The 57,671-nt window shown below is 35.2% G+C and carries 38 protein-coding genes, 1 pseudogene and 1 other annotated feature (2 of these 40 only partly in view); of the genes and pseudogenes, 30 read left to right on the top strand and 9 right to left on the bottom strand.

Features of this window, described 5'->3' with window-relative positions:
- Positions 1-132, bottom strand: a pseudogene (locus ACFVR2_RS25120) (IS66 family transposase); its annotated part reaches 44 nt to the left of the window's first position; the annotation flags it as partial.
- A gap of 212 nt (positions 133-344) precedes the next feature.
- Complete coding sequence (locus ACFVR2_RS15355; RefSeq protein ID WP_387363235.1) at positions 345-2,279, bottom strand: PhoX family protein; 1,935 nt, start codon at positions 2,277-2,279, stop codon at positions 345-347.
- Between the two features lie 1,085 nt (positions 2,280-3,364).
- Here ACFVR2_RS15355 and ACFVR2_RS15350 point away from each other — a divergent pair.
- The 5 genes from ACFVR2_RS15350 to ACFVR2_RS15330 all read left to right on the top strand — a co-directional run bounded on the left by ACFVR2_RS15350 (position 3,365) and on the right by ACFVR2_RS15330 (position 8,424).
- The gene (locus ACFVR2_RS15350; RefSeq protein WP_387363232.1) at positions 3,365-3,577 is read left to right on the top strand and encodes an aspartyl-phosphate phosphatase Spo0E family protein; all 213 of its coding nucleotides are present in this window, start codon (positions 3,365-3,367) and stop codon (positions 3,575-3,577) included.
- Between the two features lie 730 nt (positions 3,578-4,307).
- Positions 4,308-5,780 (top strand): aldehyde dehydrogenase family protein, encoded by a 1,473-nt coding sequence (locus ACFVR2_RS15345; RefSeq protein WP_387363229.1) that lies wholly within the window; start codon positions 4,308-4,310, stop codon positions 5,778-5,780.
- Between the two features lie 59 nt (positions 5,781-5,839).
- A complete protein-coding gene (locus ACFVR2_RS15340) occupies positions 5,840-7,024 on the top strand; it encodes an iron-containing alcohol dehydrogenase (protein ID WP_387363226.1) in 1,185 nt (394 codons plus the stop codon).
- 112 nt (positions 7,025-7,136) lie between these two features.
- On the top strand, positions 7,137-8,135 hold the full coding sequence (gene speB / locus ACFVR2_RS15335; protein ID WP_387363223.1) for an agmatinase: 999 nt from the start codon (positions 7,137-7,139) through the stop codon (positions 8,133-8,135).
- Between the two features lie 91 nt (positions 8,136-8,226).
- Positions 8,227-8,424: a hypothetical protein gene (locus ACFVR2_RS15330; RefSeq protein WP_387363220.1), complete on the top strand. Its 198-nt coding sequence runs from the start codon at positions 8,227-8,229 to the stop codon at positions 8,422-8,424.
- Positions 8,425-8,802: 378 nt separating this feature from the next.
- Here ACFVR2_RS15330 and ACFVR2_RS15325 read toward each other — a convergent pair whose 3' ends face one another.
- Positions 8,803-10,191 carry an APC family permease gene (locus tag ACFVR2_RS15325; RefSeq protein WP_387363217.1) on the bottom strand — a complete coding sequence of 463 codons (1,389 nt, stop codon included), beginning with the start codon at positions 10,189-10,191 and terminating at the stop codon, positions 8,803-8,805.
- 263 nt (positions 10,192-10,454) lie between these two features.
- Here ACFVR2_RS15325 and ACFVR2_RS15320 point away from each other — a divergent pair, with 263 nt between their 5' ends.
- Entirely contained in the window at positions 10,455-11,285 is an 831-nt protein-coding gene (locus ACFVR2_RS15320; protein ID WP_387363214.1) for a MerR family transcriptional regulator, read from the top strand.
- Positions 11,286-11,749: 464 nt separating this feature from the next.
- Here ACFVR2_RS15320 and ACFVR2_RS15315 read toward each other — a convergent pair whose 3' ends face one another.
- Entirely contained in the window at positions 11,750-11,974 is a 225-nt protein-coding gene (locus ACFVR2_RS15315) for a hypothetical protein (protein ID WP_387363211.1), read from the bottom strand.
- A 184-nt stretch (positions 11,975-12,158) separates the two neighbouring features.
- Between ACFVR2_RS15315 and ACFVR2_RS15310 the strand changes: the two genes are divergently transcribed.
- The 4 genes from ACFVR2_RS15310 to ACFVR2_RS15295 all read left to right on the top strand — a co-directional run bounded on the left by ACFVR2_RS15310 (position 12,159) and on the right by ACFVR2_RS15295 (position 28,508).
- Positions 12,159-13,400: a helix-turn-helix domain-containing protein gene (locus ACFVR2_RS15310; RefSeq protein ID WP_387363208.1), complete on the top strand. Its 1,242-nt coding sequence runs from the start codon at positions 12,159-12,161 to the stop codon at positions 13,398-13,400.
- Positions 13,401-14,516: 1,116 nt separating this feature from the next.
- Positions 14,517-19,361, top strand: a complete 4,845-nt coding sequence (locus ACFVR2_RS15305; protein WP_387363205.1) for a S8 family serine peptidase — start codon at positions 14,517-14,519, stop codon at positions 19,359-19,361.
- 470 nt (positions 19,362-19,831) lie between these two features.
- Positions 19,832-20,029, top strand: a complete 198-nt coding sequence (locus tag ACFVR2_RS15300; RefSeq protein WP_387363202.1) for an aspartyl-phosphate phosphatase Spo0E family protein — start codon at positions 19,832-19,834, stop codon at positions 20,027-20,029.
- Positions 20,030-20,438: 409 nt separating this feature from the next.
- Complete coding sequence (locus ACFVR2_RS15295; protein ID WP_387363199.1) at positions 20,439-28,508, top strand: glycoside hydrolase family 94 protein; 8,070 nt, start codon at positions 20,439-20,441, stop codon at positions 28,506-28,508.
- A 45-nt stretch (positions 28,509-28,553) separates the two neighbouring features.
- On the opposite strand, the gene galU is transcribed toward ACFVR2_RS15295, so the two are convergent.
- On the bottom strand, positions 28,554-29,465 hold the full coding sequence (gene galU / locus ACFVR2_RS15290; protein ID WP_387363196.1) for a UTP--glucose-1-phosphate uridylyltransferase GalU: 912 nt from the start codon (positions 29,463-29,465) through the stop codon (positions 28,554-28,556).
- Between the two features lie 964 nt (positions 29,466-30,429).
- On the opposite strand from galU, the gene ACFVR2_RS15285 reads away from it, so the two are divergent.
- The 6 genes from ACFVR2_RS15285 (at position 30,430) to ACFVR2_RS15260 (ending at position 36,165) form a co-directional block, all read left to right on the top strand.
- The gene (locus ACFVR2_RS15285; RefSeq protein ID WP_387363193.1) at positions 30,430-31,368 is read left to right on the top strand and encodes a ubiquinol oxidase subunit II; all 939 of its coding nucleotides are present in this window, start codon (positions 30,430-30,432) and stop codon (positions 31,366-31,368) included.
- Between the two features lie 18 nt (positions 31,369-31,386).
- Positions 31,387-33,372, top strand: a complete 1,986-nt coding sequence (locus ACFVR2_RS15280) for a cbb3-type cytochrome c oxidase subunit I (RefSeq protein WP_387363190.1) — start codon at positions 31,387-31,389, stop codon at positions 33,370-33,372.
- A gap of 12 nt (positions 33,373-33,384) precedes the next feature.
- The gene (cyoC, locus tag ACFVR2_RS15275; protein ID WP_387363187.1) at positions 33,385-33,987 is read left to right on the top strand and encodes a cytochrome o ubiquinol oxidase subunit III; all 603 of its coding nucleotides are present in this window, start codon (positions 33,385-33,387) and stop codon (positions 33,985-33,987) included.
- Complete coding sequence (gene cyoD / locus ACFVR2_RS15270) at positions 33,988-34,293, top strand: cytochrome o ubiquinol oxidase subunit IV (RefSeq protein WP_387363183.1); 306 nt, start codon at positions 33,988-33,990, stop codon at positions 34,291-34,293. It begins immediately after the preceding gene.
- Between the two features lie 79 nt (positions 34,294-34,372).
- Positions 34,373-35,284, top strand: coding sequence for a heme o synthase (locus ACFVR2_RS15265; RefSeq protein WP_387363180.1), 912 nt, complete (start codon positions 34,373-34,375; stop codon positions 35,282-35,284).
- Between the two features lie 11 nt (positions 35,285-35,295).
- Positions 35,296-36,165: a COX15/CtaA family protein gene (locus tag ACFVR2_RS15260; protein ID WP_387363177.1), complete on the top strand. Its 870-nt coding sequence runs from the start codon at positions 35,296-35,298 to the stop codon at positions 36,163-36,165.
- A gap of 739 nt (positions 36,166-36,904) precedes the next feature.
- Here ACFVR2_RS15260 and ACFVR2_RS15255 read toward each other — a convergent pair.
- Positions 36,905-37,150: a hypothetical protein gene (locus ACFVR2_RS15255; protein WP_056467943.1), complete on the bottom strand. Its 246-nt coding sequence runs from the start codon at positions 37,148-37,150 to the stop codon at positions 36,905-36,907.
- Between the two features lie 162 nt (positions 37,151-37,312).
- Between ACFVR2_RS15255 and ACFVR2_RS15250 the strand changes: the two genes are divergently transcribed.
- Both ACFVR2_RS15250 and ACFVR2_RS15245 read left to right on the top strand, forming a co-directional pair.
- Positions 37,313-37,867 carry a hypothetical protein gene (locus tag ACFVR2_RS15250; RefSeq protein ID WP_387363172.1) on the top strand — a complete coding sequence of 185 codons (555 nt, stop codon included), beginning with the start codon at positions 37,313-37,315 and terminating at the stop codon, positions 37,865-37,867.
- Between the two features lie 331 nt (positions 37,868-38,198).
- Positions 38,199-39,023, top strand: coding sequence for an amidohydrolase family protein (locus tag ACFVR2_RS15245; protein WP_387363169.1), 825 nt, complete (start codon positions 38,199-38,201; stop codon positions 39,021-39,023).
- Between the two features lie 67 nt (positions 39,024-39,090).
- Here ACFVR2_RS15245 and ACFVR2_RS15240 read toward each other — a convergent pair whose 3' ends face one another.
- Positions 39,091-43,515: a pullulanase X25 domain-containing protein gene (locus ACFVR2_RS15240; protein ID WP_387363166.1), complete on the bottom strand. Its 4,425-nt coding sequence runs from the start codon at positions 43,513-43,515 to the stop codon at positions 39,091-39,093.
- Between the two features lie 529 nt (positions 43,516-44,044).
- Between ACFVR2_RS15240 and ACFVR2_RS15235 the strand changes: the two genes are divergently transcribed.
- The 4 genes from ACFVR2_RS15235 (at position 44,045) to ACFVR2_RS15220 (ending at position 47,033) form a co-directional block, all read left to right on the top strand.
- Positions 44,045-45,271, top strand: a complete 1,227-nt coding sequence (locus ACFVR2_RS15235; protein ID WP_387363163.1) for a Zn-dependent hydrolase — start codon at positions 44,045-44,047, stop codon at positions 45,269-45,271.
- 356 nt (positions 45,272-45,627) lie between these two features.
- Positions 45,628-45,813, top strand: a complete 186-nt coding sequence (locus ACFVR2_RS15230) for a hypothetical protein (RefSeq protein WP_387363160.1) — start codon at positions 45,628-45,630, stop codon at positions 45,811-45,813.
- Entirely contained in the window at positions 45,807-45,938 is a 132-nt protein-coding gene (locus ACFVR2_RS15225) for a hypothetical protein (RefSeq protein ID WP_387363157.1), read from the top strand. The genes ACFVR2_RS15230 and ACFVR2_RS15225 overlap by 7 nt, the downstream gene beginning before the upstream one ends.
- A 198-nt stretch (positions 45,939-46,136) precedes the next feature.
- Positions 46,137-47,033 (top strand): phosphate ABC transporter substrate-binding protein PstS family protein, encoded by an 897-nt coding sequence (locus ACFVR2_RS15220; RefSeq protein WP_387363154.1) that lies wholly within the window; start codon positions 46,137-46,139, stop codon positions 47,031-47,033.
- Between the two features lie 9 nt (positions 47,034-47,042).
- On the opposite strand, the gene ACFVR2_RS15215 is transcribed toward ACFVR2_RS15220, so the two are convergent.
- A complete protein-coding gene (locus tag ACFVR2_RS15215) occupies positions 47,043-47,261 on the bottom strand; it encodes a hypothetical protein (RefSeq protein WP_387363151.1) in 219 nt (72 codons plus the stop codon).
- A 267-nt stretch (positions 47,262-47,528) separates the two neighbouring features.
- On the opposite strand from ACFVR2_RS15215, the gene ACFVR2_RS15210 reads away from it, so the two are divergent.
- The 3 genes from ACFVR2_RS15210 to pstA all read left to right on the top strand — a co-directional run bounded on the left by ACFVR2_RS15210 (position 47,529) and on the right by pstA (position 50,272).
- The gene (locus ACFVR2_RS15210) at positions 47,529-48,422 is read left to right on the top strand and encodes a phosphate ABC transporter substrate-binding protein PstS family protein (RefSeq protein ID WP_387363148.1); all 894 of its coding nucleotides are present in this window, start codon (positions 47,529-47,531) and stop codon (positions 48,420-48,422) included.
- Between the two features lie 69 nt (positions 48,423-48,491).
- Positions 48,492-49,388 (top strand): phosphate ABC transporter permease subunit PstC, encoded by an 897-nt coding sequence (gene pstC / locus ACFVR2_RS15205; protein ID WP_387363145.1) that lies wholly within the window; start codon positions 48,492-48,494, stop codon positions 49,386-49,388.
- On the top strand, positions 49,385-50,272 hold the full coding sequence (pstA, locus tag ACFVR2_RS15200; protein WP_097973410.1) for a phosphate ABC transporter permease PstA: 888 nt from the start codon (positions 49,385-49,387) through the stop codon (positions 50,270-50,272). Before pstC ends, pstA begins: the two co-directional genes overlap by 4 nt.
- Positions 50,273-50,469: 197 nt before the next feature.
- Here pstA and ACFVR2_RS15195 read toward each other — a convergent pair whose 3' ends face one another.
- Complete coding sequence (locus ACFVR2_RS15195; RefSeq protein ID WP_387363142.1) at positions 50,470-50,712, bottom strand: hypothetical protein; 243 nt, start codon at positions 50,710-50,712, stop codon at positions 50,470-50,472.
- A gap of 282 nt (positions 50,713-50,994) precedes the next feature.
- Positions 50,995-51,229 (top strand) — a binding site (T-box leader).
- Positions 51,230-51,289: 60 nt separating this feature from the next.
- On the opposite strand from ACFVR2_RS15195, the gene ACFVR2_RS15190 reads away from it, so the two are divergent.
- The 5 genes from ACFVR2_RS15190 to ACFVR2_RS15170 form a co-directional block, all read left to right on the top strand.
- The gene (locus ACFVR2_RS15190) at positions 51,290-52,642 is read left to right on the top strand and encodes an amino acid permease (RefSeq protein WP_387363139.1); all 1,353 of its coding nucleotides are present in this window, start codon (positions 51,290-51,292) and stop codon (positions 52,640-52,642) included.
- A 276-nt stretch (positions 52,643-52,918) separates the two neighbouring features.
- Positions 52,919-53,404 carry an ABC transporter permease gene (locus ACFVR2_RS15185; protein WP_387363866.1) on the top strand — a complete coding sequence of 162 codons (486 nt, stop codon included), beginning with the start codon at positions 52,919-52,921 and terminating at the stop codon, positions 53,402-53,404.
- Positions 53,405-54,112: 708 nt separating this feature from the next.
- The gene (locus ACFVR2_RS15180; protein ID WP_387363136.1) at positions 54,113-55,105 is read left to right on the top strand and encodes a sugar-binding protein; all 993 of its coding nucleotides are present in this window, start codon (positions 54,113-54,115) and stop codon (positions 55,103-55,105) included.
- Entirely contained in the window at positions 55,095-56,516 is a 1,422-nt protein-coding gene (locus tag ACFVR2_RS15175; RefSeq protein ID WP_387363133.1) for a sensor histidine kinase, read from the top strand. Before ACFVR2_RS15180 ends, ACFVR2_RS15175 begins: the two co-directional genes overlap by 11 nt.
- Before the next feature lie 17 nt (positions 56,517-56,533).
- Positions 56,534-57,671: the 5' portion of a response regulator gene (locus ACFVR2_RS15170; protein WP_387363130.1), read on the top strand. 404 nt of this gene lie beyond the right edge of the window; only the first 1,138 of its 1,542 coding nucleotides appear in the window; its start codon is at positions 56,534-56,536; its stop codon lies beyond the right edge, outside the window.

Genomic DNA, 57,671 nt, shown 5'->3' with positions numbered 1-57,671 from the left:
CAACTATTCGGCCATTTTTGTTGTCCGCTTTCAGCCAATAACGACGAACATGGCCCAGCAATTTGCGAAGGTAACCCCTTCCAACTTATCATAGGCAGAATAACCATCACAAACAATTGTTCCAGAATAGCCTTAAATGAAACTGAAAAACCACTTCCAAAAAACAGAAGAAATAACGAAATAATAGAAAGAACTACTCTCTCCTAAAGATTACAATTTTCCAAATTCGACCAAAAATAAAGGAAATAAAAAAACTGACTCAAAAAGTCGTCATTTCAACGATCTTTTGAGTCAGTCTCTTTCAAGAAGAATGTTTTTGATAAACAACTTGATTCTAAATATTATTATTTCAAATCATTTTTTACATCACGGTTGGTATTTTGGAAATCACCTACAAAAGGCATCCCGGAAATATAGCCTACTCCACCAGTACGATCTATTCCAATTTCTTTTTCCATCGCCTGTTTTAATGCGGTTTTATCCACTGCAGTAATATTCTTCCCTTCTAATTCATCCCCTGGATGTTGAAAGTTACTCATAATGTAAGAGAATCCGTTACGGTCATCGGCCGCAAACAAACCAGTTGATTCAGCTCCAGCTGGGACTGATAAAATTCTAGATAGCTCCTTTGTATCAACGTTATAAGCCCAGACAAAATTATTGGTATGCATTGCGCTGTCTTCACCGATAAATAATGTTCTTAATGATTCAGAATAACTTAGATTATCAGTATTAGCTACTGAATTGACATCAGCAGTGTTTCCATATGCATCTGCTGATGTCAGATCCTTACCAACAATTAACCCAGACATTTTAGCAGCGATATACTTACTATTAATCTTTTCACCTGTACTATCTTTTTGGCCGTCTGTTAAATCCAATTGATACGTAACACCTGATTTAATTTTTGGAAGTTTGATATCATCTACTGGATCCGTAGCATTTGCAACCATTCCATTGCTTTGATCGGAAATCGCAATGTAAACCTTTTTATCTTTTTCGTTTAAAGTTACACCTTCCATTTTATTAAATTCAGAAGTCGCTCCAAGCATTGCTGCATATCGACGTGATTCTAAGAATGCAGCAGCTTTTTCCATGCCAGGCTTCAATTTTAAATATTCAGTTTTACCGTACGAATATTGCTTGATGGCTTTAAAGCCTTCTTTTGGAACAACGGATGTTTCGAACATATCGCTGAACTTGATACCGCTGTCGATGATTTGTTTGATTTCTTTATCGGTCGAATGGCCAAGTTTTATCCATTCTAAGTTACCTGCTCCGCCATTATCAGTACCAGTTTGGTGGAATTTTGCGGCATAAAGCGTACCTGCAGTAAGATCCTTCGCTTTATCGGCTACATACATGAACAACGTTGTATAAGTACCGTCATCACCAAAGAAAGCAGTCCGGTTATCAGGCATCATCTTCATTAATTCATGTGAGAAACGACCGATGCTGTAATGTTTGGAAACAGAAGCTTCCTCTTCTTTGTTGACACTAATTTCAGGAATAAATCCATAAAAATAAGGGTTCGCCTTTGATTTATCACCGAAATAAAGCTTAGCAAAGCTTTCAACCGAAGATCTTGCTGAAGAGTTTGGATCTTGCTCAAAACTGCGGGCATCCGGCTCGTACTCTTCTGAACCTAGATGAGTATTCCATGGCGAAAGGGAACCATTACATGGAATCCAAAGCCCGTTTACACTTGAAAAATCAATTTTCTTAACCGATTTAGGTGTCAATTCACCCTTTTGCTTATCTTGTTGAAGTGTAGATAATGACATGGATGCAGGAACGATACCATATGCTGAATTACCAGCCGCGTCGATTGTTTGATATTCATAATGGGTTACCATGAAAAGTTTTCCGTCAATTGGCTTCAATAAACTGTTTGAATCTGGGGCATCTGATACATAATATGTAGGTTTGCCTTCAATACTCATATCCATTATTGGGTCACCATTTACATCAATTGGTGTACCTGCTGGAATCAGCTTTCCTTTGTTCATTGCTACGTTGTCTTCAGATTTAAATAGTCTCTTATAAGAAAGTGGGAACTTCTTCACTTCACTATTGCTATATTTCACTTCCATGGATGCGTTCGTATAGGTTTGAACCATTTTATCAATCGTTTTTGGTGCTTCCATCCCAATAAATCTTACAGAATCAATTGTTACATGACCATTTCCTGATACAGCAGCATGTGTCAAAGCTGGAATGGATATGGATAATCCTAGTGCAAGCACAGACACCTTTTTAATAAAATGTTTTTTATTCATTGTTCTCCTCCTGGCAAATTGATTTTCTTCCACAACTCTATTAAATCAAATGAACGTTAAACTAGAGTTTCCCTTCTAGTAAAAGATTCGTAAAACTAGTTTAAGTCCTTGTAAAGTTATTGAAGGACAAATTAATCTTTTAACACCATAAGTCGAAACATGTCAAACAACAAAATGTTAAAAAATATCCATGGAGAAAAAGAGTAATATAATGTTCGAGCACTTATAATAAAGGATCGGAAAAATAATATTGAATTGTAACTGTGCCACTAATCTTATAACAATTCACCAATCCATGAAGTTTTTAGTCCACAATCTTTAAAACAATTACAATGAATTTCTACTTCTTAAACATACTAATACTATTATTCTAAAAAAAGTGTGTGATCGAGAGGGTATAAAAACTATCGGTCAGTCGATTTAAAAGGAAATACCATTGACTCTTTCCATAGTAAAACGATATGCAACATCAGCCAAGCGCTTCTTGAAAAGAGCCTTGGCTTTTTTTGTGTGTAGTTAATTTGCACCAGAACCAGTTTTTCAGGATTGGTGCAAATTACTATAGTACTGAATATCAATGAAATAATGTTATGGTTACCATAATATTTCATTATTTTACAAAAAATTCATTCAATTTTAAAATTTTAATATAAGCTACAGAAGAAGAGCACGGACCGAAGCAACTTATATTATTTATTTGATTCTGGTGTAAAAAATAAACAAGTACAGCAACTGGTATGTTATGACATCAAATGTGAATCTACTGATAGATCCTAGTGGACTTACATGATAACAAGAACCGGTGACGCTTCATTATGACGTTGCCGGTTTTTTACGCTTTATTTCTCTATTCTGTAGGAATAAACAGAGAAAAGACACTACAGATGGGATTATGATTTGAGCGTTTACCTACCAGCTTTCATGAGTACTAACAAAGTCAAGCGCGCTTTCAATTGATCAATAAAATTACTTTAAAGCTAAAGTGCATTCATCTTCTAGATACTGTGACAGTTTCAGAAGAAAACAACGGAGCAATTTATTTAAGCAGTCACATCGAGATAGAATTCTTACTGGAGAGTTATTAAATGGAGGGGTTAGGGATGGCTACTTTATTACAACAACAAGCAATACTAGAGATAGAGAAAAAGAGAAATGAATTATATGCTTTTTGTAATCAATATGGATTTCTTCATTTTAATACCATTCAATGTAGCCAAGAGCTAGATCAGTTAATAAATCAGTTATTTAAACGCTATACGGCTTTGAGGGAAGAGCGGTATGAGTACTTAATAATTTAAATACCGATAAACTGATCTTGTAGTACTTGTCTCTAATTCGTATTCATACTAATGGTCAAATGTCCTTTATATTTAGCGGTTAGATGTAAACTCAACATCATCTTATGTATTGTCAATTACGTACTGCACATGTAGAGCGTGTAGCGGAGCTTGTTTTAAAAAAATGTAACCAACAAATAAACTTATGACGAACTAAATAAATCTCTTTTCAAAATCGGAACAATCATCTGACATAAGGAAAGAACCGGGAAAAGGAAAAAGGGACGATCATAGTCACCTTAAGCCTTTTCCTTATTTTTTTATCAAGCCTTTTATGCCCTTCTTTATTATCTTCGTTAACCCACTTATTCTCTCTATTTGACTAATGGTAAATTTTCCCTTTATTTTCATAGGGATTATCCCATGAAAAAATAAAAAACACTTATTGACCTTTGTGTAACAACAAGGTTTACACTAAAAATACTAAATCTTCAAAATGATTTGATAATTATTTTTTTTAACATGGAGGGAGTTTAAAGAAGAAGTAAGCGCTAGTGAATGGCGCACTAGCAGACGTGTATGATATTACGTTTATGGCCATTCTTTTCAGCTAAGGTAAGATGGGGAAAAGTTTAGCCTATCTTATACCTTTATGAAAAAATCTATTAATCTCAAATAATGTCCTAGGCATCGATTGCGAGATTATCTCTCTACAGGCAATGTAAAAATAACATATTGGAGGTTTATCAAAATGTTAAAGTTGAAGATGTTTATTAATGGTGAATGGATGGATTCAATAAGCGGAGAAAAGAGCCATGCTGTGAATCCCGCAAACGGTAAAATCATGGCTGAGTCTCCACGCGGAAGTAGAGAAGAAGCCCAAATGGCAATTAATGCAGCACGAACAGCTTTTGACTCAGGAATTTGGTCAGAATTACCGGCATCTGAACGTGCTTCTTATTTATTTAAAATAGCAGATAAGATTGAAGAAAAGGCAGAAGAGCTAATCAAACTTGAAACAGAGAATATGGGAAAACCCCTTAAAGAATCAGAGTTTGATATTGCTGATACTGTGAATTGCTTTCGATACTATGCTGGGCTAGTAACTAAGCCAAATGGTCAAACCTATTCTGTTGCTGATCCTGTGCAAGCCATGGTTATTCGGGAACCTGTCGGTGTATGCGGACTTATCGCTCCATGGAATTTTCCATTGTTAACGGGAGCTTGGAAAATAGCCCCTGCGCTTGCTGCGGGAAATACGCTTGTATTTAAACCAGCTGAAATTACTCCAGTCACCACTTACAAATTATTTGAAATCATGGAAGAAGTGGGGATACCAGCTGGTGTTGTAAACCTAGTTTTGGGAGGTGGTTCAACAGTAGGAAATGAAATAGCGGAAAGCCAAAAGGTAGATCTGATATCTTTTACAGGTAGTACAGCAACGGGTAGAAGCATCATGAATTCTGCAACAGGAAATATTAAAAACATTTCACTCGAGTTAGGCGGCAAGTCACCAAATATTGTTTTTGCAGACGCTGATTTTGAGACAGCCATCGATTATACTCTGAATGGTATTTTTACAAATGCCGGCCAAGTATGTAATGCGGGTTCCCGTTTGCTGTTAGAAGAGAGCATCCATGATAAGTTCATTGCTAGATTGGTAGAAAGAGTGAAAAAGATTCAGGTTGGCTCTGGGGATGATTCTTCTACAGAAATGGGTCCGCTTGTAAGTGGAGACCATATGAAGAATATTCTTGAATATATTCAAATTGGGGTAGACGAAGGGGCTACATTAGCTTGCGGTGGCAAACGTATTTCTAGCAAAGGGCTTGAAAATGGTTACTTCATTGAGCCAACAATATTTGTTGATACTGAACCTGACATGAGAATTGTTCAGGAAGAAATTTTTGGACCAGTTCTTGTCGTTCAAAAGTTTAAAGATGAAGAGGAAGCCATCCAACTGGCGAATGATACTTCATACGGTCTTGCTGCAGGTGTTTTTTCGCAAGATGGAGCAAGAGCTTTGAGGGTTATTAAAAAAGTAAGAGCCGGTATTACCTATGTTAATGCATATAACCTTGCCTATAATGAAGCACCGTGGGGAGGTTACAAGCAGAGTGGTATTGGACGCGGGTTAGGAACCTTTGGTTTGGATACGTTTACTGAGGTAAAACAAATTAATATAAATTTAGATGTTAAGCCAACTGAATGGTTTAGCCATTAAATCGAGGAAGAAAATCAGTTCTAAATTCTAAATATTCGAAAAACAAGGAGGGATTCATTATGTTATGGGATTTTCATTTTAATCTGCCTACTTCTATCGAGTTTGGGAATGGAAAAGTAAAGAATATTGGGAAAAGAGCTAAAGAATTAGGTGGAAATAAAGCCCTTATTATTACCGATAAAGGTCTTGCACAAACTGGAATCTTGGAGAAAATCACACAGTCACTAGATCAAGAAGGTGTCAATTATATTGTTTACGATGAAATAGCTCCAAATCCAAAAGATGTAGATTGCGAGAGTGCTTATCAACAGTTTAAAAACGAGAACATCGATCTTTTAATTGGTCTCGGTGGCGGAAGTTCGATGGATACAGCCAAAGCTATTGGAACACTATTTACACACGGAGGAGAGCTAAGAGAACGTTACGGCGTAAATTTACTAGAACGGGATATTCCACCATTAATTTGCATTCCGACAACTTCAGGCACTGGTAGTGAAGTTACAAGAGGTTCTGTCATTACCGATACCGTGACGAAACAGAAGGAGGCGATACTAGATTTGAAAATCGCTCCTAAATTAGCACTTGTCGACCCAGAATTGACGTTAACATTGCCTAAATCAATTACAGCCGCTACAGGAATGGATGCACTCACACATGCAATCGAAGCGTATACTTGCAAAGTTGCACAACCGCTATCAGATGCTTTAGGACTATATGCCATAGAATTAATAGCAAAATATCTTCCATTAGCAGTAGAAAATGGTCACGATTTAGAAGCTAGGAAAAATATGCTTTTGGGCAGTTTAGTTGCGGGAATCGCCTTTGATAACACAGATCTTGGAGCTGTACATGCGATGGCCGAACCACTTGGAGGACTCTATGATACTCCACATGGTGTAGCGAATTCTATTTTTCTTCCACATGTATTTGAATTTAATATTCCTTCCAATCCAGAAAAGCACGCTAAGGTAGCAATCAAGCTTGGTGCAAATCCAGAAGGAAAAACAGTGGAAGAAACGGCGTACGAGGGTGTTATGCTGTTAAAAGAGCTGGCAAATAAAATCGGCATTCCAAGCTTCCGAGATTTAGGAAATGTAAATCCCGAAGACTTCTCTTTCCTAGCGGAAGGAGCCTTTAAACATTTGTGTACTCAGGCCAATTCTAGAGATTTGACAAAGGAAGATTATCTGAACTTATTTCAAAAAACTTATGAGGTGAAAGCCACCACTTTTATTAAAAATTAATGTGTAAAATAGATCGAAACAAAATGTAAAATCTTCGGTTAAGAAATGGCCATCTGGCAGAAAACATTGCATAACGAAAAGGCGAGGATAAAAATGGAAGGAGGCAGCGTGAATGTCTAATCGGGATGAAAAGCAGTTTTTAAATTTACCTTTTACAGGTATTTGTACTTTTGGAAAATATCCAATATGTGTGAACCTGGATGAGCTTGATGCAGATGTGGCGGTCATCGGTGTGCCAAATGACATGGGTACACAATGGAAATCAGGAGCAAGAATGGGCCCTAGAGGAATTCGCGAAGGTTCTACATTATATAGTTTTGGTCTGGATGGTGCTTATGACATTGAAAACGATATTACGTACCTTGGGCCTGAATGGAAAGTCGTCGATTGCGGTGATGTAGACATGGTACACGGGGATATTATGCAATGCCATGAGAATACAGAAGAAGCCATCCGAAAAATCGTTTCCAAAGGTGCTATGCCGGTTGTATTGGGCGGTGATCATTCCATAACAGCAGCAGTCGGAAAGGGACTAGAAGACATAGGTCCGTTTCATGTGATTCAAATTGATGCCCATCTAGACTGGGCAGACCATCGCTCTGGAATGCGGTATGGTCATGGAAATTGCATTCGCCGCTTATCAGAGCTGGATCATGTTCAGAAAATATTTCAATTTGGCATTCGCGGGATCAGCAGCAGCAAAAAAGAAGACGTCGAAGCAGCAAGATCGTACGGCAGCGTGATCCTATCGCCACGTCAGATGAGAAAGATGGGACTTAAGGAAGTACTGGAGCTAATTCCTGCGGGCGAAAAATATTATGTTACGATTGATATTGATGGAATCGATCCTTCCATTGCACCTGGAACAGGTACGCCTTCTCCAGGTGGCCTCCTCTACGATGAGGTTAATGAATTGCTTGAAGGAATTTCAAAAAGAGGAGAAGTCATCGGTTTTGATCTAGTAGAAGTTGCCCCTCAATATGATCCTACTGGTATGACAGGACAAGTAGCAGCCCGTATTGCACTAGACTTACTCAGCTATGTATTAAAGGAAAAAGAGATAAAAGGGAATATAAAATACGGAAAAGAGAAGAAAGAAATGCTATTTTAAACAGATTGGTTTCGTTACCATAGGGTAAGGTTACCTACCCAAAGGAGATAAAGTTCTAGCTAAAAGGACAGAGAAGGGGAAAAAGCTGCCCTTGCCTGTCCTTTTTGCATGCAAAAAAGGAAATTCTGTTCAGCTTCACTCAGGAGCACAAGCAAATTTTGCTGGTTTTTACGCACTGTTTCAGCCTAGTAATAAAGTTATGAGAATGAAACTTTCACATGGTGGGAATCGATCAAACGGATGTTCTGTCAGCGTCTCAGGAAAATGGTTTGAAATAGTGTCCTCCTAGAGTATGTGAGGAAGAAATCATAAACGCCATAATTAAATCGGTGTTCCAAGGGATACAAGGTGGACCGTTACTTTCTCATAACTCAGTCACATTGTCATCGAATTAGCGTGTAAAATTGCGCTGTAATATATTAAACTTTTTCCTGGAACCCTCGAATCCCGAACACTCTATTTCATAATGATTAACCACAAATGCTACTGCGTACTCAAGTTTTTCATTCTAGCCTGTTTTAGAGCCCTATGGTACTTTTGTTTTAATGAGTAAAAGTAAAAGGAACTCCACAAATTTTGAGGAGTCCTTTTAGATACTAGATTCCTTAAACACAAATGGGAAATCCAGTTTTTTATTTTATACATATCCTTTTCCTACTACATAATATTATGAATGGACTGGAATATTTTTCTCTTTGCTTTCCATTAACATAATTTCATCATTCACATCATCAAAATGTAGCTTTCGAAGCCGCTGACGGAAGAATTTTGTTAAGAAAGTCAGGTATACAAACCCAATTGCCATCCAGCTGATCCCTAAAATTAGCGAATTTATATTCAAATAGGACCATAGCCACATGATGAATCCTGCCCCAATTAAAGGAAAAATTAAGTACTGAATAGTCTCTTTAAGAGAGCGCTTACAATTCCTTATATAATAGTGAGCGATTACAGAAAGATTGACAAAAGTAAATGCAATAAGAGCCCCGAAATTTATAAAAGTAATCGCTGTATCAAGGCTTAAGACAATCCCTAACATGGAAATTAAACTAACAATAAGAATACTAGCTGTTGGTGTTCTAAATCGTGGATGTAAATATCCAAATATCTTTTTAGGTAAAACAGAATCACGCCCCATTACATATAACACTCGAGATACGCTTGTAACAGAGGAAACACCTGAAGTAAAATTACCAATTATCATAACCGTTATGAAAAAAGAGCTAAATAAATTGCCACCAACCATTTTAACGAGCTCTAGCGCCGCAGAATCAGTGTTTTTGAAGGCATATCCCGGAAAGACAATCTGAGCCAGATAGGAGGAACCGATATAGATTATACCCATAATCACCATCATGACAAAGATTGCTTTTGGGATCGTTTTTTCGGGATTAATTGTTTCCTCAGACAATGTTGTAACAGAATCAAATCCTAGAAAGCTGAAACAGAGAATGGAGGATCCAGCAAGGAGAACAGAAGTTGAAACATTTGATTTAAAGAAAGGTTCAACTGCTAAAAGTGTACCTGTACCCATTCCGTTTATGACGCTTTTTATCGTTAAGAATGCAAAGACAATAATAAAAAGGATTTGGGCAATCACAAAAATCTTGCTTGTATTTGCTGAAACGTTTATACCAATATAACTAACGATCGAAATGCCGATATTTAGGATGACGATCCAAAGCCAAAATGGAACTTGTGGAAATTGCGATGTTAAAAATACAGCGGACATAAGGCAGGTAATCATCGGTGTCAGTAAATAATCTAATAAAATGGTCCAGCCAATCATGAAGCCGGTTTCGGAATTCATCGACCTCTGAGTATAGGTATAAGCTGAGCCTGAAACTGGGTGAGCCTTTGCCATCTTTCCATAGCTTAATGCAGTAAAAACAATCGCCATAAATGCAATTACATACGCACCCGCCAGCACTCCCTTGGAACTATTCGCTGCAATTCCATAAGTGTTAAAAAATACCATCGGATTATTCCATGCTAAACCTAAAAATACAACTTGAAACAACGTAAGTGACCTTCTAAGCGTTATTTTTTCAGTCAAATTCCATATCTCCTTTCGAATTTAATAGGGTCTTTTAGCTCTAAACATTGTTCCTTTTCATTCTTACAGAGGTCAATGAGATTATACTTGGAGTTCGCTACTAAACAAAAAATCTTCTATTCTATCACCACCTTTATTTATCTATTTAGATTAATCTGAATATTATGTATAATTATAGTAAAGCTTTGTGTTACACAAATGTCAATAGAATTTGTACTAGCATTTTTCTTCTATATTTAACTCTCGGAAACGGTGGTGTTTTTTTGAAAGAAAGGTTAACGATAAGTGAGATAGCCAAGTTAAGAGGAATGACGACAGAGGCCTTGCGTCATTATGACCGAATTGATTTATTTAAACCGAAATTTGTTGATCCCGAAACAGGATACCGATACTACTCCATTTTTCAGTACGAGATCCTCGGGACCATCAAAGAGCTTCGTCAAATTGGGATGAGCACAGATGAAATTAAACAGTATTTCAATCAACGGAATTTTAAGAAATCAAGTGAGATTCTTAAAGCCAAACATGCTGAACTTGTTTTGAAACTAAAGGAATTAACCGACATAGAAGTAAATATCAAAGAAAAAATAGCTTATTTGGATAATATCTCAAGAAAAGAAGCATTTCAAGAGATTATCTTTCGCGAAATAAAAAGTAGAAAGTTAATTACTTTAAATGAAAAAATCAATAGTAATTTGGAACTTTGTTACAGTATTATACGATTGGAAACCATGCTAACAGAGAAGGCCCCCATTCTCGCCAGTAATCGTTTAGGTATTATCATCGAAGAAACTGACCTTAAGGATAAACGCTTTGAAGAGCCCTCAGTGATATTTGTTGTAGCGAAGAAGAATGAAAAAATACAAAAAAAGTATCTGAAAATGATCCCTGAAGGGTTATTTGCATGCATCCGCTATAATGGGGAATTATTAAGAAATCGCAGTAAAAGCTTAAATAAATTATTTACATACCTTCATGAAACAGGCTATCGTATAACTGGTGACGCATTGCAGATCATGGTGGTGGATATTACCGTAACGGATAATCCGAATGAAGTGATGTTTGAAATTCAAGTCCCGGTTAAAAAAATTTGAAATTTCTCTGGCTATACATATTTGGAGAGCTGTTCACTACATATTAGAAGATATGTTCCATATAAAGGAGTCCTTGTAATTTTTTCAGATTAGTGATTAGTCTATTTTTATTTCCAAAGGAGGAACAAACCCACCAGCATCCCATGTGTCGCCGCATACAATCCACGCATGTTGAGTGCGTGGCACACCTCATTTTAAAGTAAGGCAGCAAGCCCAATTGGGCGCTGCCTTTTTTACTTATAATAAAGGAACTCTAAAATAATATTGAATTGTAACTTCGACTCTAATATTACAAGTGATGCGATTAACTAGAACGTTCAACACCTTTGGAGTAACTTCATTCATTTTGATAACATCTTTTAATGAATTTTTTAGATTAAGAACATAGTTCTCATCATCACAAGTATTGAGTTGATATTCTAATTGAGCTAACTCGACTTGCAGCTTGTTAATTTTTCCATTAGTCATTTTACGAAATTCATGTAGTTCTTTGCATCAATCCCATTCCACAGTACCTCATACTCGTCATTAAAGAGGACTAGAGTAAGGATCAATTCACCATCAAGTTGGCACGGTTTTGCAATTAAAGCATTAAACCCGCCAATGGTATCACTCTCAAGTCCTGCCATAGATCCGCTTCGATCAAGTAGGAAAAATATTTCTAATAGATTCTTGTTTATACGAATCATCTTCCCAAGTTATTAATCAATATATAATAATAGTCAATATTTTCCATTATTTGGTTATTTGAATAAATACAAATTTTTATTAAAATTAGTCATAGAGACTCAATTGTAATATTTCGAGAGGGGTTTTCTTTAGTAAAATAAGAGCCAAAAATTCATATTAAGGGAATAAAGTGAGGTAATCATCATGCTAGAGGGACAAATAATCAAATTCTATCGTGAACGTCAGAGCATGATGCAGAAGGATTTAGGAATTGGCATCTGTTCGAGTACACATATTAGCAAAATTGAACGAGGATTAACAGAAGTTTCTAAAGAAACGATAAACTTTCTGTCAAAGCGCCTTTGCATTGATATGGAAACAGAAATTAAAACTTACACTGGCCTAGATTCCCTTTTAAAAAAATGGCATGAATCGATCATTTTAAAATTGAAAAGTAAGGCTAAGATAATTAAGGAACAATTAGAGGCTATTGCTCTCCTACAAATGCCGGTTATTTATCGTTCCTATATGCTCGTACTCACAAGATATTATTTATTGTTAGGGCAGGCGCATCAAGCTACATCTCTAATTGCTGAAATGGATAAATGGTCTAATCTTTCACCATATGAAAAAAACATGCTTCTTCACATTAAAGGGATCAATGCATTGATACATAAGGAATATTATAAGGCAATTTCATATTTTCAAGGAATCGATCTAACCTATTACAACAACCAAGAGTACTATTATCATTTGGCTTTTGCCTATCATTCTCTGAATTCACGAGTATTGGCTTATTATTTTGCCGAAAAGTCCCTGCGCTTTTTCACAGAAGTGCGCAGTCTTACGCGAATGATTGAAGCAGAAATGCTTATGCTGGTCCAAGTAGAGAGGGACGAGTTTTACGATCCAAAAGATACGGAATATCAAAGATTAATCGAGATGACTGAAAACATTGGATTAGACCATCAAAGAGCATTACTGACACATAATCTCGCATACCAGAAAGTTCGTCAAGGAAATTATGATAAAGCTTGTGAATACTATAAACAATCTATGGATATAGAAGACCATCATACAGCCCTTCATATAGCCTCTTTGGAAGGCTATATAAATGCATTAACGAAACAAGGGTTGAAATCATCCGAAGAATTGCTCCAATTGGTCGAAAAGGGTATTGTTCTTTCTGAAGAAATAACCGATCCAATCTATAAACATTTCTTCTATTTACATAAATATAATCTTCAAGAAGAAAAAGAGCTTTACTACCATTACCTTGAAAAGGAAGCATTTCCTTATTATCAGAAAATGGCACACGTTCGCTTATTTGAACATTATGCGATAAAGTTGTTTGACTATCATATGGAAAAAGGCAATGTCGAAGAAGCAAATCAATACGCAGCGTATCTCGTGGAAAAATACCGTAGAAACGATAAATTTGCTTGATTTTTAAACTAATACCTTTAAGGAAGTCGTGTTACTAAGTACATTATAAAGAAAGGGTGCCTGTAGCTGAAATCGACGGACAAACTTTATAGTCAAAAACAACTATTAATGCAAAAAGATCCTAGAGAATGTTAATATCCACTCATAGTAGACAGTAAAAAGAAAGGGTTGTACTGTCTACTTTGGAGGGGATTTTTTTATGGGAAAAATTAGAAAAACTTATTCAAAAGCATTCAAGCTTTAAGCGATAGATATGTATGTGAATAATCATAAGGGTTCTACTTCAATTGCCAAAGAATTAGGAATCTCAAAGTCAAAGGGGTAAGACCAGAAAAGCGGAAGCGTTCTCTTCTTGAAAGGCACCGTGAGATTTAAAAATATATGGTAACACCACTTATACATTCGTTTATGAGGAGAATATGTTTTTCATGCGGAAAAAAGCATCCTCTCTCCTTTTTATACTTTCCAATGCTCCATATTTACACTTCTTATTGCCTTGGTCACACAATACCTTAATTGTCAACAAGTTGACTTATAACCCCAAGTCAATCTATTGACTTATAACGCTAAGTCAAAATCTATATTAATCGTAGGATTAATATAGATTTGCAACGTTGTGATTCGTCATAATATTCAATATTATTACAATTGTAAAAAAAAGGTCGTACGCCCCCCTTAAAAACCCCATTTGTCACCCTAGTCTAGCAATTATATAATTCTCTTAAAATTCAACGTTACCTATTCATTTCATATAAAGCTAGAAACTACATAGCTCTGATACAGAATTGGTAATTGGTTTAGGAGGTGCCCCTTCCATCTTGTTAGCAATCTCTTAATTTACCCTATTCAACTATGAATCATACTTTAAGAAATTTCTTAACATTTGCAACTTAATTTATATCTACTAGGAGAGGGTTAGGAAAAAAAAGAAATTGAAGACGTTCTAGCTGTAACATTATCCACGGCTATCCTTGCTTCACTAATTGATGAACATGCAGTTAATGTTGTAAGACTCATCACAAAACCTATTTTATAAGTTAATGGGTTCAAGCAGTTAAGGGAAAGGAGGAAAAAGGGTTAGTTAGGTAAATTCAATCTAAATACGGAGGTATAAACATGATAAAAATCACCAAAAAATTGCTTGGATTGTCGACAGCTTTAATACTTACCATCAGTTCATTTGCTGCACCAGCTGGAAATTATGTTAAGGCTTATGCAAAGGACAATATTGGGACAAGCTATAACTCGGAAGCTAAAGAAGTAACAGAGAATAAAATAAGTCCAGAACTTGAAAAAGAATTTGCAAATAACTCTCAAACTACCTTTCTTGTAAAATTTAAGGATCAGGTAGATACAGTAAAAGTTGCTAATGAAGTTAAGGTTAAGAATAAGCAACTATCAAATGTAAAAAAAGAGTTAGTAGTTCGTTCATCAATCGTTTCTGAATTAAGAATTAAAGCAGATTCATCACAGAGAAATTTGATGAATTATATAAAAAAAGAAAAGCTTAATGGAAATGTAAAGGATTATGAGTCGTTTTATATAGTAAATGGTATGGCAGTTACAGCAACAAAGGAAGTTATGAGAAACATAGCGGCTATGCCTGAGGTTGAAAGTATAAGACCTAATGGCATTACAAAGTTAATTGAGCCTGCAAAAACTACTGAAGTTAAAGTTCAAGCGACTAATAATGTAGAATGGGGCATTGAAAAAATTGGAGCGCCTGATGTTTGGGGTTTGGGAATAGATGGAACAGGGATAGTTGTTGGTAGCATAGATACAGGGGTTCAGTGGGATCACCCTGCATTAAAGACAAAATATAGAGGATATGACCCAGCTAATCCAGATAATCCAAATAATGAATACAATTGGTTTGATGCAACCGCAAATAACGGTTCAACACCATACGATGATCTTGGTCATGGAACTCATACAGTTGGTACGATGGTTGGTTCAGAACCAAATGGTACAAATAAAATAGGTGTTGCGCCAGGAGCAAAGTGGATAGCTGTTAAGGCGTTTACAGCAGATGGTGGAACAGATGAAGATTTAATAGAAGCAGGTGAATGGATGCTTGCTCCTAAAGATAAAAATGGAGTACCACATCCAGAAATGGCTCCTGATGTAATTAATAACTCATGGGGAGGCAGTCCTGGAATAGATGATTGGTATAAAACTATTGTAACAAATTGGAGAGCAGCAAATATATTCCCGGAATTTTCAGCAGGAAATACAACCAATTCCAATCCTGGTGGGCCTGGATCAGTTGCAAATCCTGCAAACTATCAAGAATCCTTTGCAACAGGAGCAACTGACATAAACAACAAATTAGGATATTTCTCATTAAGGGGACCATCACCATATGGTGGAATACTTAAGCCTGATATTTCAGCACCTGGAGTTAATATAAGATCATCAGTTCCAGGAGGTAAATATGAGGGGGGATGGAATGGAACCTCGATGGCAGGTCCACATACATCAGGACTTGTAGCATTATTACTTCAAACCAATTCATCTTTAACAGTTAGTGAAATTGAAAGAATAATAAAGGAAACAGCAACTCCTTGTACTGACTCTCAATATCCTGAAACCCCTAACAATGGATATGGATATGGTGTGATTAATGCATTTAAGGCTGTAACATCAGTTATGACAGGACTTTCTGATATTAAAGGCCAAGTATCAGAAGATGCTGAGGATACAGTTCCGCCAACTTTTAATCATATACCTGTTAAAGAGGCATTCGAAGGAATGGATCAAAAATTAACAATAGATGTACAAGATAATATAAGCCTTGGTTCAGTTGAGCTTCAATATAAAAATAATCCAGCAGATGAGTGGACAACAGTTCCAGCTGAAAGGAAGAGTGGGGACTACAAGTCAGGAAGCTATGAAGCTGTAATTCCAGCTGATAAAGTAGTATCAGGATCAAATATAACTTACAGATGGAGAATAGTTGACTCTGGAAAAAATGAGGTTATAAGTGATATCTATACAATAATTGTTAAAGATGTACTTACAATAGGATACTTTAATGATTTTGAAACAGATATAACAGGATGGCAAATGCTCGGGACTGCTCAATGGCAGTGGGGAAAACCAACGACAGGACCTATGGTAGCAGCCTCGGGAGAAAAGGTTTTAGCTACTAATCTTGAAGGAACGTATTCAGAAAATCAAGTAATGGGATTGATATCGCCTAATATTGTCCTGCCGAAAGGACCTGCTTATTTACAGTTTAAAAATTGGTATGATCTAGAAGAAAAGATTGGCAAGGGAAAAGTTTTGGTTTCAACTGACGGCTATGATTATTATAGTGTAGCTGAATATACAGGCACTAAGACAGGCGGATATTCAAATGAAGAAATAGATTTAAGCGAATATGCAGGAAAGAAAATAAATATCGCATTTCTATTTTATTCTAACAACTCCAATAATCATCAGGGATGGTTTATAGATGATTTTAGATTAACAGATAAATCTGCAGCAATAGGTAATACATCAGTTTTAAGCAATGGCCCTAAAGAACATATTAGCTTAACAGATCTACCTGCAGCATTAGGTAGCACATCGGTTTTAAGCAACAGCCCAAAACAACAAATAATAAATCCTAATGCAAATATAGCAACAATTCCATTATCAGCAACAGTGTCTATTGTTGAAAATGGTCGTTCAACAAAAACAAATCCTCAAGACGGTTCATATAGTTTTAAGGTTAAAGAAGGAGAGTATACATTAAGAGCTGAAAAGTATGGATACTATCCAAAGGATGAGAAGGTTCAAGTAGCAGCTAACCAAGTTATTGAAAATGAAAACTTTACAATGGTTCCAATACCAAAGGGAACATTGACAGGGAAAATCACTAATGCACAAACAGGAAAACCTGTGAAAAACGCTAAAGTTTACGTAATTGAGGATGCAGCAGTAGCACCAGTTACAACTGATGCAGAGGGTAATTACTCATTAACTGCATATGAAGGAAAATATACAGTACAGGTTATAGCAGAGAACTACTTTGACGAGAGATTTACTGTAGATATTACGGGTAAGAAAAATGTTACACATGATCTTCAGCAAAAACCGTTTATCAATTTTTCAGGAGAGATAGGCTATGATGATGGAACACCAGAATATTCAGTGGCTCAATGGGAAGCAGGAGGTGGCTATGCAGTAAGAATGTCACTTCCGGAAGGACAGACTAAAGGAATAGTAACCTCTGGATTATTTATGCTTGATGCAACATCTGGAAATACATTTAAGGCGGCAGTTTATGATGCAAGTGGAAAGGATGGCGCCCCTGGAAAAATGATAGCAGGGCCGTTTAATGCAACTGCTTCTAAGGAGAAAAAGAAATGGACAGTCGTTGATTTATCCGCGCAGCAAATAGTTGTAACAGGCGATTTTTATATGGTTTTAATACAGGATAAGTTTGCTCCTATAAGCCCAGCAATTGAATTGGATAAAAACTCAATAGTAGCACAAAGATCATGGCAGTTTATAAATCGTCAATTCACTTTAGCGAGTAAAGATTATGGAAACATGATGATTAGAGCAACAGTTAAGCTTGAAGCACTAGCTCCAGTTATAACATCACCAGTAGACAACCCATATGTAAATAATGAAAAAGTAACAATAAAAGGTATGGCGGCTCCAGGAATGGACGTTCATATATTTAGCAAAGATGAAGATATTGCAAATGGGAAGACAAATGATAATGGAAGCTTCTCTATTGACGCTGTACTTCAAGAGGGAGTTAATAGTCTAAAGGCAAAAACTATAACAGAACTTGGCTCTACTCCTTATTCCAAGGAAATAAAGGTTATAGTAGACAAAGCAGCACCAGTTTTAGAAATTACAAGCCCACAAAATAACGCAAATAGTAATGATCAGGTTATAACTGTATCAGGAACAGCCAAAGATGATTATTTAGATTATGTTGATGTTAATGGAACAAGGCCAGACATAGATTCAAATGGAAATTGGACAGTAAAGCTAATTTCCAAGGAAGGGAAAAATATAATAAATGTTGTTGCTAGAGACAAAGCAGGAAATGAAACTGCTAAGAGCATAACAGTTAATGTAAAATACTCAATACTTAAAATTAAAAATATAACTCCATCGAAAGATGTAATATTAAAGGCAGATCAAACATTAAAGGTTGAGTTCGACAGTGAGCCTGGATTAAAAAATGCAGTATTTACAATTAATGCTCCTATTAATGGCATAACAAGTGCAGCATCTGTAACAACAGCAAGTTTAAGCAACTTTGAAGTAGTTATGACCGAAGTAAAGGATGCAAAAGGAAATGGCACTGGACACTATGAGGGCTACTGGAAAGCAACTAACAAGCTTACATTAAACGGTGCACAGCTAGTGGTAAAAGTAGAAGATATGTATGGAAATTCATTAAGTTCCACGGCAGCAGGAAAGCTATATGTAAATAGCAAACCAATTCCTAAGCCTGTTCCAGACAAAACAGCACCGAGTATTCCTTTGGTAAGTAAGGTGACATATACAGGAATATCTGGAAAAGCTGAGATAGGTTCCAAAGTATACGCTAAATCAGGCAAAGTAATCATCGGTTCCTCAGTTGTAAACAGCAAAGGGATTTATTCTATTACCTTCAAAAGTCAAAAAGTAGGAACAATCATTAATGTATACGCAGTAGACAAATCGGGGAATGTTGGAGCGGCAAAAAAGGTAGTAATAAAAGACATAACACCACCAGCAATTCCTTCTGTTAAAAGTATAACTAATACAAAAGTAACAGGGAAAGCCGAACCAGGTGCTAAAGTTTATGTGAAAAAGGGAAAAGTAATCATTGGTTCTAGTACTGCTAACAGTAAAGGAATTTATACCGTTTCTTATAAAAAACAAAAAGTGGGAACAGTCCTTTACGTTTATGCAAAAGATAAGGCAGGGAATACAGGTAAAGCGAAAAAAGTTGTAGTGAAAAAATAAATTAGGGTCAATACAATCATTCAGAATGCAAATGAAAAAGTCTTAGAGTACTCCATTCGTTTGATTGGTCTTGACATAAAAAATAAACGAGTACAGTAACTGGTATGTTATGACATCAAATGTAAAACTACTGATAGATCCTAGTTGACTTAAATGATGACAAGAACCGGTGACGCTTCATTATGACGTTGCCGGTTTTTTACACTTTATTTCTCTATTCTATAGGAATAAGCAGAGAAAAGAGACTACAGATGGGATTATGGGTTTGAGCGTTTACCCACCAGCTTTCATGAGAACTAACAAAAATAAAGCGAGCTTTCAATTGATCAATAAAATTATTTTAAAGGCAGAGGGCATTCATATTCTAGATACTGTAACAGTTTCAGAAGCTAACAACGGGGCAGCTTATTTCAGCAGTCACATCAAGATAGAATTCTTACTGGAGAGTTATTAAATGGAGGGGTTTAGGGATGGCTACTTTATTACAACTACAAGCAAAACTAGAGGTAGAGAAAAAGAGAAATGAATTATATGATTTTTGTAAGCAGTATGGATTTCTTCATTATAATACCATTCAATGTAGCCAAGAGTTAGATCAGTTAATAAATCAGTTATTTAAAAGCTTTACGGCTTTGAGGGAAGATCGGTATGAGTACTTAATAATTTAGATACCAATAAACTGATCCTGTAGTACTTGGCACCAATTCGTATTCATACGAATGGTCAAATGCCCTTTATATTTAGCGATTAGATGTAAACTCAACATCATCTCATGTATTGTCAATTACGTACTGCACATGTGGAGTGCGTGGCTGAGCTTAGTTTAAAAACTAAATAATATAAAATAAAAGGCAGCGGAAATTAGTACGTTGCCTTTTTCTTCTTTTAAGAGATTTGCCAATCTGAAGTGTTTTAGGATCAGTTTTTTAGACTTTCAGATTCAAAAATTTTTATTCCTTCTATTCTTTCAAAATTCATCCTTCTAGCTCCAAAAAGTTTAATCTTCATAAATAAAAAAAATGATTTAGGGAATATTTACCACTATGGACTATTTTTCGAGTTACATAGGAGGTTTATATGATACTTAGTAATGAACAATTAAAAGAAAGAGGACGTGAGTTTGCTTTAACTCAGGAAATTTTTGTGAACAATTTTTTAATTGTTCGTTATTGGCCAGGATTTCGAAAAGATATGGCTAATCTACATACGTTTGCAGAAAAACTGGGTAACAATAAAGTGCATTGTAGGCAACCAGCGGAAGACTGGCTCCTAGATCACATTAATTTTATAGAGACTCAAGCTCAAGAAGTGTTAAGTAAGCTACCACGGGAAACACTACATAAACTACCAAAATTAAATTCTACTGGGATGCCAAGAATATATGCACTTTGCAATGATTACTTAGAGCATGTGGGTGGTCGATATGAGGTCAACTCATTTGAAGGGTATATAAAAGCCTATCAAGAGGTATCTGTTCTAAAAGATCTAGAATGCTGGGCTTTGCCAAGTGCTATGCGAGTTACTTTAATACGCCGTTTGTCTGGAGCGATGGTTGAAGTACAACGTCGACACGAAATATGTGATTCTATTACTTCAATTCTTGAAAAAATAACAAAGTTATCCGACGATAAAATTCGAATTTTATTGGATAGAGAAGCACGTAAAAAACCGTTTGGACCAATTGAAATTGTACATTTAGTGAGACATTTGAGCGAATTGGAACCAAATATGCATATCGTTCATGACTGGCTTGCAGCTCACATAGAGAATAGTGAATCTGGCCTTGAGCAGATTGTTTCGTTTGAGAACCAATTGCAAGCGGACTTGCAAGTAAGTTGTGGGAATCTAGTTCAAAGCTTACATAAGTTAGAGCGACAGCCATGGAGATTAACATTTACAAAAATTTCACATCTAGAACAATTTTTACTCTCTGATCCATCAACTATCGATTATAAAAGTTTAGATTTAGACAGTCGAGACATAATTCGTGGACGTGTTGCAGAGATTGCAAATCAGTTAAAAGTACCAGAAATGTTAGTAGCTGAGACAGCACTACATCTGGCCAAATCGAAAATAGTAGAGCCGGATCAAACAAATGTAATGCCGAGAAAGGCTTATATTGATTATTATTTATTTGATGCCCAAGGAAACATAGAAATACGTAAAGCACTTTTGAAGAAAACTAGACCACGTATTCTTCCACAAATAACTTTACGAAAACAACCATTGTATTTGTATTTATCAACTGTAGCTTTATTGTTTATAGGAATATTGTTTCTCTCTGGTGGATGGATAATAGCTGGGGCATTCTTTCGACCTTTTTCGTGGATAGCGATAATAGTAGCTCTTATATTACCTGTTAGTGAGTGGGCTATAACGATTGCCCATAAATTAATTTGTCGATATAGTCGCACTACAAAACTTTTAAGGTTTGATTATTCAGAAGAACTTCCGGAAGATGCTAGTACAATGGTCGTTATTCCAGTTATATGGTCAAACACCAAAGATGTAGATGAAGTAGTGGATCAACTTTTAGTTCATTATCTTGCAAATCGTCAAAAAAATATTTATTTCGGTATTTTAGGTGATTTTACAGATGCGTTGACTGAATCAAAAGCTGAAGATCATGAACTATTGACACATGTTACTTCACGGATCGATGCATTGTGTAAGGAATATGGGGAAGATAAATTTTTCTTATTTCACAGATCCCGCCTTTACAATCCAACAGACAATCTTTATATGGGATGGGAGAGAAAACGTGGAAAAATAGTAGAGTTTGTTGAGTTATTGTCTGGTAGTGATAATTCTAGTTTTACAACAATTCATGGAGATAAAAATATATTAAGGAAGATTCGATATGTATTTACAATAGACCAAGATACCCAATTACCAATTGGTGTTGTTGGCCGAATGGCTGGTACCATTCATTACCCGTATAATCGACCTCGATTAAATGCTGATGAAACACGCGTAATTGAAGGTTTCGGATTATTACAACCACGAGTAGGCGTGAGTTTTGACTCAACACAAAAGTCACGCTTTACTTCTTTATGGGCAGGGGAGCCAGGAATTGACCCGTATTCTTTTGCCGTATCAAACGTATACCAAGATTTGTTTGGTCATGCAATTTTTGTGGGTAAAGGTATTTTTGATGTAGAATCATTTCAAAAAACCTTGGTAAATCGGATACCGGATAATCATGTACTTAGTCATGATCTACTAGAGGGTGGGTTTCTTCGAGCGGGACTAACTTCTGATATTGAAGTTGTTGAGTCGTATCCGAGTTCCTTTTATTCATTCCAACGTCGAGAGCATAGATGGATTCGAGGAGATTGGCAACTTATCAAATGGTTAGGAAATAATTGTGTAGATCGTAATGGTGAGAATAAACGAGTTGATTTATGTGGATTAACACGTTGGCAAATTATTGATAATTTGCGCCGCAGTCTACTTGCACCAGCTCTTTTACTAATAGCCTTACTAGGATTTAGTGTATTACCGGGTAAAGCTTGGGTTTGGGAAACAATCGTACTTTTAACTGTTTTTCTTCCCTTTCTTTTTTCACTTTTACAAGGTGCGATTGGGAGAGGAAGCATTCGTGCAATAAAGATTAATTTTATGCAGAATCTGGTTAAATTTGTAACATTGCCGTTTACATCGGTTCTTGTAGTAGATGCTACTTTACGAACTCTTTACCGGCTATATATTAGCCGACGTAATTTGCTAGAGTGGGTCACGTTTGCTCAGACTAGTAACAATCCTGCTACAAAAAGAGTCTTTATGTACGAGTCTTTTGGATATGCAGTAATTATATTGTTTGGTCTATTGGCATGGTTTTCCAAAGGTACTTTAAATCACATATTTGGTACTGTGGAACTAATTATGTGGTTTTTAGCAAGGCCAATCATACAGCAATTAAATCGGCCGTTAAAAGTTGAAAGTAGAGTTTGGTTGGATAAAGCACGTGCTGAATTAAAGGAATTAGCATTTCAAATTTGGTCGTTCTATGAAAAATATGTTACATCAGAAGAATCTTGGCTACCACCTGATAATGTACAGTATCTATCAAATGAAACCGTTGCCCATCGAACATCGCCAACAAATATTGGACTATATTTAACTTGTGTTGTAGCTGCACGTGATTTAGATTTTATTGATACATCTAAAATGCTTGATCGAATCGAATTATCAATGAAAACCATTTCTAATATGGAAAAATGGAATGGACATCTGCTCAACTGGTATGATACATGCTCTGCAAAGCCGCTTTCTCCTCGATATGTTTCCACTGTCGATTCAGGAAACTTTATTGCTTATATGATGGTAGTAAGACAGGGACTAATAGAATGGAAAAAGAGAGAAGAAGAATTTCAATCTCGTATTGAAAATATTATTATTGAAATTAATCAACTCATTGAACTGACAGATTTCAGATCCTTATATAACAATGATGAACGCTTGTTTAGCCTTGGTTATCACGTTGACTCAAATCATAAAGATACGATTCTATATGATTTACTTGCTTCAGAAGCTAGGCAGGCTAGTTTCGTAGGAATTGCACTTGGTCAAATTCCTGTTTCTCACTGGTTTACACTTGCTCGTACTATGACAATTTTTAATAAGAAAAAGACACTATTGTCTTGGTCGGGAACAATGTTTGAGTACATGATGCCAAGCTTGATTATGCGGACATTTAAAAATACCATTTGGGAATCAACTTATCAAGGAGCTATTGATCGTCAACGTCAATATGCAGATAAATATCAACTCCCGTTTGGTATATCAGAAAGCGGATATTACGCGTTTGATTATCAATTAAATTATCAATATCGTGCATTCGGTGTTCCAGGGCTTGGACTTGAACGAGGTTTAGAGCGAAATCTGGTGCTAGCACCTTATGCAACCATTATGGCTATTCCATATGCAGGTGATGATGCTCTTTTGGCACTTCAAAAATTTAAAGAATATGGTGCAAAAGGTGAGTATGGCTTTTATGAAGCTGTTGATTTTACAAAAGCTAGAATGCCTAAGGGGCAAGATTATAAAGTAATACAAAGCTTTATGGCACATCATCAAGGTATGAGCATGTTAACCCTTGTCAATTTATTGACTGATGATATTATGGTAAACCGATTCCACCAAGATCCACGAGTTTGTGCAGCGGACTTGCTACTCCAAGAAAGAGTGCCAGTAAAAGCAGCATTAATTGAAAAACCAATAGGAATTGATGCAAAAGCTCCTGAATTTGATGGTAATTTGGATGACACTGAACGTACATTTACTGGGCCGAGCTCCATCCCAGAGGTTAATGTTTTGTCAAATGGACAATTAACTAGTGTAAACGCGAACGATGGAACAGGCATGATTTTATGGAATGGGTTAGCTGTCACAAGATGGAAGGAAGATCCTGTATCAGGAACTTCAGGGCCAATTATTTTTATTCATGATGTCAACTCTGAAGAAACTTGGAGTACATCAGGTTTCCCGTATGAGACAACGATGGATATGAAAACACAATTTCGTTTTGACAAGACTACTTATGAAGGAACGAAAGAAGGGATATCGTATAAACTTGATTTGACGATATCTTCTGAGATTGACGCAGAAATACGACGACTTCAAGTAGTTAACAACAGTAGTGAAAATCGTACATTAGAAGTAACATCATTCTTAGAGTTAGCGCTGGCAAGTCAGTCTGCAGATAGTGCACACCCAGCATTTAGTAAGCTTTTTATTGAAACTAGCTTCGATAAAAATGCACAATGTTTGCTAGCTAAGCGTCGTCCACGAGAGGATGAGGAGGATGAAATCTGGGCAGTTCACACAATTTTTGTAGATGGACGTGAGAAAGGCGATTACGAATTTGAAACAGACCGGGCAGAGTTTATAGGTCGTGGTAATACGCTTGAAACACCAAAAGGTATTTACTCACATCTAAAAGGTTCAACCGGTTCCGTTGTTGATCCGGCGTTTTCAATGAGGCGCTCATTACAATTGGGAACGAATGAGACCGCTACTATTTATTTTGTTACTGGTGTTACAAAAAGTCATGAACAAGCGCTTGAAATTGTACAGCGCTTTAGTGATTCTAAACAAGTTGAACGAGCATTCCATTTGGCTTGGGTACGATCACAAATTGATCTTAGACATTTGAATTTAACACCTAAGCAAGCTACTGATGCAAATGTGTTGGCGGGAAGACTCCTATTTAACCCACCGTTAACAAAAATTCGTAGTGAGGCAATTTCACACAATACATTGGGACAATCTTCTTTATGGCCTCTTGGTATTAGTGGGGACACGCCAATTATTTTAGTTTCCATCAAAAAAGAGTCTGATTTGCCCTTTGTTACTCTTTTAGCTTGTCAGCATCAATATTTAGTGAAGATGGGGTTAGCTATTGATTTAGTGGTATTAGATGAGACAATTGGCAATTATCAAGATCAGTTCATGAGGACTTTAAATGAGAATCTTATTTCTCGTGGAATCTATCACATGAATCGAATTGTTGTATTGAAGTCAACCCAGTTGTCAGAGGATGAAAGAAATTTACTCTTAGCTGTTGCCCGAGTAGTATTGAAAGCTGGAGGGCCAAGTTTACGTGCACAATTACGTCTATTAGAAAAAGATTTACATCCAATACGGAAAATCAAGGTTTCAAAACAAATACACCACGAGAAGCAAGCGATTAGTATCCCTATTGGTGAATTTTTTAATGGTAGGGGTAGTTTTATCGATGATGGCCATGCGTATCAAATGCTTGTAAAAAAAGGAGAGCATTTACCTAGACCATGGAGTAATGTAATTTCTAATCCAAGATTTGGATGTTTATTAACGGAATTAGGTACTGGATATAGTTGGTGGCGAAATTCCCGTGAATGTAAACTTACTCCTTGGAATAATGATCCGGTCCTCGATCCTCCTGGTGAATGTCTTTATATAAGAGATCTTGGAACGAATCAAGTTTGGTCAGCTACTCAAAAACCTGCGGGTGGTGATCGAACATATAAGATTATACATGGTAGGGGGTATAGTAGTTTCGAACAACTTGATGGAGATGTAGTTTCTACTATGGATATAACAGTTCCGTTAGATGATCCGTTGAAAATTATTAGACTTCGATTATTTAATAAAAGTGATGAATTAAAGAAGATAGCCATAACGTATTATGCTGAATGGGTTCTAGGGGTACTTAGAGAGGCTCAAGCACCATTCATTGTGACAGAATGGAATTTAGACAATAGTACACTACTTGCACAAAACAAGTACCAAGAAAAGTTTCGTGACGCGATTGGTTTTATACATATTGCGCTTCCAGAAACGATCGCGAAATCTCATCATACGTATTCTTGGACGAGTGACCGTACAGAATTTATTGGGCGGGGCAATACATTAGAGTGTCCAACAGCATTATTAGAAGAAACACTTAACAAGAAAACTGGTGTGTTTTCAAATTCTTGTGGGGCCGTACAAACTGTTATCGAAATTCCTGCTAACGAAGAAGTGACGATTAGCATATTGCTTGGTTGTGCAGCTTCCAAACAAGAAGCGTGTTCACTAGTACAGCAATACGGAAGGCCTTCTGCGTTTGAAGAAACATTTTCAAACGTTAAAAAATACTGGGAGAGTACTCTTGGACAAGTGAAAGTTAAAACACCTGATCGAGCAATGGATATAATGATGAATGGGTGGCTTTTGTACCAAGCACTTAGTTGCCGATTATGGGCTCGCACTGCTTTTTATCAGGCAGGAGGCGCATTTGGTTATAGGGATCAATTGCAAGATTCACTAGCTTTTTTACATGTCGATTCGACAATATTAAAAAACCAAATACTTATAAACGCAGCGCATCAGTACCTTGAAGGTGATGTTCAACATTGGTGGCATGAAGAAACTCACAAAGGAATTCGAACGATGTTTTCTGACGATTTACTGTGGCTACCATATGCTGTTTCACGTTACATAGAACAGACAGAAGACCTAGAAATTCTCCAACAAGAGGTACCATTTTTGTATAGTGAAGTGCTAAAAGAAGGAGAATTGGAGCGCTATGAGGATACTGTTGTGTCTGATGAGTTGGGGTCATTGCTAGAACATTGTCTACGCGCGATTAAACATTCTTTGAAGTTTGGTGAACATGGTATTCCATTAATGGGAATAGGTGACTGGAATGATGGAATGAGTCGGATTGGTGCTAAGGGACGTGGGGAAAGTGTGTGGCTAGGTTGGTTTTTATTAGATATTTTAAAGAGGTTTTTGAAATTTGAAGAGGGTATCCTTTCACAAGATATCGTAAAGCAATTTGAACATGAAGTAGCTCAATTGGAAATAAACATGAATAAAAATGCTTGGGATGGTACTTGGTTCCGTCGTGCATTTACTGACGCAGGAACATGGCTTGGCTCAATGGAGAATACAGAGTGTCGAATTGATGCGATCGCCCAGTCTTGGTCAGTTATTGCTAACGGGACACCTATCGATCGTCAGGAAAGAGCAATGCGTTCATTTGATCGTGAACTTGTAGATCGAGATTTGAATCTGGCACGTTTACTAACAAAAGCATTTGATAAAACATATCCAAGTCCGGGGTATATACAAGGCTACCCACCTGGAATTCGAGAAAATGGTGGGCAATATACTCATGGAGTTATTTGGGGAATTGTAGCTTGGGCAATTTTAGATCGTCGTGATAAGGCATTTGATCTGTTCTCAATTTTAAACCCAATCTCACATACAAAAAATATTCGTGATATTAAAACATATGGAAATGAACCATATGTAATGTCGGCCGATGTCTACACAGCAAATCCACATGAAGGACGTGGAGGTTGGTCATGGTATACAGGTGCTTCTGGTTGGATGTACCAAGCAGGTCTAGAATATATTTTGGGAATCAAGTGTAGAGGAAACCGTTTATATATACATCCTTGTGTTCCTATAGAGTGGGACTCATTTAGTATTGATTACAGATATGGTGATTCGGTCTATTCAATCGAGGTTATTTGTGGCCAAAACCAAGATGAACCAACATGGTTAGTTGATGGAAAAAAACAAGAAAATAGAGAGTACTTATTTCTCGAAAATGATGGGGAAAATCATCAAGTAGTAGTTTATGTAGGTATACAATATTCTAAAGTAATATAATTGAATGTAAAAAGGAGTGCATTTTTTGCACTCCTTTTTAGTTGTTTAAAATTTATAAGTAGATTTATTTTTTTTAGAGACACTTAATTTATCATCTTTTAATACCAATTCTTTTAAATATTTTTCAAGTGGTTTTTTAAGTTCGGGTCTCTTTAAAGCAAAATCAATCGATGCTTGTAAAAAGCCAAATTTGTCACCTATATCATATCGATTTCCTTGTATTAAATAAGAAAAGATTGGTTCTTTTGTAAGTAATAAATCGATGGCATCTGTTAATTGATATTCGCCTTTCGAATCTGGGGTGATTTGTTCTAGCATTTCAAAAATTGTAGGAGTTAAAATATACCTCCCAACAATGGCTTGTGAAGAAGGGGTAGATTCTACATTTGGTTTTTCGATAAGACCTTTAACTTTAAAAATGTCTTTATTAAACTTGGAATAATTTACGATGCCATATTTGTTTACATCTTGTAGTGGAACTTCCTTACAACCAAGTATACTTGATTGTACTTCATTATATTTATGAATCATTTGCTTTAATGCAGGCGTTTTACTATCTATAATGTCATCGCCTAGCAACACAGCGAATGGTTCATTTCCAATAAATTTTTTTGCACATAAAATGGCGTGGCCAAGTCCTAATGGCTCTTTTTGACGAACATAGTGAATATCCGCAAGTGTTGAGATATCTTGAATAATTTTAAGTGTATTTATTTTTCCAAAGTTTTCTAATATAAGCTCTAATTCTAGTGATTTATCAAAATGATCCTCAATCGCTCGTTTATTTCTACCTGTTACGATAATGATGTCTTCTATTCCTGACATAACAGCTTCTTCGATAATGTATTGTATAGTTGGTTTATCTACAATCGGCAACATTTCTTTAGGTTGAGCCTTTGTCGCAGGTAAAAAACGTGTTCCATATCCAGCAGCGGGAATAACGGCCTTTTTGATCATTTGTTTCCCCCTTCGATTCTTATTAGTTATTTAAAAAATCTTTTGTAAAGATTTTTAACCTGATTTTATCCTATGCAAGATGGTTTTAATTTATAATTAGCTTTCATTAAGTTCTGACATCAATCTAATAATTAATAGAAAATATTGTTAAATAAGTAAAGAGGAAGAAAAGGCAATTAAATCGAAGGATACCATTTTTAGTTTTATTAGCCAGGTTCAAATTATTAAAAAAACGTCTTCAAAAACTAAATAATTATTTTAAAAGGCAACGCAAATATGCTATGCTACGTTGCCTTTAGTATTTTTTATTTGCAAACTATTTACTTAACCTTTAAGTCTATGGAAGTACATAACTATAACAACATTTAATGGTAATTTCAAAATAAAATGGGTAATTCAAAGGGATGAGAGTCGGTTAATTAGTGTGAATGATTTTAAAGGGTTTGTGAGGATATATAATAAAAATTGATATAGAGATATAATAATGTATACTGCGCATGTGGAATGTGTGGCTGAGCTTGTTGTAAAGAAAGGCAACTAACCCATTGGGAGTTGCCTTTTTTACTTATAATAAAGGATCGCTAAAAATTTTTCTGCTAATTCTTTTGGTGGTTTTACTAGTGGTACGTGTTCTCCTAACAATAACAGCTCTTCCAAAACGTTACCTTTTAATTCTTCTTCATTTTTGAAATTTTCTTCTCAATAAATAAATCATAATATTGAATCTTCTTTTTATTTAACTTTTGAATTTCAAATTCAATCGTAAATTGTCATTTATCAGTAACAATTTCATCATATTTCAGACACAAATCTGCCATTTTTCAGACATATTTTCGACATAAAGATGTATTTAAAATACTTCTTTTGCGTGCTATATTTTTATTGCTAAGTACTTACATATTTAGTTACTGGTACATGCAGTCGTTTAGGAAAAAATTGAAATGAAGGGGAAGGGGAAATTAATTTGTTTAAATGGATCAAAGCTACTAAGATGTCTTTTTTAACATTATTAGGGTTGGTTCTTTTGACTGGATGCGATAAAAGTCAGTTTATTGTTCTTAATCCAAAAGGACCTGTCGCACATGAAGAATTACGGTTAATCATTCTTACAGCAATTTTATGTCTGATCGTTGTTACTCCTGTTTTAGGAATCTTTATCTATATTGCAATTAAGTATCGGGATAAAGAAGGGAACAAAGCTCCATATCAGCCAGAATGGGCACATAGTAAGACTCTAGAAACGATTTGGTGGGGCATACCAATTATAGTCGTCGCGATTCTCGGTGTATTCACTGCTAAAACAACTTTGGCATTGACGAAACCACCAGTAAAGGATGTAAAACCAGTAGTAGTTCAAGTAACTTCACTAGATTGGAAGTGGTTGTTTACTTATCCTGATAAAAAAATTGCAACGGTCAATTATGCAGAGATTCCTGCAGGTGTGCCAATTCAGTTTGTTCTAACTTCTGATGCTCCAATGAACTCTTTTTGGGTACCAGAGCTAGGAGGACAAGAATATACAATGCCTGGTATGTCGATGGGATTGTGGCTTCAAGCGGATAAAACAGGTGAGTATTTTGGAACTGGTGCCAACTTTACAGGTAAGGGATTTGCTCACATGCAATTTAGAGTCAAGTCTGTAACTCAAGCTGATTATGATAAATGGGCTGAGGGTATTAAGAAAAGCTCTCCTAGTCTTACGAATGATGGATATAAAAATTTAGCTAAGCAAAGCACAGTAGTAAAAGAGTTAAGTTTTTCATCATATCCAAAGAATCTATTCGAAAACATTGTTAATAAAAACGGTGGAATCTATTACCATCATATGAACCATATGGGTGATGGTAAGACGACATCAGGTATGGATGATATGCCAGGAATGGATATGGGAACTAAAAAATAAATCAGGAGGCAATTTTCTATGGATAACTCACATTTTTTTGTCACTGGCGATCCGATGATTTATGGTGCAGATGTTTCAATTATTCTAACGATTATTGGGATCGTATTTTCTCTCACCTATTTAAAAAAATGGAAATGGCTTTGGAGAGAATGGATTACCACTGTCGATCATAAAAAAATTGGAATTATGTATCTTCTATCTTCATTACTTATGCTCCTTCGAGGTGGAGCAGATGCTTTATTAATGCGTATTCAGACAGCAGTACCAAATAGTCACTTTCTAACTTCTCAACACTATAATGAAATTTTTACGACTCATGGAACGATTATGATTTTATTTATGGCAATGCCACTTATGTTTGCATTATTTAACATCGTGGTTCCATTGCAAATTGGGGCGAGGGACGTTGCTTTCCCGTTTTTAAATGCATTAAGTTTCTGGTTATTTTTCGTAGGTGCTATGTTATTTAATATTTCGTTTGTCATCGGTGGTTCAGCAAGTGCTGGTTGGCTATCTTATCCACCATTATCTGAAAATATGTTTAGTCCAGGACCAGGTCAAAACTTTTGGATTTGGGGTATTCAGTTATCAGGGATCGGAACATTAGCTACCGGAATTAACTTTATCGTAACTATCTTAAAAATGCGTACTCCTTCTATGCGTTTAAGAGATATGCCACTGTTTACATGGTCAGTATTCGCATCATCAATTACGATTTTAGGCGTATTCCCAATTCTTACAGTAACGCTAGCTATGTTAACGATTGACCGTTTACTTGGTGGTCACTTCTTTACAATGGACGCTGGTGGTAACCCAATGATGTATATTAATTTGATTTGGATGTGGGGGCACCCTGAAGTTTATATTGTTTTACTGCCATCATTTGGAGTTTTTTCTGAGATTGTAGCAACATTCTCTAAAAAACGTGTCTTTGGTTATGGTTCAATGGTATTTTCGATGATGATTATTAGTGTTGTATCTTATTTCACTTGGGCCCATCACTTCTTTACAATGGGTGCAGGCGCGAATGTAAATATATTTTTTGCGATTGCAACAATGGTAATTGCGATTCCAACAGGCGTTAAAATATTTAACTGGTTACTTACAATGTCTCGTGGTCGTATTACATTAACACAACCAATGCTATGGTTTTATGCATTTATTCCAACTTTTCTCGTTGGGGGGGCAACAGGAGTTATGTTAGCAGCAGCTCCTGCAGATTATCAATATCATAATAGTTACTTCCTAATTGCTCACTTTCACCAAGTTCTAATTGGTGGAGTTGTGTTTGGTTATTTAGCAGGTATTTATTATTGGTTCCCTAAAATTTTCGGAATTAAGTTAAATGATCGTTTAGGTAAGTGGGCATTTTGGTTATGGCAAATTGGTTTTTATGTTTGCTTTATGCCGCAATACGCGCTTGGCTTTATGGGAATGCAACGTCGAATTTATACGTATAGCCAAGTGAATGGTTGGGACATGGGATGGGCTCCACTTAACTACATTTCAACTATTGGTGGATTCTTAATGGGTATTGGTTTCTTATTCCAAGCTTGGCAAATCCTTTATAGCATTAAACATGGTGAACGAGATGTTACAGGTGATGCATGGAACGGACGTACATTGGAATGGTCAATTCCATCACCTGCGCCAGTATACAATTTTGCCATATTGCCAGAGGTAAGTGGTCGTGATGCATGGTGGTACCAAAAACAAGCGATGGAAAACGGTGCGTATAAGCCATCTCCAGTGAAATATGAACCGATTCATATGCCGAAGAATTCTGGAATTCCTTTTATCTTATCAGTTTTCTTCTTTATTGCAGGATTTGGTTTTACGTTTGAATGGTATTGGATGGGAATTGTAGGATTAATTGGTGTTGTCATAGCATTATTTGCTCGTTCTTTCCAATATGATACAGATTATTATATTTCGGTCGAAGAAATAGAACGAACTGAAATGGCTTTAAGGAATAAAACTTATGTTCATAGAACTGCAAATTAGGAGGTTTTAAACATGCAACATGTTTCTGCTCATGTTTCTGACCACGATCATGGTCATGTTGACCAGGAGGGGTTAAAGCTTTTAGGTTTCTGGTTTTTTCTTGTAACCGACTGTCTATTGTTTGCTACATTTTTTGCTGCATATGCTGTTTTGCATACCCATACGAATGGTGGATTTACAGCGAAAGAATTTGATATCCCTGGTTTTATCATTGAAACTTTTATTCTATTAACTAGTTCATTTACAAGTGGATTAGCTGTTTTAGAGATGAATAAAGGAAACAAAAAAGGATTAATTAACTGGTTGATTGTTACTGCGATTCTAGGTGCTATATTCGTAGGATTAGAAATCAATGAGTTTACACATATGGTTCATGAAGGAGCGACGATTACTTCAAGTGCCTTTCTTACTTCATTCTTTTCACTTGTTGGTACACATGGACTTCACGTATTAGTAGGTTTATTTTGGATGATAGGATTAGTGATTCAACTTTCTCGTAAAGGGATTACGCCAGTTACGAAACGAAAAATTACGATGGTCAGCCTTTATTGGCACTTTTTAGATGCTGTTTGGATCTTTATCTTTTCAGTTGTTTATCTGATGGGGGTGATGTAAATGTCAAGTCATGAACATGTTAACTCGAGTAAAGCTTATGTAATAGGTTTTATTTTTTCAATCGTGTTAACAATCATCCCACTTGTGCTTGTCTTACAACATATGATTTCTAAATCTACTAGTGTTGTTGTTATTTTACTTACTGCTACTTTGCAATTTGTTGTACAATTATATTTCTTCATGCACATCCGAGATGGAGAAAAGCCACGATACAATGTCATGGCATTAATTTTAGGTAGTGTCTTCGTGTTAACGATTATTATTGGATCAATGTGGATTATGACTTTTAATTCTCAAGTTCAATAGAACTATAAAATGTTTAAACGCTCAGCGAGGTAATTACTTCACTGAGCGTTTAGTATTAATCAAAAAGGAGCGAGGGATTGTGTCAGTTAATCAAATACGTCAGGAATCAGCCTCTCAATTCCATAAGTGGACCAAAACCATTTCTGCATTCGTTATTGTAACAAAACCAAAAATCTTAATTATGCTTATTTTTACTTCACTTTGTTCTGCATTGGTGGCCCAAAGAGGAGTTCCATCTATATCTGTCCTTTTTTACATGCTTTTAAGTGCTTCACTTTCTGCTGGAGGATCGGCAGCGATTAATATGTGGTTTGATCGAGACATTGACGTTATTATGGAACGGACGATGAAACGACCTATACCTGCTGGATTGATCAATCCTCTTCCTGTTTTATTATTTGGAATACTACTTGGTGTCTTATCCGTTTTGATTGCTTTTCTATTTTTGAATCCAATCACTGCATTTCTTAATGCTGCTGGGTATATCTATTATGCGCTTATTTATACGATGTGGTTAAAACGAAGAACTCCTCAAAATATCGTTATTGGCGGGGGAGCAGGAGCTTTCCCTATATTAATTGGCTGGGCATCTGTTACAGGAAGTCTAAACATTACAGCATGGCTGATGTTTATGGTCATTTTCCTTTGGACCCCTCCACATACTTGGGCACTTGCCTTATATAAGAATAATGAATATACAAAGGCTGGGATTCCGATGATGCCTGTTGTAAAAGGAGCTCATTCAACAAAAATCCAAAGCTTTATTTATACGGTTCTCTTATTCATTTGTACTTTGGTTTTATTTGTAAGTGGAGAATTTAATTATTTTTATCTTGTTTTTGCAATTATCATAAATAGCTTTTTTCTATATTGCACATTTAAAATGTGGAAAGAGGACGACAATCATTTTATCTGGGCGAAGAAAACGTTTATTTGTTCTCTCATTTATATTTTAGGAATGTTTTCTACTATGGTAATTGGAATCTTGTAAGGGGTGTACTTATGAAATTTTTTAAGCTTTCTATAATTGCTGCTTCGTTCCTTTTTTTAGTAAATATTATTGGATTTATTGATACATTGACTAATTCTGCAATGGGGTGTGGAAGTGGATTTCCACTTTGTAATGGAAGTGTTTTTCCAGACTTTTCAGATTATCATTCAATCATCGAATATACTCATCGAATAGTTGTTGGTGGAGCAAGTATATTATTATTTGTAGTTTCAGGGATTACTTGGATAAAATATAAATCTCCTAAAATGAAATGGCTTGCTCTATTTGCTATTTTAGGAATACTAGGAGAATCTACTCTAGGTGCATTGACTGTAATGATTAAGCTTTCACACCTTATTCTTGCTGCACATCTAGGTATTGCTCTTATTTCTTTTTCGGCTTTAGTGAATATTGCTTATGGTATTTATCGAGAGGAAAAAAAAATAAGAGATTCGAAAAAGTTGCCTACTAGTTTCTCAGTTTTTTCTTGGTTTACTTTCTTATTTTTATATGTAGCTATTTATTTCGGAGGATATGTCGCAAAAACTGGATCAGGTGGAGCTTTCCGTGGGTTTCCAATACCGACTGAACATTTTTCAATCGTAGGAAATGCTTATTGGATCGACGTAATTCATCGATCTTTGGCACTCGGCTTAGTAATACTTTTCTTCATTCAAATGGTGCTTTCGAAAAAATATCGTCATGTTCGACCCGACATTTATCGCTTCAGTCAAATTAATTTCTTATTTATTATGATGCAAGGTTTAAGTGGTTATCTATTAATTTTTTCACATTTAAGTTTAGGAGCTGTCCTTTTACATGTTTCAATACTGTCCTTACTTGTGGGAATACAAAGTATAATTTGCATTCAGGGTCGTTAAAAGGTGCTGTTTTAGAAAGTAAATTGGTTGCTAATCTTAAGTTATATAACTAGGGCTTGTTTCCCAAGCAACATACTAAAAGAAATAATCAAGCGTTTCACAAACTAAAAGTATAAGTAGTATAGATTAGTGGGAAGGCTACCTCTTTTTTGCAATCTTATTGGCATAAGTATTCTGACTGAGGAAACTAAGAGTAAAAGCTCTTAAGAATGTTAGTAAACCTACCAACATCCAATGTTTTGTCAATTGCAGTTCACACATGTTGAGTGCGTGGCTGAGCTTGTTTTAAAATATTAAACCTTTGCTAAAATCAGAATAGACAACTGAAAAAAGCAAACAGGGGGGAAGGAAGGAGGGACTATTGTGGTCACCTTAATCTTTTTCCCTATTTCCTATTTTGTTTTATTGTTTGTTAAGTACGATTATGAATTTATAACGGATTGAGAAAGTGGCACTAGACTCTTTAGTGATAAGGATATAGATTGTTTTGAACAGGTAATTGCATTAAAAGAAGGTATGAAGGTAGAAGAAGCTGTTAAACAAGTTATTAAAGGGGAATTCAGTTCGCCTTTATAATCCTGTAACACCTTTTATAATGAACGAAAAACTTGATGCAATATTGGAGCATTTGAAGTTTACAAATGAACGTGTTGAAGGGTTAGAAAAAGAAAGCAAAGAAATAAAAAAATGTTAACTGATAGAGATACAATTTTAATGGAAGCTGTGACAAATGACAGATTTAATTTATTTTTTGAAAGATAGAAAAAAAAATTAAAAACAAACCAAAAAACAAATCTATACGATTAGTCACCTTTTTATTTTTGTAACTTAAAATACAAGATTCTAATATAAGAGAACCACCTAAAATGCACATTAAAATTATTTTCAAATCAATATTTTGAGGTTTAATAATAAAAAGACTACCTATCATCACTGCTATAAAAAAAGGTTTTATTTTTTTTGTCAAATTACTTAAATAAGTCATCACAAACACCTTCTAAATCTGTCAGAGTAATTGTTATATTATACCATAAGATGGTTTGATGAATATTCTAAAAAAGTACAAAAAAACGTCATTTATGGTACATTTTTCTTTCTGGTATTTTGTTAACATTAAATATGAATAATTTAATGTTAGGAGGAAATCATGAAAAAATTAGGATTAACCGTACTCTCTGGAGCAACTTTGACATCAACAATTGCTCCAAACTTTGTAAATGCAGAAGAAACTCAGCCAGTACAAGAAGAAGTAAACTACATATCTGATGATACTATTGTCGTCGATGAATCAGATAAACTTGAACAACTTGAAGCAGAAGCATTAGCAACACCTGAAACCTCTGAGAAAACAGATCGTATGGTAGTAAATGATGGATATCAAGATTATACTTATGCAAAAACTGTTTATGGCACTACAAGTGCACGTGACGGATTCGTAGCAGCAGTTGCAACTGCTATAATTAATGGATTACCAGGAGGTTATTATATAAATAAAGCTAAAGCTGTTTGGAATGGTATATTAGTTTTCCTTGGATTTGGTAACTATACCCCTAAATATCTAAAAGCGGTAATTTATGTGAAGAATGACGCTTATTTCAACAGAAGTAAAATAATTTATTATTCATATTCAGACAGCAAACGTACTAAATTAATTAGTAAAACTACTAGATACCACTCAATTCAATTAAAAGACTATAGATAACAATACTACAAAAAAGGCTTATAGAAATAATTCTATAAGCCTTTTTCTTTTTTAAGCTATTGGGTTGAGCTAGCTAGGGTTTGGGGCTAGCCCCATAAAATACGAAACTTAATATTTTAGTAGCTGTATTTCATTCGGCTACTAGCGGTTGTGGCTGATACTATTGCAAGCCGCAAGGATCCACTAGATTATTTGCTATTGGTTTATCACTTGCCGTGTAACATACATCAGCCGAATTTCGGAATGAAAGGAGTAAAAGGTGGAGATTTTTTTAAAATAGAAGGGAGAGATTTATATTATTGTAGATTGCCATTTTCACGTGGATGAATCCATGCTGACTTTAGAAAAAATGATAGAGGGGATGGATAAAAATCATATAGCAAAAACTGCTCTAATCCCCCCTATGAGTGAAACAATGTTTGAATCGGATAGTACCATTCAGTATCAGATACAGCGATTATTCCGTTTTCTAATACTTAATACCCCTCAAATAGGGCACAAAATTTATGATAGTCTAGTGAAAGATGGCTATTTGAAACTTTATGGTAACTCATATAAGATTTTTACCGAGCCAAAAAACGATATCGTGGCTACTGCAATTGCTAGATTTCCAGACCGTTTTCTAGGTTGGATAGCAGTGAACCCTATGATTCCTAATTTTATGGAAGAAATAGACTTCTATCTTAAAAACCCTAGTTTTATTGGGGTAAAGGCTCATCCATTCATGCATGGTTATCGTATTAAAGCTCTTGATCAAGTTGCTGCTTTATGTGAATCAAAAGGTGTACCTATGATTATTCATCTTTCTTCTGAGATTGACTCCTATAAATATCTACCTGAAAAATTCCCTAATCTTAAATTAATTTATGCTCACGCTGGTCTACCATTTTGGACAAAACTATGGAAATACGTTAAGGAACAACCAAATGTATATGTTGATACATCAAGTGACTATCTCAATCCGACAATTGTAAAACAAGCGGTAGAGTCTTTAGGTTATCATAAAGTTCTATTTGGTTGTGACGGACCATATGGAATGAAGACATTTAATGAATATGACTATTCGGACAAGAAAAGATGGGTGGAATCCCTTCTAATTCCTGATAACGAAAAGGAATACATACTTGGAAAAAACTTTTTAGGATTAATTGAATAATTTAAATGAAGGCAAAAATAATTCAAAAAAAGGTCTACCAAAATCGGTAGACCTTTCTTAATTCTTATTATTTAGACTCACTAATCGTTTTATTAACAACATCAATCACATAGTTTTTAGTGTTTTTGTTGATCGAACCGCCATCACCTTTAAAAATCGTGGATTTGGTTGTATCAGTTGGTTCAATGTGTACTGGTACTTGTGTCTGACCTTCTTTTAGATTAATAGATTGAGTGAATTTCATCTCATTATCGGTAGTTACTTTTTCCCCGTTGATAGTGAGGTTAGCTCCTTTAATAGAATTCCCTTTGACAGTTAAAGTTGAACCATTCACATCAATTTGGCTAACGACAAGTGGCTTATCAATCCAGCGTAAGATTGTATCTTGGACAGTCATTTTGTTGCCACCTTGATTTGAAACAACTATTTTCATATCTGTTCCAGTCGCACCATATCCATAGTAACTGATATCATCATCTGATGAATCAGTTGGTGTATGGTCTGCTAATCCTTCATGATCCCATGTGTTGTCTCTCGTATATTTATAGGTAATTTCAGTTCCTTCCTCAAGCTCAACTGTATATTCCCAATCTGGTGTAACGGCACCATTTCGGCTCATTGACCATGCACCTGTATTCCAACCATTTAAGCTGTTAGGTATATTCATTTGTGCTGACAAAGGAGTGTCATCCGGTGCATGTACCTTAAAGGTAACTTGCACCATGACAATATCTGGTGTGACATTTACAGTATTTGAATCCACATAGTTCCCTGCTTGATCAAAGACACGGATTTGGTAGTTATATGCTGTACCGTTTGTGACCTGATAATCACGGAAGGTAGTAGTGTCCCCATTTACTGAAGTTAGTATATGACCGTCACGATAAATGATAGTTTTATATGGCTGATCTGGTTGCGTAAGTTTCCAGTTCAAGTTAACCTGACCAGACTCTTTAATTGGTGTCTCCAAAGTGACCTTACTAGCAGGGGGAGTAGTATCTAAAGTGCTACGTGTATAATTCACTTCTTTTGTTTCAGAGTATACCCATGTATTACCTAAATCAGGTGTAAAGGACATTCTGTATTCATATATGCCAGCCTCTAATGGTGTGAAGCTACCTTTAAACTCATTAGCTTGATTTTCTTGAGACTGACCATTATATAGAGTTTGGTATGATTCCCAAGCAGTCTGGCCTTTCATTCTTACTTGAAGATCGGCGGTAATTCCTTCAGCTGGGCCTGTTTCTGTTGCACCCTGCAGGTAAAATGTTGCTTTAACAGTAGATTCAAGTGCTAAATTCAGCTCTTGGTTGTCTAAGGCTGTCATGTTGGACACGCTAGCTTTGCTAACATCGTAATGAGGAACGAGACCAACTGAGACTGCAGGTTCAGATTCGTTCCCGTTAGAATCTACAGCAGTTACAGAAAAATAGTAGTTACGACCATTATTTAAATCTGAAATGTTCACAGAAGTGTTCGTAGTTTCTTTCACTTTTGTCCATAATCCGCCAGCAATAGTAGATTGATAGACATTGAATTTTGTGCCAGTTCCTGTCCAGTTTAAAGTAATTTGTTTAGAGCCTACAGTCCCAATTACATTTTTAACTGACTGTGGATTTTTCACGTCATTATTGGATAGTAACATTCTTCCTGATTCAGCAGGAATGCTCAATGTCAACTTGCCATCCTTCACTGTAGCAACGTAATTTTTATCTAATTGGTCTACTAGACGAATTCCGTTCGCAATCAGCGTTTTAGTATCAACTTCAACTGTTTGTGCAGTTTTCCCTCTGTTGATAATGATCAGGGCTGATTTTGTTCCTTTAGTGCGAACGTAAGCTAATACATCGTTTTTAGCATAAATATGGTGAAGGTCACCATGACTAAATAAATCGGAATTTTTACTACGAATTTGACCAATATTTTGATAATGTTTAATCAAATCTTGGTTTTCATTTCCCCATGGATACGTACGGCGATCATCGGGATCTTTTGATCCTGTTTGACCTGCTTCATCTCCATAATAAATAGTCGGTGCACCAGGATAACCCATTTGAAGGATAGAGGCTAGCTTTAATCGTTTCACACCTTCATTGTAATTATAGTTCGGATCTTGTTCAGCTCGATTGTAAGTATCTGTTCCATTGCCTAGGAGGAATATAGCTCGTGCAGTATCATGAGATCCCATTAGATTCATGAGAGCATAAAAAGCTTCCTTTGGATAATCCTCTTGAACAGCAAGGAGAGAGTTTTGTGCATTTTCTGCATTACCATTTTTTAAATAATCTAGTACAGCACCTCGGAAACGATAATTCATTACGGAGTCATATTGATCTCCTAAAAAGTATTTAGAAGCGTCATCCCAAATTTCTCCTAAAATAAGCGGTTTTTCATCTTTTTGAAGAGTTTGTCCTGCACCTGTCATCGTCTTGGATTTAATTTCTTTTCGAAACTCCTGCCAAAATGAGCTGTCTACTTCATTCGCTACATCTAAACGCCAACCAGAAGAACCTCGATCAATCCAAGATTTGCTTACAGAATCCTTATCATACATTATATAGTTAGCAAATGCAGTATTGTTAAGTTCACTAGGGTGATCTACCTTTGAACCTTCTTTTGATTCAAAAACAGGGAGACTGTCATAGCCCCACCAACCTTCATACTTATAATGTTCTCCATTTGAAACACCGTTGACTTTTTCATTTGGCACTTTAACATTTTCAATATGGAACCAGTTTTCAAATCCGTATGGACTAAAGGATTGGCCTTCAGAGAGAAGTTGCTTTTTCGTTTTCTCTTTGGCAGTAGCCTCGGACAATTTTTCATCACTCATCAAATCATAAACACGAGACCAATATTCATATGCACCAACTGTTTTATATTTGTTATAGCGGTCAAAATAGATTGAATCGTCTGAGACGTGGTTAAAAACACCGTCCAAAATTAAATGCATATTACGTTTTGCTAATTCTTTTGTGAAATCTTTAAATTCTTTTTCTGAGCCAAACATTGGGTCTACTAATTTGTAATCCGTTGCATCATATTTATGGTTGGATGGTGCAAGAGCAATCGGATTTAGATAAAGTGTGTTGACTCCCATTGATTGTAGGTAATCAAGCTTTGCTTTGATTCCAGCAATGTCTCCTCCATAAAAGTCATTACTAAACTCACCGTCTCCAGTATATGAACCATTTCCTTGTTCATAAGGATTATCTGGTAAGCTTGACCAAGAAGAAGGATGTTCGATTGGCTGATTACCACGAGCTCCGACCTTGTCCTTTACATTGTCATTTGTCTTGTTACCGTTATAAAAGCGATCGGGAAAAATTTGATAGACTACAGCTTCTTTCATCCAATCTGGCGTTTGATAATTAGGGTCATATACTGTCAATTGGAAAAGGCCTGCATTTTTATCTACTGCTTTTCCAGTATGACCTTCTTGTGTGTCTTCTCCGTATTCTGCCATTGTATCTTGATCTCTGACAATGAATTTATACCCGTGAACACCTTTGTCCGTCGGAGTAAACGTAGCCTCCCAGTACTCAAGGTCACCTTTGTCTTTTGTGTTTGACCAACCTACATTCTTCATAGCCAAGACCTTTGTCGTGCCAGAATTATAATTTTTTACATAAAGGCTCGCGCTTGTTAGATCGCCTTTCTTAGCCGATATCCGTAAGGTGACAGGTGTCTTTTCTGGAACGGCCCCAAATGGCTTTTTGTATACTTGGTCCCATGAATCATGATAGAGGGCATTCTGATCAATCAAGCCATCAGAGCCTGTTGGTTTATAATCTGTATAAACTTCTTTTGTTTGGTTATTAAAGAAAAATGTAATAGTAGTTTCAGAAGTTATAGATAACTTCAGATTGGAGGTAGGGTAGGACTCTGTCCAATCTTTTCCTAGTACAATCTTGTATTCGTAAGTACCACTTGGCACTTTTGTAGTAAAGGAATAAATATTTTTGAAATTATCATCTTTTAAAAAGGCTGTTGAGTCTGCTGGGCTCCAAGCTGGCCCTGCATTAATAGCAGGCTGGATCGTTCCAACAAGACGTGGTTGTTTTTCCTCTGCTATAGGGGTGTAATGAGTGCTATCAGTAATTGAATGAGTATTATCATTATAGTAGAAAGTGACATCCTTTTGTTCGGATAGTATTAGTTTAATGTTGTTGCCGCCAGGATTTCCGCCTTCACCGTAATTTTCTGACCAGTTTCCACCAATGGCGATTTTGTACTCATATTCACCAGCCGGTAAAGTACCAGTAAATGTATAGAGACCATTACCTTTATACACCATTTCAGTTTGGTGCGAAGATGGGTCCCAATCACCTGAATTTCCTAACAACTTTTGAAAGCTTCCTACAAGTACAACTTGTCTAGCTGTCGTTTCTGCTGCTTTTACAGTTCCATTTGTAAAAAATCCCGGAAACATCTGGAGAACTAATCCTAATACAGTAACAAGCGATAATATTGATCTCTGTTTTCTCCTCATGAAAAAACCCCTTTCTCTTTCTAAATTACGAAAACGTTTATACAAAAGATGCAATAAAAATATGTATGTAGGTAATGCTCATTTACTGCAATCGTTTGCACAAATTGTTTTCAAAATAATTATATCTTTTTATTAACACAAATCAATGGAAAATAGCAAAATAATACAAATTTTCTGAAATAAGAACATTTCGTGAGGGATTAGGTAATCAATTACAGTTTCAGATAATTTAAATAGAAAGTAGGGTTCTAAAATAAGGTAGAAAGTAGCTAACGGTCTTCATACATTTATAAAAACAAAGACAGATGCAGTCCTAAAAATGGGCAAACGACTGTCTATGTTTTGAATGAATAAGTAAGGTGTAATTGCTAGTATTATAACAGCAGTTTCCTTCGTATATTTAATGAAACAACTTCATTTAAATTTGTAAATATTTTTTCGAATATTTCTAGTTTACCTAATGAATTAACATTTGTTTTGTAGCAATTGTTAATAAAGATATTACCCAATAATTAAAGGAGGCTTTCATATGATCAAGACGAATGCTAATCGGCTTCAAAAATTAATTGAGTTGTTTAGTGAATATGGTAAAACGGAAAACAATGGAGTAACTAGACTAGCATTATCTGCTGAAGATATTGCTGCAAGGAAGAAATTTCAAGTGTTAAGTGAAGAAGTGGGAATGACAGTAAAGTATGATGATATGGGGAATATGTATGCTACTTTACCGGGGAAAAAAAACTTACCTCCAATTGTAATTGGTTCCCATTTGGACTCAGTTATTAAGGGAGGTCGTTTCGACGGCGTACTAGGTGTACTTACAGCTTTAGAGACTGTTTATACAATTATAGATGAAAAAATCGAGTTAGATTACCCAATTACAATTGTAAATTTTACAAATGAAGAAGGGGCACGATTTGAGCCATCACTAATGGCTTCTGGAGTACTGTCAGGTAAATTTGATAAAAAAAAGATGAGTGCTTCAACAGATAAAAATGGAATATCATTTGTTCAAGCATTGAATCTAAGTGGTTTTGAAGGTTCTGAAACAAATCGTTTAAGAGAAGCCACAGCTTATATCGAACTACATATTGAACAAGGACCTGTACTAGAGCGTAAAAACTTAGATATCGGAGTTGTAGAAGGTGTATTAGGAATGGTATGCTATGAAATCTCTGTTTTAGGAGAATCAAATCATGCAGGAACTACACCTATCAGCATGCGAAAAGATCCAATGTTCACTGCAGCTAATTTGATTGTTGATTTACAAAAGCAACTACAGAGACTAGATTCAAAGCTTGTATACACAATTGGTCGTATGAATGCTTACCCTAATATTCATACAGTCATTCCTTCAGAAGTGACCTTTACTTTAGAGGCGAGACATCAGGATCCTGGGGTCATTGCAGAAGTAACTCGAATAGTGGAAGAACTGCCGGAAAACTTAAATGACTGCCCTATCAAATCCACACGGCTATGGGATCGAGACACAGTTGACTTTGATGAAAAAGTCGTAAATGCTGTGAAATATGCTTGCAAAGAGCTAGGGTATAAGGAAAATCGTATGTATAGCGGTGCCGGCCATGATGCTCAATTCATTGCTTCATATATACCAACAGCTATGATTTTTGTCCCAAGTATAAATGGATATAGTCATCGTGAAGATGAATTAACTTCATATGAGGATTGTGCTAAAGGAGCGAATGTTTTACTTAATAGTGTGTTAAAACTATGCGTTGAGAAAGTGAAAAAATAGGGTTTTTCAAAAAAATCGTGGTGATAAATAGCATATCAAAAACTTTACGCGCATGTAGAGTGTTTGGCTGAGTTTGTTTTAAATCTAAATATTTTATCTAAAAAGGCAACGTATCTATGGAACGTGGCCTTTTCTTTTTTTCGTGTTCAAGAATTGTTGCTATAAATTTATAATTACCAGAATTAAGAAATCGTATTTTGAATTATTAGTTTTGTTAAAAAAATACGTCCACTTTATAATATTGTTATTGTATACAATTTATATATAAAATCACAAACTAAAAGCAGAGGATGTTTGGTGAGTAACAGTCATCAAAGAGAGAACTTACATCGAGGTTAGAGAATAGGCATATTCAGTTGATTGCACTTGGAGGTGCAATTGGTGTTGGATTGTTTTATGGTTCAAGTACGACCATTCAAACTGGAGGTCCATCAATATTAATCTCATATATAATTGGTGGACTAATTATTTTTACGATTATGAGAGCGCTTGGTGAAATGTCAGTGCATGAACCGGTGTCTGGTTCTTTTAGTGCGTGGTAACAGCTAATGGTGTTATTGGAGAAAATACGAAAATCTATTCAGAGTCACCAGACTATGTTACTGTAAATGCTCAAGGTTATACTTCTAGTGTAATTACAGGCGGAGCAAAGGTTTGGACTAAATAATCTAAGAAACTACTTTAAAACACTCTATTTCCTTAAAGGAGATAGGGTGTTTTCTTTTTATGATTAAAGAAAAGAAAAACAATGTAATCCTAAAACAACTTTACGAATTATTTACAATCGTTTAAAACTAGGTTAATTATTCTTTTCTATAGTTAGAGATGTAGAAAATAATAATTTTCCTTAGGAGGACAAACAATAATGAAACGTGGATTAAAATTAACATTTGCAGCAATGGCTATTACAGGTATGTTAGCGGGATGTTCTAATAAAGATGAAAAAACTACTGGTAAGACAAGCACAGATGATAAAAAAATAGAATTAACAGGAACAATTGGCGCTGCAGGATCAACAGCATTACAACCACTAGCTGACGAAGCGGCTACTGAATTTATGGCGAAGTTCCCACAAGTATCAATTACAGTTCAAGGTGGCGGTAGTGGTACTGGGGTAAACCAAGTATCTACTGGAGCAATTCAAATTGGTAACTCAGATGTACCTGCTGCTGAGAAATTAGAAGATAAAACTTTAGCAAGTTCATTAGTAGAAGCTAAAGTTGCTGGTGTTGGCTACTCAATGGTAACAAATAAAGACGTTGGTGTAGATTCACTTACACTTCAACAAATTGAAGATATTTTCGCTGGTAAAGTGACGAACTGGAAAGAAGTTGGCGGTAAAGATGAGAAAATTAATGTAATTAATCGCCCAGCATCATCTGGTACTCGTGCAGCGTTTGAAAAGAAAATTATGAAGGACGTTAAGATTAATGATGGCGTAGGAACAGTGCAAGACTCAAACGGTGCAGTTGAACAAGCTGTAAACTCTACTCCTGGTGCAATTTCTTATCTTGCTAATTCATATTTAATTGGCGATAAAAAAGATGCTTTAAAAACTGTGAAAATTGATGGAAAAGAATCTTCAACTGATAATATTACTTCTGGTGCATACCCATTCTATTCATATGAGTATATGATTACAAAAGGTGATGCAAAATCTCCAGTAAAAGAATATATTGAATTCATTAGTGGCGATGAATTTTCTAATAAGTTAGTTGAAATGGGCTATATCCCAGCTTCAGAAATGTCAGGTTTACAATAATAATGCAATTTAAGCTGACTCTAAAGGTCTATGACTTTTTGAGTCAGCTTTTTTTATTTCTTTGTAATGGGCAAAAAGCATTTTATCAACAAATTCCGTCGCTATATCAACAAAAAATATTAATTTATCAACAAAAAGCATCACTTTATCAACGAAGTTCACAGCTTTATCATTAAAAGTCACTATATGTTCGCGTTTTTCAATATTGACTACGTTAACGATCAACATGAAGTGACTACTTAAAAAGTAAAGTTAGTATTAAGTAGTTTTCTTCTTTATATTTAGTAAGTTTTAATAAATACTTGGTAGTTTAACGGAACGTTCAATGCCCTTAAATCGACTAAATATACAATTCCTAAAAAGATTTACAATTTCTTTACGATTGATTAAAACTTGCTTAACCTAAAAACTTTAAAGTAGAGAATGTAAGAGAGAAACAAACAAAAATTAAAAACAAAATCAAAAAATAAAAACAAACATTTTAGGGGGATTAAAATGAAACGTGGATTAAAATTAACATTTGCAGCAATGGCAATTACAGGTATGTTAGCAGGATGTTCTAATAAAGATGATAAAACAACTGGAAAGACTTCAGATGATAAAAAAGTAGAATTAACAGGAACAATTGGTGCTGCTGGATCAACAGCATTACAACCACTAGCTGACGAAGCAGCAACTGAATTTATGGCGAAGTTCCCACAAGTATCAATTACAGTTCAAGGTGGCGGTAGTGGTACTGGTGTAAACCAAGTATCTACTGGAGCAATTCAAATTGGTAACTCAGATGTACCAGCTGCTGATAAATTAGAAGATAAATCTTTAGCAAGTTCATTAGTAGAAGCAAAAGTTGCTGGTGTTGGTTACTCAATGGTAACGAATAAAGATGTTGGAGTAGATTCACTTACACTTCAACAAATTGAAGATATTTTCGCTGGAAAAGTAACGAACTGGAAAGAAGTTGGCGGTAAAGATGAGAAAATTAATGTAATTAATCGTCCAGCATCATCTGGTACTCGTGCAGCGTTTGAAAAGAAAATTATGAAAGACGTTAAAATTAATGATGGCGTAGGAACAGTTCAAGACTCAAACGGTGCAGTTGAGCAAGCTGTAAACTCTACTCCTGGTGCAATCTCTTATCTTGCTAACTCATATTTAATCGGCGATAAAAAAGATGCTTTAAAAACTGTGAAAATTGATGGAAAAGAATCTACTACAGACAATATCGTTGCAGGTGATTACCCATTCTATTCTTATGAGTACATGATTACAAAAGGCGATGCGAAATCTCCTGTAAAAGAATATATTGAATTTATTAGTGGCGACGAATTTTCTAATAAGTTAGTTGAGATGGGTTATATCCCAGCTTCGAAAATGGCAGGCTTAGAATAATATAAAAAATGAGAGTTGGTTTTATACCAACTCTCAAACTAATTTATTAATGGATGATAGGGGTTTATCATGAATTTCAAAAAAAGAAACTTTTTTCTAATTGAATACCTTGGAAGAACTCTTGTAACTTTATGTGGTTTCTTAATGATCGGTATTACAATAGCAATAATCGGATTTATTGTTAGTAAAGGAATCCAATCATTTACAGTAAATGATATATCGTTAAGTGAAATTTTGTTTTCAAAACATTGGAGTCCGAATAATGCTTCAAACCCAACATATGGGGCATTAATTTTTATTGTTGGCTCAATTCTAGTATCTGTTGGTGCTGTAATTATAGCTGCACCAATTGCGATTGCATTAGCAATTTTCATGAATTTTATTTCACCAAAGTTTGGTGAAAAAGTATTAATTCCAGTTTTGGAAATTCTAGTCGGTATTCCATCAGTAGTTTATGGATTTCTTGGCGTAACAATATTAGTTCCTCTTATTAGAAATACTTTAGGTGGAGTAGGGTTTAGCTTAATTGCAGGGATTATAGTGCTTAGTATCATGATTTTACCTACAATTGCAAGTATAGCATCTGATGCTGTGCGAGCTGTTCCTAGAACCTATTTAGAAGCATCATATGGACTAGGCTCTACTAGATGGCAAGCAATTAAATTGGCAATAGTACCAGCTGCAAAAACAAACATTTTAACAGCGATCGTTTTAGGTCTTGCTCGTGCATTTGGTGAAGCATTAGCTGTACAAATGGTAATCGGGAATACAGTTAAGTTCCCTAATGGTATTTTTGACCCAACAGCTACATTAACAGGAATTTTAACAATGGATATGGCAAATACATTAAACGGTACAGCTTGGAATAACACTTTATGGACTCTAGCAATGATCTTACTTCTAATATCCTTCCTCTTTATACTAGTCATTCGATTAATTGGAAGAAAAGGAGGATATGAATCATGATTGCAAGAAAAATGGATAAGATTTGGACGGGAATACTTTGTTTAATAGCTGGTTTAGTTGTAATATTATTACTATTTTTATTAAGTGAAATTATTTTTAAAGGTTGGGGATTCTGGGACTTTGATTTCCTGTTTGGAAAACCTAGTAATATTCAAGCAGGCGGTGGGATTGGACCACAACTTTTTAATTCATTTTATATCTTAGTGTTAACTTTAATTATTTCAGTTCCGATTGGAGTTGGAGCTGGGATTTATATGGCAGAATATGCAAAACCAGGTCGTTTTTTAAATTTCTTAAGATTATGTATTGAAACGTTGGCTTCATTGCCTTCAATCGTAGTAGGTTTATTCGGTTTATTAGTATTTGTAACAATGACTGGCTGGGGTTACACTTTAATTGGTGGTGCACTTGCGATTTCAATCTTAAATCTTCCAGGTTTAACAAGGGTAAGTGAAACAGCGTTATTAAATGTTCCTAAAACTAGTAAAGAAGGTAGCCTTGGATTAGGTGCTACAAAGTGGCAAACAATTACTAAAATTAGTATCCCAACAGCAATTCCACAATTAATTACAGGAATTATTTTAGCAGCTGGAAGAATTTTTGGTGAAGCAGCGGCATTAATCTATACTGCCGGACTTACAACGCCTATTCTAAATAATGCTGCTCCATTAAATACACCGATGAATCCGTTTAATATTTTTAGACCAGCAGAAACGTTAACAGTTCATATCTGGAAATTAAATTCAGAAGGTATTGTTCCAGATGCACAAAGCATCGCTACAAAATCTGCTGCAGTTTTAATCGTAATGATCCTTTTATTTAATCTATTTGCTAGATTGTTTGCTAAGTTTCTAAATAGACGCTTTACAGGGGCAAAAAGATAATATTATTAAAGATCTCTATGGAAGATTCCGTAGAGATTTTTTTATTTTATTAGTAGGTTCTATCAGAGTGGATTGTTGATTTTCTTAATCGAGCAACTGGCAGATTTGTTGCTTAAGATCAATGCACAAGCAGCAAAAAAAAGGAACTTCCAGGGAAAATCCTTTTTTTCGATAATGTTATGTATAACGATTAAAAGTTAAGTGTTTTTTATTTGATCAACCTCACTAAGTAATGTTTCTAAATGTTTTAATATTGTCTTAGCTATTTGATGTTCTTTATTTTGTTCTAACTGTTCTTTAGCAGCTTTAGATAATTCAGTATAATCGTGATGTGAATTTTGGTTATGCTTTTCATTAGTTTCTGAAAAGTTGAAAGCATTGCTAAGCTTAACATTTATTTCATTGTGTAGACTTTTCAGACTTTCAATCATTTCATCCATTCTTGGCACTCTCCATTTCGTTTAGTAAATTTAATTTATAGTTAGTATTTACATGTGACCATTAAAAATGAGTTGATAATTATTAATAATTGAACAAACGTGAGGGCTAACGAAATTGACAGATGATACTTCAATAAAAGGATTTTGCGGATCTATTTAGCTACTGAGCCAATAAGTTTATGATTTGTTTTTTGAAAATTATTATCCTAAAAAAACTGTTGACAAGTTTACCTCGCGTCCGTATAGTATTAGTTATTATAAAAAATATTCAGAAATATTTATCAAAACGCAAAGATCAGGAGTAGTAAAAGTTAATGATTAGGTATAGAGAGCTGCGGGGTGGTGCAACGCAGTCCAATGATACTTTGAACTTGCCTGGGAGTGGTAAAGCGAAAGATTAGATTTAATCTTTTCTCTGGTTTTAACGATTGACCTTCGTTACAAGGTTTTTAAAGTAGGGTTCGAAAAGAGCCAATAAGAGTGGTACCGCGGTAAGCTAAGGCATGTCGTCTCTTTCTTCATTTGATTATGAAGAATGGGATGATGTGCCTTTTTTGATTTTTTAGGAGGTTAGGATATGAAAATGGACAAACGGAAATTACAAAGGACAATGACTTCAAGACATATTACGATGATGGCATTAGGTGGTGCCATTGGGGCAGGTTTATTTAAGGGAAGTAGTTCAGCAATTGATATGGCAGGCCCATCCATCATAATTGCTTACTTGCTAGGAGGCATCATCTTATTATTCGTCTTACAAGGTTTAGCTGAAATGGCGGTTCGCAATAGCGATGCAAGAACATTCAGGGATCTTGTCCAATCTATATTAGGAAAGTATCCAGCTTATTTCCTTGATTGGATTTATTGGAAAATGTGGGTATTGAACATCACGGCCGAATCAGTCGTTGCTGCCATTTTCATTCAATATTGGTTGCCTGACTATCCAATCTGGATACTGGCATTAGTTGTTTCGGTGTTAGTTACAACAATCAATTTGCTATCAGTAAAGGTTTTTGCTGAAACTGAGTACTGGCTTGCTTTAATTAAAATTACTGTCATCATTGTGTTTATCTTAGCTGGGTTAATATTGTTACTTGTGAATTTTGGTGATCATAAAGCAGTCGGTTTCTCTAACTTGACAGACCATGGCGGTTTCTTTCCGAATGGATCAACAGGTTTAATTTCGGCTATGCTGGTTGTAATTTATTCATATGGTGGTACTGAAATTATCGGGGTCACATTAGCAGAAACGAAGAATCCCGAAAAAGTGGTTCCAAAAGCCGTTCGAAGTACATTGGTCAGAATTATTTCTTTCTATATCATTCCATTTTTCATCATCGTTAGTTTAATTCCTTGGAACAAAGTAAACGGGGTGCCTGAAAGTCCGTTTGTGATGGTCTTTAAAATGATAGGGATTCCTGGTGCTGACCATATTATGAACGCCGTTGTTCTAATAGCGATTATTTCATCGATGAACTCTGGATTGTATGGTTCATCCCGCGTTCTGTATACGCAAGCTATGGACGGTCGCATTCCGAAAATCTTTTCAAGATTATCTAAGAAGAAAGTTCCTGTTTACGCAATATTAATGTGTACTTCCACTTTATTTGGCGGTGTACTGATTTCCTTATTTGCTGGAAGCAAGACCTTTGATTTCTTGATGGGATCGCTGGGATATACCGTATTATTCATCTGGTTGATCATTGCTTTTGCCCATTTGAAATCACGTAAACAGTCACCTATTAAGTCAAGTGACTATGCAGTTAAATGGTTTCCATATACTACTTGGGCTGTGATAATCGCTTTAATGATGATTCTAATCGGAATCATTTTCACGACTCCAATCATCGTAACGATCATTACACTTTGCATCTACATCTTTATTACCTTAACGTATCTATGGAAAAAACGTCTTAACAAAAACTTGTAGAAGAGATAATTAGTAATTATTGAAATTGTTGTGATTATTGAGCCTTACTTAAGGCAGTTCATGCAACCACTACAATTATGCTATACTCGTTCTTCAATTAACTTGTGCTTTACTTTTAATGAGTAAAGCCCTTTTTTTCTGAATAGTAGATCAGTTTTTATATTTAGCTGCCATAAATAGTAATCGCTCATGGACAAGCATACAATCACTTAAGCCTCGTCTCAATATAATGATAGGAGTTTATAAGAGAGTGAAGTGAAAAGTGTGCCTCCAAAAATGAAAAAACCAAACAATTCAAATGAAGAGAATAAAGAGAATATTAATATTGCATCGGCTTTTAGAGCTGTAAGTAATGTAACTCAAACTGTGCCCGAAAATACTTTTGTAAAAGTAAACTACAATAAAAAACAATTTGATTTAGCAAATGAATATAATCCGTTTACTTCAATATTTAGACCAAAAAATAATGGGGTCTATTTAGTTTCTGCAACGATTACTTTTTTCCCCGTTAATAACAATGTCGATTATAGAGTACGGATCGAAATTCGCGTAAATGGAAAACCTGCAATCGCTATTGATAATGATTTCTTTGGTCCAATATTATTCGGAAATACTGTAAATGTCTCATCAATTGTGAAACTTAATGCTATGGATCAGGTTGAGGTTTTTGCTCAAAGTAGCCTAGCTGGTACGATTGATACAAATGTTGATGGTGAGGTTAGTACGCATTTTGAAGCTGCAAGATTTCCGTCTCCATCATAATTAGGTTAAATATATTGTTTTTTACTTTGTGAACTCCTCAGTATCGTGCGTAACGTAAGCCGTGGAGTTTTTTATTTGTGCAAATTTCTAGTTTTTCAGCAGTTTAAAGCAACCTTATAAGGTGGCTTTAAACTGCTGAAGTAGTGTCTTACATTATTATTGTTAAGAAAAACTGGTTGAGATTGATTTCCCAAAAGACAGTCATGAGTAAGTACTTTTCAGCTTTTAGCTATTATACTTACTCATGATCTAGTTATAAGCATGTTCTATATGTATTTTTCAATTTCAACTACTGAACCATCAGAGATAAATCAAATACATATTCAAATCGGCAATTGAACAATAAAAGTACTACCTTCTCCTAAAACACTTTCTACTATTATATTACCGCTGTGAGCATTAGCAATTGATTGGTAATGGATAATCCTAGGCCAGCGCCACCATAGATCAACTTGCCAACGGGCATGCAGGTTAAATCGACAAGTCTAGTTAGTTTTATGAAAATGATCTCTTATTAGGGGATCATTTTTTTTTCGAAAAAATCTCAATATAACGATTTTTTTAGTAAAGATAGTTTGAGGTTACAAATTTCCTTATTTAACTATTCATTCGTTCGAATAATATAAAAGGGAAAAAATTGTAAAGTCTAATAGTCTTGTAAACTGTATAATCAAAATGTACTATTTTAATATAGGACTGGAGGACGTTATGGAAGAGAAAAAATGGTCGATTATTTTAAGCGTACTTTTTTTATTGTTTGTTTATGTACTTATTCATTTTGAAATAAATGCTAGAAATATTGAAAATTCAGTTCAAAAATTACAGGATCGTGAAGTAGAACCGAAGAAAAAACTCCATTTTGTCCTTATTTCGCAGGAATTTGATAATCCTTATTGGAGGAAAGTACAAGAAGGGGCAGATGTTGCTGCAGAAAAGTTTGGAGTAAATGTTGAATATATAGGTCCTTTACGTACAAGTCCGGAAGAACAAATTAAGTTATTAGAAAAGGCAATTGCTTCTCAGGTGGACGGTATTATCGTACAAAGTCTTGATGAGAATACTTTTTCGCCCGTAATAAATAAAGCGGTTTCACAACATATTCCTGTTATTACAATTGATACAGATGCGCCAAAAAGTAAGCGTATTGCTTATGTTGGTACAAATAATTTTAACGCAGGAGAGCAGTTAGGAAGAGTTGTCGTTGAGGAAACGAATGGTGTTGGGAAAATTGGCGTTATTATAGGGAGTGAAAAATCAGAAAGTCAGCAGGCGAGATTAAACGGCTTTTTAAGTATTGTTAAAAAGCATCCTAAATTAGTGGTAAAGGATATCGAGTCCTCTAATATATCGATTATTCAAGCAAAGCTTCAAACTGAAAGTATGCTACGTAATAATAAAGACATTTCAGTTATGGTTGGTACAAGTGCTTTAGACGCGATTGGCATTTTGAATGCATCAAAAAATTTAAAGTTAAATCAAGTTGAGATATTTGGATTTGATAATATCGAAGGTACACTCCAAGCAGTTCAAGATGATGCGATTAAAGCAACTGTTATTCAGAAGCCATATGAAATGGGCTTTCAATCTGTCGGATTATTAATTGATTCGTTACATGGAAAAGTTATTAATAAAGAAAATTTTACACCAACCGAGGTGGTGACGAAAGAAACGTTGATCAGGAGGAGAAACGTTGAAAATTAGGACAAAGTTATTTATTTTTATTCCTATTCTAGTTATTTTATTAAATCTAGTTTCATTTTTTATTTTTGAAAATGGTAAGAAGGTTCAAGAGAGTTATAATTTAATGATTAATAAAATATTTTTATATAAACAAATCTCTTCTGAAACCCAGGAGAATTTAAGCTTGGTAAGTAGTTATATTATTAATCCACAGCCAAAAAACTATCGATCGATTTTGCAGCATAAAAGCAATTTACAAAAATTAAAAAAGGAATTATTAACACATAATGCTACTAAAAATAATCAGCTTGTGTTAGAAAACTTTACCCATATGATTGATTCTTTTCTAGAGTTAGAATCATCGATTACAGATAATCTAGTCTCCCAAAATTTTTCAAGTTATACAGATCAATACCGGGATATAGAGAAAATATCAGGGTTTATTAGAGAGGATAGTCAAAACTTAGTTGATTTAGAGCTTAGTAATTATCAGCCTATTTTTCGAAAGATTATTGCAAATACTCAGTCTATGAATCAATTAGGTGTCCAGTTGTTCGTTATAACGACGATCATTAGTATTGTTTTTGCAATTTGGTTGTCTAGAAGTATCGTCATTCCAATTAATCGATTAGTTTATATGGCTAAACAAATTGGTAAAGGTAATTTTAATGTGGCTCCCCCCACATTGTATCAAAACAATGAAATCGGAATTCTTGGTAAAATCCTCAATGAAATGTCTAAGAATTTAAGCAATTTAATGATAAAAAATATCGAAATTGTAGAAAAGGACCGACTTGTAAAGGAGCTTGAATTAAAAGCCTTACAAAGTCAGATCAACCCGCATTTCCTGTTCAATACGTTAAACGTTATATCTAAGTTAGCTTATATTGAAGGAGCTGAGCAAACGAGTGATCTAACAGTATCAACCTCGAATTTGCTACGTTATAATTTACGGAAATTAGACGAGCCTGTAACTCTTTTGGAGGAAGTCAAAAATGCTGAAGAATATTTTTCGATTCAAAAGGCGAGGTTTAGAGATCGTGTACGCTTCGAATTAAATATAGAAGAGTCATGTTTAGGGTATAAAGTTCCTTGTTTAACATTGCAACCACTTCTTGAAAACGCATTTATACACGGTATCGAGGGGATGGAGCAAGGGGCAGTAATAGCAATTACGATAAAAAATCATGAAAAATATATTTACATCGAAATTTATGATAATGGTGCTGGTATGAAAGAGGAGACCAGAGAAGCTCTTTTAACATCGTCTATGCCGATCATCTCTCAAAAAAGCTCAACTGGATTAGGTACAACAAATGTATTTAAACGCTGGCTCCTCTTTTATGGAGAAGAAGATATTGTTGATATCAAAAGTGAAATAAATAAAGGGACAACCATTATATTAAAGCTTCCTGTCTCATCAAAATTTTAAAATTAAAGGAGGTACCTATGTATCGTTTATTAATTGTTGATGATGAACCATTAGAGCGCGAGGGACTTGAATTGATGATAAATCGATCAATGCCTAATCAATTTCAATTTGAACAAGCTGAAAATGGACGAGTTGCGATTGAAAAATCAATAGAATACCAGCCTCATATTATCTTTATGGATATAAAAATGCCTGGTATTCAAGGGCTTGAAGCTGTTTCGGTTATAAAACAAAAGCTACCTGATTCAAAAATATTCATTGTCACTGCATATGACTATTTTACATATGCACAAGAAGCCATTTCATTAGGTGTTAAAGATTATATTTTAAAGCCTGCTAAAAAGGATCATATCATCTCTTTACTTCAAAAGATGATCGATGAAATTGAAGATGATCATAAGAAAAGATTACAAGAATTAGAGGCTATTGAAAATTTATCGATTATACGTCCTCTCACTGAAAATGAATATACGTTAATGCTAATGTTTAATACGGTTCAAGAACTAAATGTGGCTCAATTGTCTGGAATTCTCGGTTTTGAAATCGAGTTAGGTTATGCGAGTGTCATTAGGTTGCCTAAAGAAATTAGTCAAAATGACAAGGAACAAAGGAGAATTTATGAATGTGTTAGGCACTTTATAAAATCTTCGAGGAATTGTTTAATCAGCCCTGTTGTAGATGGCCAATTAGCCATATTTATTCCAGTACAGCCTAACCAAGAAGCCGATCTTCAAACACTGGTACTCTATCAAGATGCTTTAAAGACAATTGAATACATAGAAAATCAAACTGGTTATCAAACAGTGATTGGTATTGGGTCTTTAAAGCAAGGAATTGAAGGGTTACGACAATCATATAATGAGGCATTTCATGCAAGTTTAGAATGTGATGAGTTAACACGTGTTAATCCGCATTCAATGAATCTTTCTATCAGTATGCCAGACGAGGAAAAACAAGTTTTAATTGATTCTTTTAGAAAAGCTGATTTAGAAGACGTTATGAATCAATTTAATAATTTGTATGAAAGATTTAGTAATTATGATGTTTCGCAAGTTAGAACGGAATTAAATTCACTATTTAATCAAATTTTCCAATCTCTTCGTAATTCATCGATTGAAGTTGAGAAATTTCATATTCCAGACACTAATGAAATCA

This window comes from Gottfriedia sp. NPDC057991 (assembly GCF_042886615.1).
Classification (GTDB): Bacteria; Bacillota; Bacilli; order Bacillales; family Bacillaceae_G; genus Gottfriedia.
The sequence above is the reverse complement of the archived record's forward strand: the minus strand, read 5'-3'. Positions and strand labels throughout refer to the sequence as shown.

What these genes read in the sequence shown, in the direction of transcription:
- cyoD (WP_387363183.1), top strand. Translation starts at nt 33,988, where the DNA reads ATGTCAAGTCATGAACATGTTAACTCGAGTAAAGCTTATGTAATAGGT.
- ACFVR2_RS15185 (WP_387363866.1), top strand. Translation starts at nt 52,919, where the DNA reads ATGAAAAAACCAAACAATTCAAATGAAGAGAATAAAGAGAATATTAAT.
- ACFVR2_RS15245 (WP_387363169.1), top strand. Translation starts at nt 38,199, where the DNA reads ATGCTGACTTTAGAAAAAATGATAGAGGGGATGGATAAAAATCATATA.
- ACFVR2_RS15255 (WP_056467943.1), bottom strand. Translation starts at nt 37,150, where the DNA reads ATGACTTATTTAAGTAATTTGACAAAAAAAATAAAACCTTTTTTTATA.
- ACFVR2_RS15260 (WP_387363177.1), top strand. Translation starts at nt 35,296, where the DNA reads ATGAAATTTTTTAAGCTTTCTATAATTGCTGCTTCGTTCCTTTTTTTA.
- galU (WP_387363196.1), bottom strand. Translation starts at nt 29,465, where the DNA reads ATGATCAAAAAGGCCGTTATTCCCGCTGCTGGATATGGAACACGTTTT.
- ACFVR2_RS15310 (WP_387363208.1), top strand. Translation starts at nt 12,159, where the DNA reads ATGCTAGAGGGACAAATAATCAAATTCTATCGTGAACGTCAGAGCATG.
- ACFVR2_RS15220 (WP_387363154.1), top strand. Translation starts at nt 46,137, where the DNA reads ATGAAACGTGGATTAAAATTAACATTTGCAGCAATGGCTATTACAGGT.
- ACFVR2_RS15355 (WP_387363235.1), bottom strand. Translation starts at nt 2,279, where the DNA reads ATGAATAAAAAACATTTTATTAAAAAGGTGTCTGTGCTTGCACTAGGA.
- cyoC (WP_387363187.1), top strand. Translation starts at nt 33,385, where the DNA reads ATGCAACATGTTTCTGCTCATGTTTCTGACCACGATCATGGTCATGTT.
- ACFVR2_RS15280 (WP_387363190.1), top strand. Translation starts at nt 31,387, where the DNA reads ATGGATAACTCACATTTTTTTGTCACTGGCGATCCGATGATTTATGGT.
- speB (WP_387363223.1), top strand. Translation starts at nt 7,137, where the DNA reads ATGTCTAATCGGGATGAAAAGCAGTTTTTAAATTTACCTTTTACAGGT.
- ACFVR2_RS15295 (WP_387363199.1), top strand. Translation starts at nt 20,439, where the DNA reads ATGATACTTAGTAATGAACAATTAAAAGAAAGAGGACGTGAGTTTGCT.
- ACFVR2_RS15240 (WP_387363166.1), bottom strand. Translation starts at nt 43,515, where the DNA reads ATGAGGAGAAAACAGAGATCAATATTATCGCTTGTTACTGTATTAGGA.
- ACFVR2_RS15300 (WP_387363202.1), top strand. Translation starts at nt 19,832, where the DNA reads ATGGCTACTTTATTACAACTACAAGCAAAACTAGAGGTAGAGAAAAAG.
- ACFVR2_RS15350 (WP_387363232.1), top strand. Translation starts at nt 3,365, where the DNA reads ATGGAGGGGTTAGGGATGGCTACTTTATTACAACAACAAGCAATACTA.
- ACFVR2_RS15305 (WP_387363205.1), top strand. Translation starts at nt 14,517, where the DNA reads ATGATAAAAATCACCAAAAAATTGCTTGGATTGTCGACAGCTTTAATA.
- ACFVR2_RS15250 (WP_387363172.1), top strand. Translation starts at nt 37,313, where the DNA reads ATGAAAAAATTAGGATTAACCGTACTCTCTGGAGCAACTTTGACATCA.
- ACFVR2_RS15340 (WP_387363226.1), top strand. Translation starts at nt 5,840, where the DNA reads ATGTTATGGGATTTTCATTTTAATCTGCCTACTTCTATCGAGTTTGGG.
- ACFVR2_RS15215 (WP_387363151.1), bottom strand. Translation starts at nt 47,261, where the DNA reads ATGTTGATCGTTAACGTAGTCAATATTGAAAAACGCGAACATATAGTG.
- ACFVR2_RS15210 (WP_387363148.1), top strand. Translation starts at nt 47,529, where the DNA reads ATGAAACGTGGATTAAAATTAACATTTGCAGCAATGGCAATTACAGGT.
- pstC (WP_387363145.1), top strand. Translation starts at nt 48,492, where the DNA reads ATGAATTTCAAAAAAAGAAACTTTTTTCTAATTGAATACCTTGGAAGA.
- ACFVR2_RS15345 (WP_387363229.1), top strand. Translation starts at nt 4,308, where the DNA reads ATGTTAAAGTTGAAGATGTTTATTAATGGTGAATGGATGGATTCAATA.
- ACFVR2_RS15235 (WP_387363163.1), top strand. Translation starts at nt 44,045, where the DNA reads ATGATCAAGACGAATGCTAATCGGCTTCAAAAATTAATTGAGTTGTTT.
- ACFVR2_RS15315 (WP_387363211.1), bottom strand. Translation starts at nt 11,974, where the DNA reads ATGATTCGTATAAACAAGAATCTATTAGAAATATTTTTCCTACTTGAT.
- ACFVR2_RS15195 (WP_387363142.1), bottom strand. Translation starts at nt 50,712, where the DNA reads ATGGATGAAATGATTGAAAGTCTGAAAAGTCTACACAATGAAATAAAT.
- pstA (WP_097973410.1), top strand. Translation starts at nt 49,385, where the DNA reads ATGATTGCAAGAAAAATGGATAAGATTTGGACGGGAATACTTTGTTTA.
- ACFVR2_RS15190 (WP_387363139.1), top strand. Translation starts at nt 51,290, where the DNA reads ATGAAAATGGACAAACGGAAATTACAAAGGACAATGACTTCAAGACAT.
- ACFVR2_RS15180 (WP_387363136.1), top strand. Translation starts at nt 54,113, where the DNA reads ATGGAAGAGAAAAAATGGTCGATTATTTTAAGCGTACTTTTTTTATTG.